The sequence below is a fragment of the Terribacillus saccharophilus genome (assembly GCF_046592595.1).
Lineage (GTDB): Bacteria > Bacillota > Bacilli > Bacillales > Amphibacillaceae > Terribacillus > Terribacillus saccharophilus_C.
In genome coordinates this window covers 283,895-341,565 of record NZ_JAWVPF010000005.1, presented here as the reverse complement: position 1 = coordinate 341,565, position 57,671 = coordinate 283,895, and the positions used below count along the sequence as shown (strand labels likewise).

Genomic DNA, 57,671 nt, shown 5'->3' with positions numbered 1-57,671 from the left:
ATCCTCATCGTCAGACTTCTGCAATTCATAGGAAAACATGATACCGGAAGTTACGGTAGCCAATACACCGGATACACCGATAAGCTCAGCCAAATAAAAGCTCCCATAGGCGATGATGATGCTGATCATTACTTGGTAGGTACGGTGCTTTAAGAAGTAGATATTTTTTGATAATATCCAGCCGAATAAAAATCCTATAAGTACACCTCCGATAGAAACAAATAGAAACTCCTTTACTAGATGAAGCAGAGAGAATGACTCGCCTGACGTATACATATTGGATACAATGGTGAAAATGACGACACTTGTCCCATCGTTAATCATGGATTCGCCTTCCAGAATCGATGTATACTCTTTGTTCACATTAGAGTCTTCTAACACGGATTCGACGGAAACTGGATCAGTAGGTGTAAGGATAGAGGCAATTAACAACGCCCCAATGAACGAGAGGGATAGGAATAGGTAGCCAATGCTCCAAACAGCAAGTCCAAGTAATAATGCTGTCGCCAACAGACCAATTGTACTCAGTAATCCGAACAGTATCCCATACCGCTTCAATGCTTGGTAGGAAAATCGATAGGCAGAAATGAATAACAACGCAGGCAGGAATCCTTTGTATATCAAATCCCTGCTAATGATGACCTCTGAAAAATACGGTATGAATGACAAGATGACGCCAGTCACTATCAATAAGATAGGGACAGGTAACTGTTTCTGTCTTTTGTCCAAAGCGTAGAAGATATAACCGATTGCGAGAAAAATTATTAAATGTTCTGGTGTCATGAACAGCCGCCTTTCTTTAGGTTTCCATATTACATAACCTAAATTTTTACCGGCTAATCTTCTAAGCGAGCGGCACCAGTTTTAGTACTCGGAATTTTACGGTATAATAGTAATAGCAATCATTATTCACACACAGTTTTAAAATAGATTGAAAGAGAGTGTTCATTAATGGGACGTAAATGGAACAATATCAAAGAGAAGAAAGCTTCGAAGGATGCCAATACTAGCCGGATCTACGCGAAGTTCGGCCGCGAAATCTATGTAGTTGCCAAACAAGGCGAGCCGGATCCAGAAGCTAACCAGGCATTGAAATTCGTATTGGAGCGTGCAAAAACGTATAACGTACCAAAAGCGATCATCGAGCGCGCTATCGAGAAAGCTAAGGGCGGCGGCGAAGAGAACTACGACGAGATGCGCTACGAAGGCTTTGGTCCTAATGGCTCTATGATTATTGTTGATGCATTGACTAACAATGTAAACCGTACAGCACCTGAGGTTCGTGCTGCTTTTGGTAAAAATGGCGGTAACATGGGTGTCAGCGGCTCTGTAGCTTATATGTTTGATGCGACAGCAGTAATCGGTGTCGAAGGCAAATCTTCTGATGAGGTATTGGAAATTCTAATGGAAGCTGACGTCGATGCACGTGACATCATCGAAGAAGACGATGCGGTCATCGTTTATGCAGAGCCGGATCAGTTCCATGTTGTTCAGGAAGCTCTTAAGCAAGCGGGAATCGAAGAATTTTCAGTGGCTGAGCTTTCTATGCTGGCACAGAATGACATCGCACTTGATGCTGAAGCGCAAGACCAGTTTGAGAAGCTGATTGATGCGCTTGAGGATCTGGAGGATGTGCAGCAAGTTTATCATAATGTTGATTTAGGTTAAAAAAGCAGTGCCCCCGTGGCACTGCTTTTTTTCATCTCATCTTATAGAGATAATCCCGTCAATTTCCAATAAGTAAAATAGAATAATAGGATAACAAGTACATAAACCGGCATGAGCACAAGACTTATCTTAAGTAACTTTTTAGCGTCGTATGTGCTATCACCTTCTTCATAATAGAGAAGCAGCGCCTTTGAGCTGACAGGGAATGTCACGCAGTAATTCATACCTATTAAACTTAAAAACACGATAGTATCAAGTTCTACATCGATGGACTGTCCAAAAAGGATTAAACTTGGTATAAACACGATGGCTCGTGTTGTGTGCGACGTGATATATAAATGACTGGTAACGGTTACGATGGAAAGCAGCAGAACAATCGTCCATTCTGAAGCTCCTGCAAATAAAAGCAAGTTATCCATCACTTCTTCTTCCATCCAGCCGACAACGCCCGTATCCACTAAAACTTTCCCAAGAGCTGTGGCGGCTGCCACAAATAAAAGCAGGTTCCATGAAATGGCCTTTATACCTTGTTTCCAGCTGATTACGCCATAGCGTGGCATCATAAGCAGCAATGCACCAATCATAGTGACAAATGCGATATCATACCCATGAATATTCTCAGTAACCCATCCAATGATCAAACCAACGAGTATGATAATTGTCTTTTTCTCTCTTTTTGTTATAGATGTATCTTTTTGCTCATTTTTAATAGAAAGCAGGTTGCCGCTCTCTGACGTTATGTGCTTCGGCCATAAAGTTAATTTTACGATATACATTGTTAGGAAAGTAATAACGATTGTAAAGGGCACACCCCATATCAGCCATTGGATGAATGATATCGATTGGTTCGTTGTACTTTCTAGTAATCCAATACCAATCAAATGGGAACCAGCACCTATTAAAGTTGCTGAGGTAGTCATTAAAATAATGACTGGAGCTAAAATAGCTAAAAATTCTTTTTGCTTACTTGAAAAGTGAGTACCAAGTTGCTTGATGATTGGCATGGATAGCGCAGCTCTTCCTGAAGTGGAAGGGATAAACAGCGCCGTTAATCCTAGTGCAAGAGTAAAAGCCCGTATCAAGGAAAGCTTCGATTTAGCTCGATGGATGATAGCATGGCTGAACCTTTCAGCAAGTCCTGATTCTTTAATGCTCTCGCCAATCACAAATGCACCAAGCATCAGCCACACAACTTCTTCACTGAATGATTGATAAAGCAGCTGAGGTTCGCCTGCATTCATAAATATGATAAAAGCGATAAGCGAAACAGCAACATAACCAGCGGGAATCTTTGTCGTGATCCAAAGTGTCATTGCGGATAAGAAAGCAAAAAGCGATACTTTTGCGGCATAATCCATATCTGTCAAAATGACAAATAAGAGGATAAACGCATGGGCAATACCTATAAAACGTGCATTGCCAGGGATTTTTTCAGTCCGTTTTGCGAGGTGCTTTTTACTTCTTCTGTAACGGTTCAGTTGTTCCATTAGGTTGGATCCTTTCTTTCGAGGTCCTTTGGTCTGCTAATGTCACACCTATTGTGATTTGGCGCAAGATGCATTCCACACTCTCTTTGATCCATCGGGGTGCTTTGGATATAGCTTTCTCTAAGGTGACAGGGTATTGGATGATACTGACGTATGCATCGATACCTGCTTTGTAATTGTTTTCGGCTCCGCGTCCAATTGTGCCCGTAATGGCTATGACAGGTATATTGTATTTTTTTGCAATCCTTGCTACCTCACAAGGAATTTTTCCATCAGGTGTCTGGAAATCAATACTGCCTTCACCGGTTATAACGAGGTCTGCATCTGCTATTTTTTCTTCAATCTGAATGTAGTTTTTAATCAAGTCAAATCGGGGGTGCAGCCTTGCGCCTGTAAATGCAAGAAGTCCTGCTCCAAGCCCCCCTGATGCACCGCTTCCTGGGGCATGGCGAACGACCATACCTGTAGATTCCTCAATGAGTGTAGCGTAATGATCAAGTGAAGCTGACAGGGCATCAACTTGCTTGGCTGTTGCTCCTTTTTGTGGTCCAAAAACTCTTGCCACGCCACGGTCACCGCATAATATATTCTTCCAGTTGCAAGCAACATCAATAGAAACGTCATTCAGTCTGTCGGGTAGGGAAGACGTATCTATTGATATCGCTTTCATTAGATCCGTGACAGATTTTATAGCAATACGATGCTGCTTTTCATCCAGGAATACAGCACCAAGAGCTTCGGCCATACCTGCGCCGCCGTCAGATGTACCAGAATCACCGCAGCCAATAATTATCTTATTGACCTGTTTGTCTAAAGCATCAAGGATTAACTCGCCTACGCCATATGTGGTTGTTTGCAGCGGATTCCTCAAGTCTTTTGGTACTAGCTTCAAGCCAGCAACAGCGGCCATTTCTATCACAGCTGTGCGTGTTTCTCCCTCTTGAAAAATACCATAATGGCTATCGATCTTTTTCCATACAGGTCCAGTGACAGTCTTATGGATCAACTCGCCGTCTTTGATTTTGACAATAGCTTTTGCAAAGCCTTCTCCGCCATCTATCATAGGAAGTATCTCAGTCTGGATAAAGGGTTCGAATGTTTTTGCACCTGCTCCCATTGCAACAGCTACTTCCTCTGCATCAAGACATTCTTTAAAACCTGAGGGAATCATAATAACCTTCATCATCTTTTTCCTCCAATGTATTTTTAATACTGCTATCATAGCTTTCAAAAAGGTGTAATCACTGTGAAGTACGTTAAGGTTAGATTAGAGATTGATGAATATTCAGAGAAAACGTTGGATGTGTTTAGGAAGAGGGAGAAAAGAAGCAGGCATTTGAAGGATTCCAATCAAAAAGAGCAGAAATTCTCATAACGAAATTCCTGCTCTTTACTTATTTCTTCATTAGCATATATCGTGTTTATTACAAGAATAGTTTCGTACATCATTTAGGTCCAGGCCAGGGCTGGAAAGCTGAGTGTTCATGAAACAGTTATCGCATAAGTGTGCCGCCATTCACATGAATAGACTGTCCTGTAATAAAGGATGCTTGTTCCGAAGCTAAGAAAAGAGTCATTTCCGCAACATCAGATACATTTCCTAATCTTTTTAATGGAATGCCATTCATGACTTTTTCTCTGTATGCAGCATCCCACTGCTCTGTCATATCGGTTTCAATTGGACCGGGACAGACAGCATTCACCCGTATGTTATGACCAGACATCTCATTGGCCAGGTGCATGGTCAGATAATTAAGTGCTGCCTTGGAGGCACCATAGGCAGGAGTAGCGTTCTTATGTGGTGTGTTTGCTGTTGTAGAGCTGATATTTATAATCACACCTTCCTTGTTTTTTACCATAAAAGGCAATATGGACTGGCTGATTAAGAAAGCACTGGTCAAATTCGTTCTAATAACATCCTCCCAATCGTCCAGAGTCGTTTGGAGAGTAGGGGTTCGTTTGTTCATACCTGCATTATTGACTAAGACATCAACCTTTTGAAGCCTCGAGTTAATCATTTCCTTGATTTGATCTGCTGTCTCCGGGCTGCTAGCATCACCAGATACAATAAAACATGTGCCGCCGTCTTTTTGAATGGCATGCTGAAGGGATGCCAATCGTTCGCTGTTTCGACCGTTGACAATGAGTGAGGCTCCGTGTCGAGCAAAAGTTAGGGCAATTTCTCTTCCAATTCCTTTTGTAGCACCAGTAACTAAGACAACTTTGTTATGAAATGACAAAATAATCCCTCCGATGTATGTAGTAAGAAAACAAATAGTGTTTAAAAGAGAAACAATTAGTGATTTAAATCCCTAGTGAAACCATGATTGTATGGTATATTTGTTGCTAAAGTAAACAAAAATGTATAAGTTTATTGTAAGCGCTTAATTGAAAGGTTGCAATCGGATAATGAAGATTGTGTTATGAATGTGGAGGAAGTAGAGTTTGATTGAGTAAAATATAAAAAATACACTGATCTTATCCTCAAGAAGAGGATAAGATCAGTGTATTACTGGATTTCTTTTAATTTACGCCATAGGGTAGTACGGTTAATCCCTAATCTTTCGGCTGTTTTAGAGTTATTCTTCTTTTCTTCCAGCCATACTGCTTGGATGATTTGCGTTTCAATATCGGCTAATGTTCCAGTAATGTCGATCACTGTTTTACTTTGATCCTGAAGTTCGTCGATTATGTCTGCAATAGTATAATCTTGGATATAGGCTGTCTCTTCTTTTCGAACAGCTTTGTTGATGATTCTGCTTAGCTCGATAATATTTGATTCCAATGGATTTGATTCAAGAAGCTGTATCGCATCCTCACTGATGCCTGCGATTTGCACGCCATATTCACTATTAAAACTTGAAATAAATAAGCGAATCAGATTTGGAATATCTTCTTTGCGCTCCCGCAGCGGCGGAAGGTGAAGCGTCTTGAATTTGGTTGGAATCCGATCGGATGTCTTATTGTTCATGGCAAGGATAATACGAAATGGAACTCTCCCCTTTAGCTGCTTTTCTATCCATTCCTTTGTTGTTTCCTCTATTTTATCTGCATTCACTATATAAAGTGTACCGCCATCCTCCAGTACTATTGCCAGATAGGGAAGTAATACGCTTGGGAATGCTGCTCCGTCTATCCGAAGAAAAGCAGCAGTATCGCTAGTATGAATATATCTAGCCAAGCTTTCTTTTCCTGTCCCATTTTCACCAATTATGACAATAGGAGTAGGTTGTTCACGTAATGCTTCAGCTTGTTCGATAGCCAGCTGCACTTCTTTATGGTTAGAGCTTAAATAAACAGAAGCATTGGGATCTGCCACTAACGAAATGGACGGCAGCGATTCAGAAGGTGCTTCCTGTTCGAGTAATTCAATGACTGCTTGCTGTGGGCTCAATTGGTGCGCATGTAATCGGTAGAATCTGTTTCTGTATACAACTTCAACTAGAATCTGTTCAAATTGAAAGATTGCTGCAGCTACCCTTCTCATGAAAGACAATGGAAGCGGTAGGGGCGGAGTTGAGACAGTACGAAGCTGTAAATTACTATCAGCTAATATTATATGCTGCTGTAAATCTTGGAGGATATGTTCATACGTATCTCTCTCTTTCTTTATCTTTTCCACTGTACGGTATGTTTCTTCTGCCTGGCGGAAGGCACTTAACACACTTTCTTTACCAGAAGTCAATAAAAGACCGTGCATGCCTATTTTTTCTGCTAATTGGACTGTGATTACATCCCCGATAACGAAGGTATAATTATCTTCTTTTAATAATCGCAGCTGATTTTCAATATGATGCTCATCATCTATGGCATAAATATCAAGATTTACATCGATAAGCTGACTGACACTCGATACTGCATTTGCTATAGCCGGGAATCCCACGAAGGCAACTCTGTTATCTGTATCTTTAATCAGCGTGATAATACGAAGCAGATCAAAACCAGACACCTCTATATTTATAACCGGGATTGTAACATGTTGTTTAATCCGTTCCGCAGTACCGCCTCGGCTAATGATGATATCAGTACCTTGCTTCTCAGCTTCTATTGCAATTTTTACCCCTTGCTGCAAATCACCTTGCATTATTTCAATGTTGCCAAGTTCTTTTTGGTTGGCAACGTCTTGAATTAACTCTCCTAAGCCAGCATAAGGAGCAATGGCTGTAATCTTCATTTCTTTCACCTCAAGTGTAATTAAACGCCTTACTTGTACGTTACCACATTCATTGAGAATCTAAAAACCTTTTCTAACCCATTATAGCCTTTAGTTAAGTAAATTCGTTTCATTATTAAACGAATTTACTTTATATCTTCATTTTATAGCACCTGATTTTTTATTAGGTTGATTTATGAAACAGTTTGAGGTATGCTTTATGAAAGCGCGTACAATGGAGGGGAAGAAAATGAATCTGACAGGAATTTGGCCAGCGATGGTCACACCTTTTACAGAAGATCAACGTATCAACGAAGATGCTATACAAAAATTAACGAATTATCTTATAGAAGCTGGCGTTCATGGATTGTTTGCCTTAGGAACAAATGGAGAATTTCATATGCTTGACCGAGATGAGAAGCTTGCAGTTGCAAAGGAGATCATCCAAACAGCTAATGGAAGAGTACCGGTAATGGTTGGAACAGGAGGTAACTCTACAAAGAAAGTAATTGACCTATCCCGAGATATGGAAGCATTGGGTGCTGATGCGCTTTCCATCATCACACCTTACTTTGTCGCTCCGGACCAAACGGATCTTGCGGTTCACTACGAAACGATTGCCAGTGCAGTTACTATCCCTGTCATGCTATACAATATCCCATCGAAAACAGGGATGTCGATAGAAGCCGAGACGGTTGCCAGACTTGCAAAGCACCCGAACATTCTTGGTATCAAAGACAGCAGTGGAAAATTCGATAACATCAAAGCTTATATAGAAGCTACTAAAAATGAAGAGTTTGCAGTGTTTGCTGGAACAGATTCGCTAATCCTTCAAACATTGCGTGCCGGAGGGCAAGGAGCTGTTGCGGCTACTGCAAATGTTCTGCCGGATAAAGTGTTAGCTATTTATGAAGGGTTCCAGAATAACGACGAACAGCAAGCGGAAGAAGCACAGTCCAGTTTGCAGCCTTTACGGGAGACTTTCGTGCTTGGGGCTATTCCAAGCTCCCTAAAGAAAGCAGTGGAGTTAGCCGGAATTCCGGTAGGACCGCCGCGACTTCCAGTCACCGAAGCAAAAGGAGAAGTACTGCAAAAGATTGAGAACATGATGCAAGGATACAGCCTACACACTCGTTAACAAAAAGGGGAGAGCAAATTGACTATTTATAAGTTCCAAACAGCGGATCATATTGTTGCAGGTCGTGAAGTAGTAGAAAACATCAGTGAACATTTATCTTTACTAAATCTGCCGATTAAGCGTGCGCTACTAATCACACAGCCGGCTTTGGTTGCGGCAGGTGCTGCGGATAAGGTAGAGAAGGCATTGGGAACCGTGGGTATAACTGTGGATATTACAACTGATGTAGAACCAGAACCTACACTTGAAAATATCGAAAGAGTTTTTTCAGAAACTGTCGGCGTAAAAGATTATGATGTACTGATCGGGCTTGGCGGAGGAAGCATTCTAGATACAACAAAACTGCTATCCGTTTTGAGAACAAATGATACTGCCTTGGAGAATCTACTTGGAACTGATCTGGTGGAAAAGGCAGGGTTACCAACTATTTTAATTCCGACTACTTCAGGAACCGGAGCGGAAGTGACGCCGAATGCCATTGTCACGTTACCTGAACAAGAGCTGAAGATCGGTGTTGTAAGCAGATATTTGCTTCCGAATCTAGTATTGCTTGATCCAACATTGACAACAGGACTGCCAAAGCCAATCACAGCTGCAACAGGGATGGATGCATTCACGCATGCGCTGGAATCTTATATTTCCAATAAGGCTAATCCGATAAGTGATATGTTTGCACTGGAATCCATTCGGCTGATTACAGCTAATATTGTTACTGCCTACCAGAATGGTACTGACTTGGATGCCAGAGAGAAAATGCTCATCGGCTCCATGTATGGCGGTATGGCATTAACAGCAGCGGGTACGGCGGCAGTTCATGCAATGGCTTATCCATTGGGAGGCAAATATAAGATTGCACACGGTGTGGCAAACTCCATGCTGCTTCCGCATGTGACGCAGTTCAATATGGATGCTATGGTAGATCGTTTAGCATCTGTTGCGGAGCCTATGGGCATTGATACAAAAAATCTGTCCAGTGAAGAAGCAGCCCAAGCGGTAGTAGATAAAATTAAGGAACTGACTACTGTTTTGGAAATACCCCAGGATTTAGGTGAATACGGCGTGGAAGAAGAGAGCATTGAATCAATGGCAGCTGCTGCTTTGGAAGTGAAGCGATTGATGGACAATAATCCAAAGGTGTTGGATAAAGAGGATGTAAAGTCTATTTATCGCAAGCTGTTAGTCTGAGAGCGGTAAGAGCGATGAAAAAGATAGCGATTATTGCGGACGACCTGACAGGTGCAAGTGATTGCGGTGCCATGCTGCTTCCATATGCTGTGGAAGTAGATGTTCTTTTGGATGGGAAGATGAAAGAGATAGACAGCAACCAAGCGGTCGTAATCAATACGGACAGTCGTTCCCTTCCAGCATCAGCAGCTTACAGCAAGCTTGCGGAAGCTGCTGAAGGGGTTGCATTGACAGCGCCGGATATTATATATAAAAAAATAGATTCCACGATGAGAGGGAATGTAGGTCAGGAGCTGGATGCACTTTATGATGTACTGAAGCCGGACGTTATCCTTTTGGCTCCTGGCCTTCCGTCACAAGGAAGGGTAGTGAAAGATGGCATCCATTACCTGCATGGTATCCCTCTGGCGGAAACGGAAGCTGCCAAGGATCCAAAAACACCAGTAAAACATTCCGATATACAGCAGTTGATTTCTTCTCAAAGCAAGCATCAGGTCCACCATCTAACTGTAGAACAGATAAGATCTGACTATGAACAGAGAGTTGAACAGTTGTTAACAGCTGTTTCAGCGGGAGCTAAGATCATTACATCTGATTCAGAGGATGATGACGATTTGCGTTTGCTTAGTGAAGCTGCTGTAGCTGCCGAACTGAATGTCATCTATGCAGGGTCATCAGGATTGATGGAATATCTTCCAACAGCACATGGCTTGGAGCAGAAAGTGATTTCTCCATCTCTCGATCTGGTGGAGGAAACTGTGTTATTGGTAGTAGGCAGTGTAAGTCCAGTTGGGCGCAAGCAGCTAAACTGGTTAATAGAATCAGATCATGACGTTCAATTCTTGGAAGTCGATCCGGTTATGCTGCTTCAAGACAAAATTGCAGATACCAATGAATGGAAGATAGTAATGGAAGAGGCGCAAAACGCGCATATGTCAGGAAAACATATTGTGCTGTTTTCTTCTTCCGAGAAGCCAGTCGCAGCCAATGAGGAAGAAGCTATTCGAAATAGCGATAAGATTGCGCAGAACTTAGGAGCAGTGGCTGCGGCAATGGTTAATGAGATGAAAATCTCGAGACTATTCCTTACTGGCGGTGATACAGCTATTAGGGTTATGGAAGCACTTCAAGCAGATTCGTTTCATATCCTGGGCCAAGTTGAGGCTGGGGTTCCAATTGGAAAGCTTAATGGAACTGAGATAATCGCTGTCACGAAAGCCGGAAGTTTTGGATCACAGGAAGTAATGGGGAACGCATTGGAATTGCTTAAAGGAGTAGATAAAGTTGAAGCCAACTATCGGAATTAGCATGGGTGACGCTGCTGGTATCGGTCCGGAAATCATCGTGAAAGCTTTACAGTACAAAGAGGTTTATGAGCTAGGAAATCCCTTTGTAATAGGAGATCTCAGCATGTTAAGGAGAGCAGCAGAAGTCGTTGGTTCACCTCTGGAATTTCATACTGTTGAAACTGTTGATGCATGCCGATTTGAGCATGGAGTGATCGATGTGATGGATCTGCGGCTGCTTCCGGAGGATCTGGAGCAGGGAGTTGTCTCCAAGGAAGCTGGAAATGCAGCATTCCACTATTTAAGCAAGGCGATTGAGCTTGGCAAGGAAGGGCAGTTAGCAGCCATCTGTACTGCTCCTTTAAATAAAGAGGCCCTTCATTTGGGCGGGCATAAATATCCTGGTCATACAGAGATTCTTGCAGAGCTTACCGGAACCAAGGATTATTCAATGATGCTTTCCTCACCTAAACTTCGCGTCATTCACTTAACAACGCATATTGGTTTGTTGGATGCGATATCCGCCATTAACCCAGAGCGGACATACACTGTCATTAAATTGGCGTATGAGACGCTGACAAAAGCCGGATACGATAACCCGCGTATCGCGGTGTGCGGTATCAACCCGCATGCAGGGGAAAACGGTTTGTTTGGAAATGGGGAGGAAGAGGAGAAACTGACACCTGCCATTGTAAAAGCGCAGCAGGAAGGAATCGATGTCAGCGGTCCGCACCCGGCAGATACGCTATTCTTCCGTGCGGTCAGAGGAGACTTTGATATCGTAGTTGCCTGTTATCACGACCAAGGGCACGTTCCGATTAAGGTGCTTGGATTAGAAGAAGGGGTTAACATAACGGTTGGTTTAAAAGGCGGATTGGTGAGAACTTCAGTAGATCATGGAACAGCATTTGATATAGCTGGAAAGAATATTGCGGATGAACGCAGCATGCTGGCAGCTTTGAAAGCAGCTGCTGATTTAGCACCGAAATAAGTTGCAAGCTAGTGGATGGTTTTTTGAAGGAGATAGGCTAGGGGATTACCAAGTGTGCAAATCCTAGTCTACGCTCTTTTTTAGGATGCTCGATTCGGAGTGGGTTAAAACGTCGAGTATGCAGCCGTTTCTTTTGATTGCCTTGTGTAGTGGTATAGTTTCAGAACAAGCATATATTGCGATACACCTTAGACGTTTGATAGCTTGTCATTTTATGTAAGCGTTATCATAAGGGGGTTAAGTCAATGAATAAAAGCTTGAAGAATAGTGCAGCTGAAGCACCTGTAAAGGAAAGGAACGAAGCACCATCTGCCCTGCCTAAATCATTTATGGAGTATATGCGAAGTATTGGGCCAGGGCTAGTACTGGCGATGACTTTCCTTGGAACGGGAGATTTGGTCAGTTCTACAGTTTCGGGTGCAAACTATGGTTACGCACTCCTGTGGACATTGGTTGTGGCATTAGCTGCCCGTTATTTCATGGTTTCAGCTGTAGCAAAGTATAAATTGCAGAACCGTCATGGAGATACCTCTATTCTGCAGGGGTTTCAGCGAGTTTGGCGCGGGTTTCCTTTACTTCTGGGTGTTGCAATCTTGTTTCTTGGAATAGTCATCCAGATGAGCTTTCTTCGTGCATGTGCTGTTGCGCTTTATAATTTGTTTGGGGGATTCGGCGGCGAGACTTGGGGTGTCTTCCTCTTTAGTTTAGTGGTTGTTGGCCTTACATTCTTATTATTGATTAATCCAAACCAATACAAGCTTTTGGAGATGCTTGCTCGTTTTGCTTCTGTAGCAATCATTGCATCGTTCGTTTTTGCCCTCTTCCGAATCGGGTCGTTCGACGTAGTAGGATTCCTTAAGGGACTGACATTCGATATGCCGCCAAATCAAGGGCCATTCAACGCCATATTCATTGCAGTTGCTACTATAGGAGCGATTGGAGGATCAGCTGTAAATCTGCTGTATCCTTATTTCATGGAGGATAAAGGCTGGGATAAACCGAAATACCGGAAGATACAGCAATTGGACTTAATAATAGGTATGCTGCCGCTATTAGTGATCAATGTACTTTTCTGGGTAGTAGCTGCTGAGGTATTCTATGGAACTGGTATCCCAGTCAGTAATGAAAATGATTTGGCGCTTATGATGGAATTGGCTATTGGTCCTGCTGGTCCGACAATGCTATGGATCTGCCTGTTCCTAGCTGCTTTCACAAGTTTTCCAGCGCAAGCTCGGGGATTTACGATGCTGATGCTTAATGGTTTCCATTTATCTGCAAAAAAGAAGTATAAGAAAACAGATGAAGATCCGAAATTCCGCTATCTATCCATTGGTCTATTCCTTCTGCTTCCGATTCTTATATCGATCCCTGGAGCGCCGGACTTGGTACTGCTGAATGTATTCGGCACGAGTGTCATCACTGCTTTGATCCTGCCGCCGATAGTTGTTGGATTGGTATTAATGACAAGCAGCAAGAAATATATGATGGATGGTTACAGGAATAGATGGTGGGAGACAGGAATCCTAGTAATCATTGCAGTTATCGGAATTTGGTCGACCGTAGAAATTATCCGTAATTTTGTCGATCAGATAAATAAATTCATATAAAAAGAGAATCCGGTCTTTCCCGGATTCTCTTTTTATATGTCATAAGTCTTGAAGAAGCTAAAATGGAGGAGGTGAAAAGTCCTTTTACTAATGAAATCGTTGATAGAGAAGGAAAAATGATAAAAAGGATATTTATATGTATATATTTCCCATATTCATTGGATTTAAGTACTCAGTTGAAGGTTAGAGCTATAATAGCTGAGTATAAAAGATCATAGTTTCGCAGTTTCCGTATAAAAAAGTAATATAAATCTGTACGGAAGCAGCTTGATTTACATCTTTTGACCTGAGTATAAGGGCTTGATTGCAGATTTAACCAACAAGTAATTGTAAAATTGACAGAAAATTATTACTATTATCCCGCAGGAAAACTTTGTATCTATGCATATGCTCCTCTTTTCTCCCGACGCTCTTCCCGTAACCGACATAATCTCGTAATCTATCAATAACATCTGAGCGATATTACATAATCTGTCATTTATACAGGCGGAGGTGGATAAGGTTACCGGGCAGGACCAAATCAGGAAAAAGGAGAATGAGAAAATGCAGAAACGTATGGCAAAATGGCTCAGTATTCTGGCGGTCGGTGTTTTTCTCTTGTCACTGCTTTCTCCTACAGCTTCACGGGCACAGTCTTCTGAGCGAACTTCTGTAAAAGCAAGTGAGGGTGTAGCAGCGAAGGTGGATAAGGATGTTACGTCACAGTTCAAGGCGGATGAGCAAGTGACGTATTTGGTAAAGCTCAAGGAACAGGCAGATACGAAGAAGGCTGCCGAGACTGCAGTCGAGAAGGCGAAGAAGCAGTCGGCCAGCTTGTCTGCCAAGGAAGAGAAGCGTATCCAGAATTCAGCTGTTGTCAGTGATTTGCGGGTGACTGCAGATGCAACCCAAGCGAATTTGCTGGATTACTTGAAGCAGGCGAAAGACAAGGGTGCTGTAAAAGACTACGATTCTTACTATATCGTGAATGCGCTGAAAGTAACAAGCTCCAAAGAAGTGATGGAGGATTTGGCAGCTTCTGAGGAAGTGGAGAAAATCCTGCCCAACAGAGAACGTAAAATTCTCGAGCCTGCAAAGGCAGAAGAAAAGAAAGTAGCTGCTTTGGCTGAAGAAGTCGAAGCATGGGGTGTAGAAAGAGTCGGGGCGCCTGCTGTTTGGCAGGAAACTGGCTTGGATGGAACAGGTGTCGTCATTGGCGGGCTGGATACTGGTGTACAGTATGATCATCCTGCGCTGCTTGAAAAATACCGCGGCTATAATCCAGCTGATCCGGATAATGTTTCCCATGAATTCAACTGGTATGATGCAGTTGATGGGGAAGCGGTGCCGTATGATGACTTGGATCACGGTACGCATACAATCGGGACGGCTGTCGGTGCAGAACCTGATGGTTCGCAGGATATTGGGGTTGCACCAGGCGCGAAATGGATTGCGGTGAAAGCTTTCCATCCTGATACCGGACAGGGACAGACCACGGATGCCATCTTGCTTGATGCGGCTGAATGGATGCTTGCACCTAAGGATGACGAAGGCAATCCGCATCCAGAGCAAGCTCCGGACATCGTCAATAACTCCTGGGGCGGTGGGCCAGGTTTGGATGAATGGTACCGTGAAGTTGTCCAGACATGGCGCAATGCTGGCATCGTACCGGTATTCTCAGCTGGTAATGACGGAGATGGAGACGCGACAGTATCGGCACCTTCGAACTACCCAGAGTCCATCTCTGTAGCAGCAACGGATAGTCAGGATGGATTGGCCAGCTTCTCCTCCCGGGGTCCTTCTCCTTATGAAGGGGAAATAAAGCCGGATATTGCGGCTCCGGGTGTGAATGTCTATTCTGCGGTAAGCGGCAGTGATTACAGTGCGGCATTCAGCGGCACATCGATGGCTGCCCCGCATATAAGCGGTGTTATTGCCTTGCTTCTGCAAGCAGACAGCTCGCTGACAGTCGATGAGATTGAAACGATATTGTACGATACGGCTGATCGTCAAACGAGCAGCGATTATCCGGATGAAATCAATGAAGGATTCGGTCATGGTATTGTGAATGCTTATTTGGCAGTATCCACAATCGCGACTGGTGTCGGTGAGATCAATGGTAATGTGTATCAAGATGGCGAGGACGAAGAACCTGCTGTGATTACACATGAAGCAGTGCCAGAAGTGTACCAAGGTGTTGCCACGCCGCTCACGGCAGAAGTGACGGATAACATCAGCGCGGACACGGTAACGCTTCAATACAAGAAAGACGAGGGAGAATGGCAATCTGTTGAAGCGGTACTTATGGCAGGAAATGCAGCAAGCGGAACATACCAAGCAGTGCTGCCAGCCGAAGCTACAACAGGTGACGCACTTGCCTATAAGTTCGTCGTAACCGACTTTGGCGGCAATACAACCGAGACGGAGACGTTTGAAGCGGAACTGCTTGCACCGCTGACTGTTGGTTATAGCCAGGACTTCGAAGAGGAGCCGGCAGGCTGGACATCATTCGGTGATCAAAACAGCTGGGAATGGGGTGCTCCAGCAGCAGGTCCTGAAGCGGCGGCTTCTGGTGAGAATGTATACGGAACTGGTGCTTATCCGAACAATGCGGATGCCACCTTGCTCGCACCTCCGGTAGCAGTACCAGAGGATGGAGAAGCATACTTGCAGTTCCAGACATGGTTCGACTTGGAAAGCCGTTATGATTATGGACATGTGGTCGTATCGACGGACAAAGAGAACTGGGAGCAAGCAGGCTCGTATAATGGAGCCAATGGTGCTTGGTCTTCTGAACAAATCGATTTGAGTGAATATGCCGGACAAACTGTTTATGTTGGGTTCCATTTGGAGACAGACGGCAGCATCAGTAAACAAGGCTGGTATATCGATGATGTAGCCATCTCGGATTCTTCCAGCACCTCTGCCTCTATTATGAAAGGCACTAAAAAGGTGAAAGAGGATGCCAAGCAGACAAAGGATAGTGCAAAGAGCAAGAAGCAGGTAAATGCCAAGAAGCTTGCTCCAACACCTATCCAAAATGTACAAGGTCCGACACTGCCGAATGGACAAGCTGATCCTTCTGACATCAGTCCAGCAGCTTTGCCAGTTGATGCAACAGTGACAGTGCAGGAAACAGGCCGGAGCGTACAGACAGACCCAGCAGACGGAAGCTACCGCTTGCTGCAGGCTGCTGGTGATGTAACATTGGAGGCTACCGCTTACGGATTCCACTCCAGCACAGCGCCAGTTACCGTATCGGAGGGCTCTGCTGTTACACAGAATTTCACGCTGGATCCAATTGCAGAAGGAACTCTCGCGGGTACTGTGACGAATGCGCAAACTGGCGAACCGATAGCGGGTGCTAATGTGTATGTAGTCGAGGATGCGGCAATTCAGCCAGTTCAAACCGATGAAAGCGGCGCATATACGCTGACTGCTTTTGAAGGAACGTACACACTTAAAATCACGGCACCATCCTTCAAAGGAGCGGAATTCGAAGTAACAGTGCGTGCAGATGAATCAACAGAGCAAAATGTTGAGCTGGAGCCATTCATTGGATTTGCCGGAGAAATCGGCTACGATGATGGAACTGCTGAAAATGCACATGCCTATTACGACGCTGGAAATGGCTGGGCAGTGAAATTCACGCTGGCGGAAGGGCAGTCATCTGCACAGGTGACAGGCGGCTTGTTCCGTTTCTGGGATGAAAGCTTCCCAACACCAGGCGGCACGAATTTTGCGGTGGAGATCTACGATGATTCCGGAGAAGATGGAGCGCCAGGCAAGAAGCTTGCTGGACCGATTACGGGAGAAGCACTCCGAAATGGAGATTGGACGCAAATTGATTTGGCTGGAGAAGGTGTTGTAGTAGATTCTGATTTTTATATTCTATATGTCCAAACAGATCCGAACCCGAATACTCCTGCACTCGCAACAGATGAAGATGGAGAATTCTCCGGCCGAAGCTGGCAGAATGTAGGCGGAGAATGGAGTCCAGTACCAGAAGAAGACGGCAACTATATGATTCGTGCGCTTGTTGATTACGAAGCACAATCACCAGTCATCACATCACCGGCGTCTGACACTGTCACGAAAGAGGATAGTGTGACGGTGGAAGGAATAGCCGCACCTGGCGGGACAGTAGAAATCAGCAATAATGGTGAGGCTGCTGCGTCAGTTGAAGCATCAGAAGATGGGGCTTTTGCGGCGGAAGTCGAGCTTGCCGAAGGTGAAAACAGCCTTACAGCTGTGACGAAGCTGGAGAACGGCAGTACAGCTCCATCCGAAGCTGTGAAGGTCATTCGAGACAAAACGAAGCCAGAGTTAACGATTACAACTCCGGAAGATGGCAGCAAGACAAATAAGGAAACGGTGACTGTTACAGGGGCAGCATCAGATGATTATTTGAACAAGCTGACAATCAACGGGGCAAAAACAGATGTGAAAGAAGATGGGACTTTCTCCAAGCGGATTCTATTGGATGAAGGTGTCAATGAGATTACAGTAGTCGCGACTGATCAGGCAGGAAATAAAACAAAACAGGTTGTCGAGCTGGAAGCCGACTACACGGCTCCGGAGCTGGAGAACGTAAAGCCAGCTCAGGATGCAGAAGTGCAGCCTGGTGAAACAGTCGTTATTTCCTTCGAATCAGAGCCTGGACTTGAGGATGCGACCTTCTACCTGAAGGCACCGCTGACCAATTTCCGAACCACATCACAAGCAACAGAACTGCCGATGCGGGAAACAGAAGATGGTCTGTATGTAGGCTACTGGACAGCAACGTCATCTGCGAAGCTTGATGGAGCAGATGTTGTTGTGAAAGCAACAGATGCATTCGGGAATGAAACGGAAGCAACTGCGGCTGGGAAGGTATTTGTAGAATAGAGAAGAGGCTTTAAAATGCCTTAGGCTTAAAAAATGAGAGATGGGGCTTCTTCAAATCAACGGAGAAGCCCCATCTTTTATGATTGATTAGTTTTTAACATCGTGAGAATTCTTTTTATAAAAATGAATGACTCGAAAGCGAAAATACTCTTATGCTTCCGGACGAAAAGTTGAGGAATTGCTTTAAGACTGTGTGTGGATAATGAGACTGGGGTAAAGGTTATGAACATTGTGTAATCAGCAAATAGGAAACCCAAAGGAATAGTACGTGTTTTTCTTATTCCTCAGTGGTGGAGATAACATTATTCCAAATGAGTGTCTTCCGATTATGCTTTTCTTAATATAAAGAAAAAAGTCTTATCTGATGATTGGTCTTTTATATCCATGATACCTAGCAGAGTGTTAGCATCAACTTTTCTAAATACATCTATTATTCCTTTATTATCGTAGATCATTGCTGAAGTAACTTTCCCTCGGTAATTTACTTTTCGTAACCTTGCTGCACTTTTACTCGTGTGTAAGATAGGTCGCAATATGGTCATTGATGGGGAGAGTATTTTCTTCGGTATATTTTGCAAGCTTTGCAAAAGAAGATTTATAGGAAGGAAACTTGGACTAATAGTATAGAGAACCCCATCACTCTTCTTGAAAATTAATGGGTGGACGTGTTCTGCATCGATAAATTCTTTTCCATACCAACCCGATGCTGTTAGAAGTCCCTCCAATGGATGCCCGGTTGCGATTTCTTCGCCTTTCCACATACCTAACATTTCTTCGGGTTCGACAATATCAAGCTTATCAAATAAGGAAAAGGCTTCTGATTGCGTAGTCCCGTCACGTAAAATTGCGTTTAAAACTTCGATATTCTCCATCTGTTCAACTCCTATAGGTTTATAAGAATTTTATCGCCTGATTTCATAGTAGCATAGGGTTTGTTACTTACTAAACTGAATCACAGGGAGATCGTTCTAGAAAAGCAGCATGGATGATGAAGTGAATAAAAGGGTATCGAAGAACTGTGATGGATATGTCATCAAACAAAACAACTGCAGCAGAAAGGTATTTATAGACTAAAGAATAAAGGACCCGTCACTGACGGGTCCTTCTTTTATATACCGATAGAGATATACTTTGTTTCCAGATAAGGCTCAATTCCTTCGATTCCGCCTTCACGGCCGACGCCGCTTTCCTTCATACCGCCAAATGGAGCCTGTACGGCAGATGGACCACCGTCATTCCAGCCGACAATACCATATTTCAAGTTTTCGGCAATATACAGACCTCGGCGATAATTTTCAGTGAAGAAGTAAGCTGCCAAGCCATATGGCGTGTCATTAGCCAGACGGATTGCCTCATCGATTTCTGTATATGTTGTAATCGGAGCTACTGGTCCGAATGTTTCTTCATGCATGATATCCATGTCATCTGTTACGTGATCAAGAACAGTCGGGTTGACGAAGAAGTAGCCTTTGTCGGCATCTGCGTTATACGTGCCGCCAGCAAGGACTTTAGCGCCTTTTGATTTAGCATCATCGATTTGAGCTACGATTTTATCAAAGCCTTTCTTATTGATGACAGGACCGATTTCTACACCTTCTTCTGTACCAAGACCCACCTTCATTTCGGAAACTGCTTTAGTGAATGCAGCTGTAAATCCATCCTTGATGGATTCATGGACGAGCAATCTGTTGGCGCAGACACATGTTTGTCCCGCGTTCCGGAATTTGGATGCAAGGGCATGCTTCACAGCACGATCAATATCTGCGTACTCATCAACAATAAGCGGAGCATGTCCGCCAAGCTCCATCGATACATGCTTCACGCTATCGGCGCTCTGTTTCATGAGCAGCTTGCCGACAGGAGTAGAACCGGTAAAGGAAATCTTCCGGATATGAGGGTGCTCGGTGAAGATCTTTCCTACCATCTCACCATCAGCGTTCACATATTGAATGACGTCCTCCGGAATTCCGACTTCATGTGCCAGTTCGACTAAGCGAATTGCTGTCAGCGGTGTATCTGGAGCTGGTTTGATAATGAACGTACAGCCTGCGGCCAATGCCGGAGCAGCTTTTCTGGTAATCATTGCTGCCGGGAAGTTCCATGGTGTAATTGCTGCGACCGGACCGACAGCCTCACGGGTTACGAGCATACGCTTATCAGTAGTGGAGGCAGGGATGGTACGGCCGTATACGCGTTTTGCTTCTTCTGCAAACCATTCGATATAACCAGCCGCATATAATACTTCACCTTCAGATTCCTTAAGCGGCTTGCCGTTTTCTGCAGTCATCAAGGCAGCGAGTTCTGCTTTTTTTTCAATCATCTTGTCATGCCAAGCGCGAAGCAGTTTACTGCGCTCAGTCGCTGAAGTCCTGGACCATGATTGGAAAGCTTGATGAATCATTTCTATCTTTTCGTTAATTGCTTCCCTGGAATCAATTGCTACTTTCTCGATCAATTCACCGGTGGCTGGATTCGTTACATCGAATGTTACTGTCATGTCGAATGCCCCTTTTCTTGTTTATTTCATAGGAAAAGCATAGCAAGTAATTTTTCTTTCGGACAAAAAAATTGCTCACATTTTTTTGCGTTTACGTTTATATTCCTGTTTTGAGAGGAAAATATGCAAGAAGAATAGATGTTATTAAAATAGCTGTAAACGTTGATATCATGGGGTTTTTACCTTGGTGAAGGGGAGGTTGGCCACTCTATAATTATCAGAATTAAAAGAATTTAAGAAAGTGGGTTTACAAGGCCTTGCATTCCTGTATATAATAACTCTTGTCAGTTTCGAGTTACGAAAAACGCAACGATGAAAACAGACATCCTGGCCCGTTGGTCAAGCGGTTAAGACACCGCCCTTTCACGGCGGTAACACGGGTTCGAATCCCGTACGGGTCATCAAGTTGGAGGATTAGCTCAGCTGGGAGAGCATCTGCCTTACAAGCAGAGGGTCGGCGGTTCGAGCCCGTCATCCTCCACCACTTGCTTGATTGAAAAAAGTAAATAAAAAGTGTTGACAAGATGTTTGAATGGTGATATGATATCATTCGTGACGTTCGAGTCATTGATTAAACAACATGCCGGTCTAGCTCAATTGGTAGAGCAACTGACTTGTAATCAGTAGGTTGGGGGTTCAAGTCCTCTGGCCGGCACCACTTATGTTGGAGGGATAGCGAAGTTGGCCAAACGCGGCGGACTGTAAATCCGCTCCCATCGGGTTCGTAGGTTCGAGTCCTACTCCCTCCACCATTTATTGGGCTATAGCCAAGCGGTAAGGCAACGGGTTTTGGTCCCGTGATCGTTGGTTCGAATCCAGCTAGCCCAGCCATTTACTTCTTTTCAATAGAATGTTTTTGAGCCATTAGCTCAGTTGGTAGAGCATCTGACTTTTAATCAGAGGGTCGAAGGTTCGAGTCCTTCATGGCTCACTTTATAGATCAGTTCCAGTAACTGTTTCTATTACGCGGGTGTGGTGGAATTGGCAGACACGCTAGACTTAGGATCTAGTGCTTCGGCGTGGGGGTTCAAGTCCCTCCACCCGCATCATCATTACTATACTGCTGAGCGGAAGTAGTTCAGTGGTAGAACACCACCTTGCCAAGGTGGGGGTCGCGGGTTCAAATCCCGTCTTCCGCTCCATATGGGGCCTTAGCTCAGCTGGGAGAGCGCCTGCCTTGCACGCAGGAGGTCAGCGGTTCGATCCCGCTAGGCTCCACTCATATGATAGCCGTCCATCCGGGCGGCTTTTTTCATTTTTTAGGCATAGGATTAAATCTCCTATGCCTTTTTTGTTTATTCTTAAGCTTATCGGGAAACAGTTTAGATAAATGTCTTTTGATAGGAGGATACAAATGGAGGAGAAAGATACATATAAACGAAGAAATATCCTGTCTGGATTCATGTTTGGTGTAGGTCTGGTTGCATTTATTGATGAAGCAGTCTTTCATCAGCTTTTGCATTGGCATCATTTTTACGATTTATCCTCTACGACTTGGGGACTTGTATCTGATGGGTTCTTTCATGCACTGAGCTGGTTTGCGACAGTTGGGGGCTTATTCCTTTTTGCGGATCTTCGCAGGCGCAGAAGTTTGATTCTGCTTCGTTGGGGTGGTGCAGTGTTGTTGGGGAGCGGTGTTTTCCAGCTGTACGACGGCCTGATACAGCATAAATTGTTCCGCATCCACCAAATTCGTTATGGAGTGGATATCTTTTATTACGATTTGATTTGGAATGGCATCGCTGTACTGTTGATCGCAGTGGGAGCCTGGTGTATCCGTCTTTCTAGGGGGAAAGAATATGCAGGTTGATAAGCTGGCTTTGATTTTCGCCTCTATCTGCATCCTATCCTATCTGCTGGCGATGAAGTATTCGGCCAAACGATTTGAGCCTTGGCCGCTGCGCAAGCTTTTTTTATTTGTAGGTGGTATTGTCATCGGTCTCCAAGCTGTTGCCGGTCCTATAGCCATGCATGCACATCATAGCTTTGTGTATCATATGATCGGGCACCTGCTGCTAGGTATGCTTGCTCCTTTACTGCTTGTTTTATCGCAGCCTGTCACCTTGCTCCTGCGTGCACTATCGCAACCGGGAGGACAGGCGGTCTCTCGTATTTTCCGCAGTGGATATGCGCGTTTCCTTATTCATCCGATTACTGCGGCGGTGCTAAACATCGGAGGATTATGGCTGCTTTACACAACACATTTATTTCACTATATGCATCAATCATCCTTGATCTCAATGCTGGTTCATCTGCATGTATTTGCCGCTGGTTATTTGTTCACGCTGTCTATGTTGTATGCTGACCCTGTCCCTTATCGGAAAAGCTATCTATACCGGGTGATTGTTTTTGTCTTCGCTCTCGCAGGGCACGGCATATTGTCGAAGTACTTATACGCTAATCCGCCTATGGGCGTAGCTCCTGAAGATGCACAACAGGGAGCGATGTTGATGTACTACGGAGGGGATCTGATCGATCTTACTATCATTGTCTTATTGTGCTGGCAATGGTATCGTTCTGCTGCGCCTAAAACTTCATTATCTACTCCAAAAGCTGCCGATTAAGGCAGTTTTTTTCATGCTTGCTGGTATTTTGGTGAAAATAATACTGTAACAGATTTACAAAGTGTCAAGACACCTGTAAACTTATTGTGTCATATATTACATTTTTGCAGAGGTGCTGGAATGGAACGAACAGTAAAGAATCAAAAAACAGCCAAACCGATATCTGAGCGGAAACTGCTTGGTATTGTCGGAACGGGTTGGTTGTTTGATGCAATGGATGTTGGTATTTTATCTTTTATTATTACGGCGTTGACTTTGGATTGGGGATTATCCTCCCAGCAGGCAGGCTGGATTGGCAGTGTCAATAGCATTGGGATGGCTGTAGGAGCATTTGTATTCGGAATTATGGCTGACCGGGTTGGCCGCAGGACAGTTTTCATGATAACAATTTTGATTTTCTCTATCGCAAGCGGATTGTCAGCTTTAGCGGCTTCTTACCTTATTTTCATTGTGCTGCGCTTCTTTATCGGTGCAGGTCTCGGTGGTGAGCTGCCGGTAGCGTCCACATTAGTATCGGAGTCGGTAGCACCGGAGAGACGAGGGCGCATGGTCGTACTGTTGGAGAGCTTTTGGGCAGTCGGCTGGCTGCTTGCAGCGATTATTTCTTACTTCGTCATCCCGGATTATGGCTGGCGGGTAGCTCTCCTGCTGACAGCAATACCTGCGATCTTCGCGGTGTTTCTTCGTAAAAATTTGCCGGATTCACCGTCTTACACAAAGCTGAAGCAGAAAACTTCTGTCATAGCGGGTATTCGTCAATTGCTGGCGAAAGGTTTTGCCAAGCGCAGCATGATGCTTTGGATTGTTTGGTTCTGTATTATGCTCAGCTATTATGGCATGTTTCTCTGGCTGCCGAGTGTGATGGTAGAGAAGGGATTCGATATGGTCCGCAGCTTCGAGTATGTATTGATCATGACACTTGCGCAGCTGCCAGGTTACTTCTCTGCAGCTTGGCTGATTGAGAAGGTGGGCAGAAAGCCGATATTGATCATTTACCTAATCGGTACAGCCGTTAGTGCTGTGCTGTTCGGGAACGCTGAGTCGGCGGGAATGCTGCTGACGGCAGGCATGCTGCTGTCATTCTTCAATTTGGGAGCTTACGGTATTTTGTATGCGTATACTCCTGAACAGTATCCTACACCTATCCGTGCAACTGGCTCTGGGTTAGCAGCAACTGCAGGGAGGATCGGCGGTATCTTGGGACCATTGCTGATCGGTTATCGTGGTGCATTAGGGATTTCCGTCAGTACTGTTTTCCTTTTATTCTGTGTAACGGTTCTTGTGGCTGCGGCGGCAGTGTGGCTGCTTGGAGAAGAAACAAAGGGCAAGACGCTTGCTTGATGCGTTATTTCGGTCCTGTGTGGTAAAGTAGAGCGAGAGTAAGAAGGAGGTTTACGCTTTGTTTTCGATACAAGATTATACCGAGTCAGTGAGTGTCTGCTTGGAGAAGCATTCAGAAGATGTCATAAATGAATTGAAGCAGATCTTCCAGCTGCCTTTCCTCCCGGAAGTGGAAAAAATTGCTTTTCGCATGTTCAAGGAGCCAATGGCATTTGAACTGACAATCATGTATTATGCACTCGATGCCGACGGTAATGAACGTTATTATGATGAAATGGGCGATAAATACGCTGGCGGAAGTGAAGAAGTAGCAGAGGAGATTCCATACTTCCAGCTGTCTGATACAGCAACGGATGCATTTGAAGCTTTCCGTGAACTGCAGGAGGATGCTGTGGAAAAAGCGGATGAACAGGTAATGACTGCCTGGTTCGCTGACTGCTACAAGCGGGCTGGCGGAGAAGCTTTCCCGCTGGAGGCAAGTGTCGGTTTTCATAACGACGTAAAGGCTTACTATCTGAAACAGGGTGCCTGGGCGGAAGATCGCCGCTGATTGAAAGTACGTACCGCGTGTACGTGCTTTTTTTATGCAAAAAAAATTAACAGCTTCCCTTACAGGCTGTTAATTGGCGCTACATATTTTTTCTTTGTTTTTCATATTCGTTCAGTAGATCGTCCAGTTCAACGCTCGCAGTGACAACTGCATCGGATGTAAGCGGCATACGGCGGGACAAGTATAGCATGTGGTTGCGCGTCTGTTCGATTTTTTCCAAAAGATTGTCTAATGTAACCATTTTTACCTCCAGAATCTGATATACTATTTGCTGATAAGATTACCCTTTCTTTTTTTATTTAAAACATCATTTTTTAAAAAAATATAAAAAAATAGAAAAAACTGTTGCTGGCACACTATAAGGTTTGGGAAAAAGATATTTTTTTGTGAAAGTGAAACCTTTTCGGAACGTCATTCGTTATCAAGAAGCCGCAGTCAGGCGGGAGGATTTTCATGGAGAACATCATAAAATATCATATAAAAAACGTCAAGAAGGGTGATCATGCGGCCTTCGAGGAGATTGTTTCCTTTTATCAGAACAAGGTATACCACATTGTATACCGAATGGTCGGGGACAGCCACGAAGCGCAGGATATCGCCCAAGAGGCATTTATCCGTGCTTACACCAACATTCATTCTTTTGACGAGAACCGGAAATTCTCCACATGGCTTTACCGGATCGCAACGAACTTGAGCATCGACCGTCTGCGGAAGAAAAAGCCTGATTTTCATCTGGATGCCGAGGTAAAGGGAACAGAGGGGTTGGATATGTATTCCCAGCTGGCGGCTGATCAGGCACTGCCTGAGGAAGAAGTCGAAAGCATGGAGCTTCAGAGTTATATCCACAAAGAAATCTTGTCCCTTCCGCCTAAGTATCGCAGTGTCATCGTACTGCGGTTCCTGGATGATTTATCATTAGCGGAGATCGGCGAAATACTGGACCTGCCGCTTGGGACAGTGAAGACGCGTATCCACCGTGGCAGAGAGCTACTACGGAAAAAACTGCGCCACGTATAAAGGGGGGGAACACATGAATTGCGAAGAAAGCCTTGCGCTTATGCATCTGTATCTGGATGGAGATGCTTCAGAGGAAGAAGCACAGCAGCTTCGGGAGCACTTGAAAACCTGCCCGGATTGCAATCAGCATTACCGAGAGCTCAAACAGACAGAAAGCCTGCTTAGCGGCGCTGCCTATGAGTTGAGTGCACCGGCCGGATTCACCGCCAGTGTCATGGCGAATCTGCCGAAAGAAAAGAAGCGCGCCGGGTATATGAGATGGTTCCGTACGCACCCTGTCATCACAGCTGCTGCGGTATTCTTCCTATTCATGTTCACAAGCGTACTATCTGCTTGGAATAGTGATAGCAGTGTAAGTGTATCGAAGCAAGAGGGTTTGATAGTAGAGAATGATCTCGTCATCGTACCGGAAGGCGTCACGGTCAAGGGGGACCTGGTCGTCGAAAACGGTGATTTGGATATAAGGGGTCAGGTGGATGGCGATGTCACCATCATCAATGGCGACCTTGTCGAAGATTCCGGTGCCAACGTGAATATGGCTTCTGTTGATAATATATCAGGTGAATATCAGGAAATTGACCGGATATTCGGCTGGGCTTGGTACCATATAAAAGAATTGGTTACTTTTTAATATATGACTATGTTGAGCTGCTTGTAAAAGGGCTCTCTTTTTTTACCCTTAAATCATTGGCGGTACAAGCCCGTATTACGTTAAGATAACAGGGGACAGTAAGGTTTACATACACACCCTGCTGGTAAGCGACTGCTATAGGGGAACTGTGCTATAATGAACGAAGAAATTCGAGCTATTCATATATAAAAGGACGTGTATCCATGTTTGGGGGATTAAGTGAACTTTCTATATTATCCATACTGCGGATTATCGTAGACATTGCAGCAGTGTGGTTCATTTTCTACAAAGTCTTAATGCTCATAAGGGGAACGAAAGCGATCCAGCTGCTGAAGGGTATCTTCATCGTAGTTATCATCGCTTTCCTGAGCAGTGAGCAGATACTCGACTTCCCGATGCTCGCCTTCTTGAGTTCGCAGGCGATCACATGGGGATTCGTGGCCATCGTTGTTTTGTTCCAGCCGGAGATCAGGCGTGCTTTGGAGCAGCTCGGACGAGGCAGCTTCTTCTCCCGGAACGTGCGATCGGAGGAAGAACAGACAAATAAAAACATAGAAGCGATCGTAAAGTCCTGTAATTACATGGCGAAACGGCGTATTGGTGCGCTGATCACGATCGAGCGCGAGACAGGTATGGGAGATTATATCGAGACAGGAATTCCTGTGAATGGTCACCTGACTTTTGAACTGTTAACGAATATCTTCGTCCCAAATACACCATTGCATGACGGAGCTGTCATACTGAAAGAAAACCAGATAGCAGCAGCAGCCTGCTATTTGCCGCTATCTGAGAGTCCGTTCATTTCCAAGGAACTCGGGACGCGTCACCGGGCAGCAATGGGGATCAGTGAGGTAACAGATGCTCTGACAATCATCGTTTCGGAGGAGACAGGAGCAATTTCCTGTACGAAGAACGGAGAGTTGTTCCGTGACATCACGCCGGATGCTTTGAAAGAGATCCTCGATAGAGAAATAGGTGTACCAGCTTCCGGTTCCAAGGCGAGAAGATGGAGGGGTAAGAATGGATAAATGGCTGAAGAGTCCATGGACATTGCGCGTTGTATCGCTTGTGTTTGCTGTCCTTCTCTATGCCTATGTGAGTGCGGAAACAGACGTAGATAACCGCGCAGGTGAGGTTCCAATCACCAGCTCGGATGAAACAAACACAGTGGATGCACCTGTCGGCATCCGGATCGATGACTCGAAATATGTCGTCAGCGGCGTGCCGGAGTATGTATCGATGCAGCTAGTCGGACCGGCAAGTGATGTAACAGCAGCGATACAGCAAAAGAATTATGAAGCGTATGTCGATCTGACAGATCTTGGTACTGGAACGCATACAGTGAAGCTGCATTACGAAAATGTCTCGGACAACCTGCAGGTATATATGCAGCCCGCTAGTATTGAGGTGACAATTCAAGAAAAAGCTTCACAGCAATTTAACGTAAACGTAGGCTATACCAATGAAGACCAAATGGCAGCAGGATTCCAAGTTGATAGCTCCACTGTGGAACCTCAGACGGTTTCAATCGTAAGTACACAAGAGGTCATCGACCAAATTGCCAGTGTGCGTGCTTATGTGGATCTGACAGATATCGATGCTGATATCAACAGCAGAGAAGCACCTGTAAAAGTATATGACGCCCAGGGCAATGAGCTGAGTGTGAATGTGCAGCCGGAAACAGTCGAAGTTTCGGTGCAGGTGAGCAATCCGAGCAAGACAGTCCCAGTTGAAGTGAAGACGAAAGGGCAAGCGCCGGAAGATGTATCTGTTGCTTCGCTTACACCTGAAAAACAGGAAGTGACTATCTATGCACCGCAGGATACATTGGATGGTATCGATTCGATCAGTACCGAAGAGATTGATTTGTCCAAGGTGACTGAGAACCAGACGATAGATGCGGACTTGCAGCTGCCGGATAATGTACGCTCAGCAAGTGACGAGCAGGTATCCGTTGATATCGAGCTGGAAGAAACGAGCGAGACGACAATTGAGAACGTTTCGGTTACAATCGAAGACCTGCCTGAGGATCTGGAAGCAACGCTTACAGATCCGCAGAATGAGCAGATCGATGTAACAGTAAGTGGAGCGCAGAGTGAAATCGAAGGCCTGTCGGCTGACGATATCACGGCAGCGATTGATGGAAGCGCCCTGGAAGAAGGGGAGCAGACAGTCCAGATCGATGTATCGGGACCTGAGAACATCGAGCTTACCCCGAGCCAGGAGGAAGCTACTTTGACTGTTCAATCCGCAGAAAATGCAGCGACGGAAGAAGAAGATACGAATACAGATACACAGACACAGTGACTGTGAGCCATGTGAAGGAGAGGTAACAATGGGAAAATATTTTGGAACGGACGGTGTCAGGGGGATAGCAAATGAGGAGCTCACCCCGGAGCTGGCCTTCAAGCTAGGAAGATATGGCGGCTATGTGCTGACTAAGACAAGCGAAGACAGACCGAAAGTGATGATCGGCAGAGATACACGTATTTCCGGCGAAATGCTTGAAGGCGCGCTTGTTGCGGGACTTCTGTCCATCGGGGCCGAGGTAATGCGCGTCGGTGTCATCAGTACACCAGGTGTTGCTTATCTTACAAAGAATATGGGAGCGGCTGCGGGTATTATGATCTCTGCATCCCACAACCCGGTACAGGATAACGGAATCAAATTTTTCGGTCCGGACGGATTCAAGCTTTCTGATGAGCAGGAGAACGAAATAGAACAGCTGATTGATGCAGAGACAGATGAACTGCCTCGCCCATCTGGAGCTGATCTAGGTCAGATCAATGATTATTTCGAAGGCGGCCAAAAGTATATCCAATACTTAAAAGGTACGATCGATAACGATTTCGAGGGGCTTCACATTGCGATTGATAGTGCCCATGGAGCAACTTCTTCCATTGCGACCCACTTGTTTGCTGACCTGGAAGCGGATATCTCTTCCATTGGTTCATCGCCTGACGGATTGAACATCAATAAAAATGTCGGTTCCACGCACCCAGAAACGCTGCGTGATTTCCTTTTGGATAAAGAAGCAGATGTCGGACTTGCCTTTGATGGTGATGGCGACAGATTGATTGCCATCGATGAAAAAGGACAAATCGTTGACGGTGACAAAATCATGTACATTTGTGCTAAATTCCTGAACGATCATGGACGTTTGCGCCATAACACGGTCGTATCCACGGTGATGAGCAATATCGGCTTCTACCGTGCATTGGATAAGCACGGTATCAAGAGTAATAAAACAGCTGTAGGCGACAGATATGTGATGGAAGAAATGCGCCGCGGCGACTTTAACCTTGGCGGTGAGCAATCCGGTCATATCATCTTCCTTGATTACATGACAACTGGTGATGGGATGCTCGCAGCATTGCAGCTGATCAATGTGATGAAAGAAACAGGCAAGAAGCTGTCCGAGCTTGCGGATGAAGTGGAAATCTTCCCGCAAATATTGATAAATGTGCCGGTAACAGATAAACAGGAAGCGCTTGTGAACCAGCAAATCCTTGATTCCATTGCAGAAGTTGAGCAGGAGCTAGGCGATCAAGGGCGCGTTCTAGTAAGACCTTCCGGTACGGAATCCCTTGTACGTGTAATGGTGGAAGCACCGACTAAGGAAGACTGCGAAAAGTACGCAAATAAAGTAGTGTCTGTCATTGAACAAGTACTAGGAACGAAATAAAACCAAAGTATGCGCAGGGAACAGAACATGCTCCTTGCGCATACTTTATTTACATGCAAGAAAGAATTGACCAACATGAATTGCTTCATGTAAAATGGAGGAGTTAGTCATTCAAGCAGGAAAGTGAGGATAGAGGTTACAACAAATTAAAAGCGCCAGGACTTATCCCGAGCGGTGGGGTAAGTTGACGAGGTGGAGGTTTATCGAACCATTCGGCGGATGCCTCCCGATTGCACACATCTCAGTCGTCATGTTTTAGAACCGAAAGCAGAGAGGTGACTCTCTGGATAAGGACAAAACAAGATGTGAAAAATAGATAAAACGAGAAAGGGGCAAACAACGCCCCTAAGCTTAGCGCAGGCCGTTCGTTTGCCCCTTCCAAGTCTTGAGGAGGACAACAACGACATGTGTGGAATTGTAGGATATATCGGACAGAATGATACAAAAGAAGTATTGCTTAACGGACTAGAGAAGCTGGAGTATCGCGGATACGATTCAGCTGGTATCGCAATCGAAAACGAGCAAGGTGTGAACCTTTTCAAAGTAAAAGGCCGCATTGCTGCATTGCGTGAAAAAGTAGATCACAGCGTTTCATCCACAATGGGAATCGGCCATACACGCTGGGCGACACATGGTGCACCGAACGAAGACAACGCGCACCCGCATCAAAGCGCTTCTGGCAAATTCACGATTGTGCATAACGGTGTAATCGAGAACTATGTCGACATCCGTAAAGAGTATCTTTCTGACGTAACATTGAAAAGTGATACTGATACAGAAATCGTTGTACAGCTTGTAGAGAAAATGTATGAAGAAACACAGGATACAGCAGCAGCATTCCGTAAAGCGGTCAGCTTGCTTACTGGTTCTTATGCCCTTGCAATGATCGACAAAGATGATAAAGAAACAATCTTTGTGGCAAAAAATAAGAGCCCATTGCTTGTAGGTATCGGGGAAGGCTTCAACGTCGTAGCAAGTGACGCGATGGCAACACTTCGCGAAACAGATACGTACAAAGAGATCCGTGACAAAGAAATCGTTATCGTTCGCCGTGACAGCGTGGAAATCCAGCTGCTTGACGGTACAACAGTAGAACGCGATACGTTCAAAACGGAAATCGATGCATCCGATACGGAAAAAGGCACATACGATCACTTCATGCTGAAAGAAACAGATGAGCAGCCATTCGTTATCCGTAAAATCATCCAGCACTACCAGGATGACGCGGAACAAATCAAAATGGAACCTGCTATCCGTAATGCGATGGTAAATGCAGACCGTATTTACATCGTAGCAGCGGGAACAAGCTACAACGCTGGACTAGTCGGTAAACAATTCATCGAAAACCTGGCTAAAATTCCGGTTGAAGTGCATATCGCAAGTGAATTCGCCTACAATATGCCGCTTCTATCTGAGAAGCCATTATTCATATTCCTTTCCCAATCTGGCGAAACTGCCGACAGCAGAGCCGTATTGGTGAAAATCAAAGAACTCGGACACCCAGCACTTACAATCACAAACGTGCCAGGATCCACCCTTTCTCGTGAAGCAGACTTCACATTGCCGCTTTACGCTGGTCCGGAAATCGCGGTAGCCTCTACTAAAGCATATACAGCACAGATGGCAGTTATGCTATTGCTTGCTGTAGACGCCGCAAAAGGCAAAGAAATCACACTTGATTTCAACCCGCTTCAGGAGCTTGCGATCGTTGCGAATGCAATGGAAGTACTGACTGACCAAAAAGAAACATTCGAAACACTAGCACAAAGCTATCTAAGTGAATCCCGCAACGCATTCTTCATCGGCCGCGGTGTCGATTACTTCGTCTGTGTCGAAGGATCACTGAAACTAAAAGAAATCTCCTACATCCAAGCAGAAGGCTTCGCTGGAGGAGAACTGAAACACGGTACTATCGCCTTGATCGAAGAAGGCACACCGGTAATCGCGCTAGCTACACAAAGCTCCCTGAACCACTCCATCCGTGGTAACGTACAGGAAGTAAACGCACGCGGTGCCAACACATTGCTCATCAGCATGAAAGGTCTAGAGCATGACGAAGATGCTTTCGTCATTCCAGCAGTGCATGAGCTACTAACACCACTTGCAAGTGTCGTACCGCTTCAATTGCTTGCTTATTATGCAGCAGTTCAGCGTGGTGCAGATGTTGATAAGCCGAGGAATTTGGCTAAGAGTGTTACGGTGGAATAACTTTTTCTATTTTAAAATAGTTGGTTATTTATTTTAACTAACTCGCTATAGAAGTTGTTCGTAGCGCATATAAAATACAAACAAAGAAGCACCATACTTATTATTTATGAGTATGGTGCTTTTTTTCGAGTCAAAGAAAGGAGGAATCATAAGTGAAGAAAACATATTTTATTTGGCTTTCTATTTACTGTATTGTTTGGGCTTCTGTCTGCTGGGAATTAGCCGCGTATCTAAATGCAGAACAACTATCAGCCTTGAGCATTTTTCTTCTCCTATTATTCATTGTGCCGCTGTTTAAAGAAAAAACGCTTATACAAACTTTGATATTCTGTGCACAAGCACTACTGACAATCCTCATCTTTTATCCTATTAATGATAAATTGAGCTTATATATAATTCTTGTACAATCACTAATAATGGCCGAAGCAGTTTTTTATCTTACAAGATTAAAAAGTTTGATTGTGATTGCTGTGCAACTTGTTAGTGTTGCAGTCATTTTGTTGATATCGGAATTCACTCCCTCGCAATTAGCTTGGAATGGGCTATATTATCTTTTACTAGTAACTGCTTTACTTTATCACCAAATCATACATAACAGAGAAAAAGAGGCCCGATTGAGCAATGAAGCCCTACTCGAAGAATACAGAAGAATGAAAAGGCAGCTTCTTGTAGAAGAACAGCAGGCAAGGCAAGATGAGCGGATGCTGATTGGTCATGAGATTCATGATTCTGTTGGCCACAAACTGACGGCTTTGCTGTTTCAGTTTGAGGCTTTTCGTTTAACGGCGGCTGAGAAGGATAAGGAAACAGTCGGGAAGCTGAAGGAGCTGGCTGAACAGAGCTTGGAGGAGACGCGGCAGGCAGTGAAGTCATTCAAGCAAAGGGAAGTAGGCGGACTGCAGGGTGTGATTCGGCTGATCCGAACTTGGGAGATAGAGAGCTTTATAAAAATAAATTTTTCAGTAAGGCATGGGGCGTTTGCGGCTCCTTTGACGGGTGAGCAGTCTTTTGCGATTTATCGTGCTGTGCAGGAGGCATTGACGAATATTATGAAGCATAGTTCTACAAGAGAGGCGCAAGTGATATTCGAATCTCCTGGCGGCAGTATTTTTCGGTTTGAGGTGATTAATGCTGCGCCGCATGATCGCTATTTTCAAGAAGGGTATGGGTTGAAGGCGATGCGGGATCGCTTAGAGAAAGTGGGCGGTTCGCTTGAGATTGATTATGGAGAACATCGATTCTTAGTTAGAGGCACGATAAGATTATCGGACTGGAGCGGTTCATATGATTAAGATTTTACTGGCGGAAGATCAGGTGATGGTTCGTCAGGGGTTAAAGGCCATGATTGAAACAGATGAAGAAATAAGCGTGACTGGGGAAGCAGATAATGGGAAAGAAGCAGTCAGTCTATGTGAAAAGCAGCTTTTCGATGTAGCCATATTGGATATTCGTATGCCTGTGATGGACGGTATTGAAGCTGCGAAAATCCTGCGCATACGTTTTCCTCATATAAAGGTTCTCATGCTTACCACCTTTGATGATAACGAATATGTTATGAACGCTTTGAAGCTTGGGGTTAGCGGCTATATGCTGAAGAATGGAGATACGGCTTCGCTTATTCGATCCATTAAAAGTGCGTTGAGCGGCGGCTTATCCCTAGAAGATCAGGTTGCATCAAAGGTTATGCCGATTCTGCTGCAAAACCAGGAAGAGAAACAAATTGATCCGACGCTGACTCCAAGGGAAAGAGCGATATTGAAGTGTATCGGTGAGGGGCTAAATAACAAAGAAGTGGCGGAACGATTAGGCTTGTCGGTCGGGACGGTCAAGAATCAGACAAGTCACGTTCTGGATAAATTGGAATTAAGAGATCGGACACAATTAGCTATTTATGCGATACGTCATCGACTTGTATAAAAAAGTGACGAAAGTAATAAGTGCCCAATCGTGGAATGACCATAGTCAGTAATGGCTTTGGTTTTTTTTATTTATGATGCTAGTAACAACAATAAAGGGGGCAAAAACATGCTTGAAACGATCAACTTAAGCAAGTCCTTCAAAGGGAAGAAGGTTGTGCAGGATATCAATTTATACCTGGATAATGGCGAATCCGTTGGGCTGCTGGGTCCAAATGGAGCCGGAAAATCCACAACGATTTCCATGATCTCCACTTTGATCAAGCCGACGAGCGGCAGAATAACGCTGAACGGTGTGAACGCGGTAGATAAACCAGGTGAAATCAGAAAAGTATCAGGTGTGGTACCGCAGGAATTGGCATTGTATCAGGAACTGTCTGCCTATGAGAATCTTAAGTTTTTTGGATCTGTCTATAAACTGAGAGGCAAAGCTTTAGAAAAAGAGATCCAGCAGGCTTTGGAGTTTGTCGGGCTGGAAGATCGCAAAAAGGAATTGGTGAAGACCTATTCCGGGGGGATGAAGCGCCGGCTTAACATAGCGGCAGCATTATTGCACCGCCCAAAGATTCTCATCTTGGATGAACCTACAGTAGGTATCGATCCGCAATCCAGAAATCATATTTTGGAAGCCGTGCGCGCACTGAACAAACAAGATGGAACAACAATCCTTTACACAAGTCACTATATGGAAGAAGTGGAGCAGCTCTGTGACCGATTATACATTATGGATCATGGCAAGATCATAGCTGCTGGAACTAAAGATGAATTACTCAGCATCCTGTCGACCGAGGATAAGATTAGAGTGGAGTTAAATAAGCTGGATGAAGCCTTTGTAGAACAGGTTAAGACAATGGAAGGTGTCCGGAAGATAGAAGTAACCGAATCAGAGTTGAAGATCATCGCAGCCAAAGGAGCGAACTTGATTAGCAAACTGGTTCATCTTACAGAACAGCATCATGTCCAATTAATTAATTTCCAGAGAGAAACACCTAGTTTAGAAGATGTGTTCCTTCACTTGACCGGACGAACGCTGCGAGATTAAAGGAGTGACATGATGCGGAGTTTTATCAAAAAGGATATGTTGATATTCTGGCGGGATTGGAAAGAGCTTCTTACGATATTATTGCTTCCTATCATTTTGATACTCGTGTTGAACTATGCTTTTGCTGGGGTGATTGGTGATGACGAGGCATCAATGGATTTGCAGTTGGCGGTGGTGAATCAAGATGATGAAAATGAGGCAATGCAGCAGCTGAACGAACGATTGATCAACGAAGCTGCGATAGGAGAACAGGAAGCAAAAGCGATAGTAGGTGCTGCCGGGGAGGTTCAGCCAGTTCAATTACTATCGGACTATCTTGGAAGTGAAGACTTAAAGGGATGGGTGACGATTCATCATCTGAAGGAAAAGGAGGCTGCTGAGAAAATCAAAGAAGGCGAACTGGATGGTATGCTGATTATTCCGCAAGGTTATACCGCAGATAGCCTATATGCAAGCTTCACAGGAGAATCTCCAACGACACCACTGATTTATAAAATAGAAGAAGAGACGATAGACAGCAATGTGATGCGGCAGCTGATCCAAGGGTTTATTGATCAATTAAATTATCAATTCGCTATACAGGACATAACTGGTGGTGAGGAAATAGACGTTGCGTTCCCTGAAGGCGGATTCGAGGACATAGGCACAGCGTACGATTTCACGCTGACCCAGTATTTTACGATAGCGATGGGGGCTTTATTTTCCTTGTTTGTCGTAACGACGGTAGCCATGAAAACAGGAGTGGAAATCAGGGACCAAGTATTCAATCGGATTTTATTGACGAATAGCCATCCGATGCGGTTTTTAATTGGCAAGATGGTATCGACAGTTTGTCTTGTCATGTTGCAAATCATCTTTGTTCTGATTGTTGCCCACTTTATCTTGGATGTATTTCCGGATAGAACACTGACCTTTTGGGTTGGTATCTTTGTGATGATGTTCCTGCTTGCTTTGGTAATGTCCGGCCTAGCAGCGATCTTTACAGCAATCTTATTGCGAATGACGGATATAGACGCAGCCAATGGATTCTTTATGTTGATTTTATTGCTTTTCGGTACGCTTGGAGGAGGATTTGTTCCCATCTATATGATGCCTGGATGGCTGCAGGAAATTGGAGAATGGACGCCGAACGGTCTTTTCCTAGCTCTGCTGACAGAGTGGGTCCAATATGAGGATCTCTCCCTCACAGTCCAGCCAAGCTTATTCCTGATTGGCATTTTCCTTTTATTCATTTTCATTGGCCTAGCTTTGTTTCCGAAAAGGGGGAAAGCACAATGAAAAGCGTATTATGGGTGCAATTTTCGAAGGATAAACGAAACCCGCTGCTGATTCTGTTATTGATTGCAGGAAGTATCGGTGCTGCTCTTTTATTAGGCGGTGGAGTTCAATCATTGACAACCGTTGCGATTTTCAGTGAAGAAGCCAATGCAGAGGAAATCGAGAAAAAGTGGGAAGCGTTACTAAACACGGATGACTCCGTCAAATTTGAAGTGGTGGAACCAGAAGAAGCGCGTGAAGATATAAAGAAAGGGAATATCGATGTGGCAGTGAAGGTCACGGAGGATGACTACCGCATCCTGTCCTCCAATAGGATTCCCAGCATTTCATTTATTGAAGAGCATGTGAATAGTGTGTTTCAACGTGAGGCACAAATCAAAGCGATAGAACAACAAGGAGATAAGGATATCCGGGATGAGTTGGAGAGCTATCTGGACGATGCGCCATTTCAAATGGAAGTGCAAGGGCTGGATAGTGAACAGATTCCTACGTACAACGTGCGGACACAGCTACTTTTTGCCTTCACTTTCCTGATAGCTATGTTTATCCTTGGATTCAAGGTCAACAATGTGACACATGATAAGGTATCTGGTATTTGGGACCGGATGATTTTATCACCTATGAAGAAGACGAGTATGTACAGTGGCTATCTGTTATATAGCTTTCTCATTACAATGCTTCAGATTGTTGTCGTGCTGATCGTGTTTAAGTATGTCATGCATTACGATGTGGGAGATAAACTCTGGCTGATTATACTCATCACGGCATGCTTTACATTCGGCATGATCAGTATCGCTATGCTGATTACCGGTTTTGTCAGGACGCCAGAGCAGTTTTATGCGATATACCCGTCCCTCATTCCCTTGATTCCGCTTGTCAGCGGAGCCTATATGGTGCCGGGAACGATTACAAATCCTGTGTTACTGTTCATTGCTGATTTATTCCCGCTGGCGCACGCGATGGAAGCTATCATGGCGGTAGTCTTCTATGGTGCTGGTCTGCAGGATGTCGTGATGTCTCTGCTGTATATACTGCTGATTGGTATCGTGGCGATGGGATTGGGACTTAATCTTGTGGAGCGGCGGAGCAGGTAGGTTTGTATGAGACTGAATCACTGATTCAGTCTTTTTTTCATAAATCTCTTTACACATTATTCCATAAAACAGATAATTTATATATGGATCCTGAAAGGAAATAAAGCAAATAGGAGACTGTTAGCATGCGAGCATTGGAGTTGCCAAATGTAAAACTGAGAGAATTAACACTTGCTGATGCAGAAGATCGTTATCGATGGTGTCTTGATAAAGAAGTTATTAAGCATTTGAACATGCCTTCGAAGTATCCGCCCTTTAGCAAAAAAGAGACGGAAGAATGGATAATGGCATGCATGAACAGGACTAACGGCTACCATCAAAAAGCTATATTAACGGAACAAGGGAAGCATATAGGCTGGGTAGATTTGAAGAATATTGATAATTTAAATAAACATGCAGAATTGGGAATAGCAATCGGTGACAAAGTGTTTTGGGGAAAGGGATATGGATTAGCAGCCATGAGAGAGATGCTGTGTTGGGGATTCGATCTGTTAGATTTAAACAAGATTTGGTTAAGAGTAGAGATTGATAATTTAAAAGCGATTACATCATATAAGCGTATTGGGTATGTTGAAGAAGGTATCTTAAGGCAAGACCGATTAAGGAATGGAGAATATGTCGATCGGCTAAGGATGAGTATGCTTAGAAGTGAGTTTCTCGATAGATGTTAAAATACAGCACTCGCATCTTGGGAATGGGATAAGTTAGATAGAAATAGGGCCCTCTTCGTGTTCTTTATGTTCATTAAGAGACTCTTAGACTTTTGTGAAAGGAGTAAGCTTGTGAAAGTGCATGGACCAAAACGTCGTGCGGATCGACGGCCGCCGAAACCGAGCAGCATGCCATTTGACAGGAAATATGTGTCCAAAGCCTATCTAGTGGGATTACCAATGTGCTTAATGATTTTGGTTATTATGTATCTTACGGATGATACTGATTTGTCATCTGTATTTATCATTTCATATATATTATATCCTTTTGCGAAGTTTTTCTACGATTTGGTTATGGGTTTTTGGCTGGGTCGGTAAAATAAAGAACGCATCGAACTACGCAATAGAAAGGTCATTAGACCAGATACAGTATGCTATGTATGGTTTTTTCGTGTTTTTCTCAAGTTTGTTGCTGGCACCCCTTGGTATGCTGTTTTTGCTGGCGAGATATCTTTTGAGAATTTATCGCGTTAAAAAGAAAAAATATTAGAAGGGTTATATTTATTCCTTGTCATACCATCTGATCAAGCAATGTAAAATAGTATCTAGTAATCCAATCTCAGCTGTCCTTGCAATGGCTCCATCGCCAAAGCGTTCGCTGCGAACAATGTAAGTGGCAGTGCGAATGGCATCTGCAACGCTTAATTCTTTAGAAGGTGAATGGTCGGGGAATCCGTTACTTCTCCAATTGTATAAATGAGTTATTGCGCCGACAGTGTATAGCAGATTCGTTACTTTATCTATACGTTCACTATAGACTGGATATTTTAATGCATGCTCGTTTCTTCCATTTGCCCATACCGCGTTGCGGTCTTCAGCCGTCATCTCTTTTGCGGCAGAACGCAATTCCTCCCAGGCTTCTGTTTTCGTCCGCTCCAGTTCGCTAATGATTTCAGTATCATTTGGATAACCAGTCATTTTCATCGATCCTCCCTGTGATTAAATCTTTTTCCTAACTAAATTTGTGCAGATTACCTTCAGGTAACTCTCATAAAACGCTCTTGATAATATAAACTTCATAAAAGTATGGCGTATGGTATGGCAAATATCAAAATAGAAACAACTAAAATAACCAGCAGAATAATACCTGATGTCTTCCAGAAAGACTTCTTCTCCGCTTTTGATTTAAAGGGGATCATAAATAAGAAGGAGATTATGACTGCCAATAAGGCCATGCCAAAAATCGAAAGTGATATGGTTAAGAAAATGCCGAGAAATATTCCTTGTGCAAACGTCTCCAATGCCTGCATTCCTTTATCGATAGACTTGAATACTTCATTTAACCCATAGTCTTCTCCTTCGATTACAGAAGATTGTACAAGCAGCTTATGAAATAGCCTCATTGTGATTTTCCTCCGATAACAGTTTCAAAAAAACTTGAACTATTTCCCGCGATCCTTCTCTTTTTCAAAGATTACAGCAATTAGATAATAGCATACTAGTATTTAAATCTCATTCATAATGGTACTGCAGCGCTGGTGCCTTTAAAAAAGGAAGAGCAGCAATTAGGAACTGATGAGGTCACTGGAACCATCCAATGAAAACAATCATTTTCGCTAATAAAATCCAGATATATTTGATAGGTGGATAATGATTGAACAACTTTTTGTTTTATCGGGAAATTTGTACGTATATGTTAAAGTTGGTTAGTTAATGTTCCATACGTATACATTTATGAAGATAGTTTTAAAGAATCTATTTATTAAACAAGGATTTTATACTTATTGACAACTTTATCTATTCCTCTTAATCTAAAACCAGCATTATGAAAGCGTTACCAAATGTTGAGGAGGAAAGAAATGAAAGCTAACAAGCGTATACTCGTAACGTCGTTGTTGTCTGCTGCATTACTTATACCTGCTATTCCAGGCGCGGATATCCTGGCAAAGGATAAAACTGATAGAGAGAAGATACCTGTTTTTGAAAATGCTTCTGTCCATGATCCATCCTTCATTGAAGTGGACGACCAGTACTACGTTTTTGGCTCCCACCTAGCTGCTGCGAAAACCAATGACCTTATGAAATGGAAGATGGTAGATTCAGGTGTGCGTGATGGTAATAAGCTCATTCCTAATGTAACAGAAGAACTTAGGGAGACACTGGAATGGGCGCAGACGGATACGCTTTGGGCTGCGGATGTTATCCAACTGGCAGATGGGAAGTTTTATATGTATTACAATGCGTGTAAAGGAGATTCACCGCGTTCTGCAATGGGTGTGGCAGTGGCCGATAATATTGAAGGTCCATACAAGGATACCGGGATTATCCTGAAGTCGGGTATGTGGGATGAGCCAAGTGAGGATGGTACGATTTATGATGCGACAAAGCATCCGAATGTGGTAGATCCGGATGTGTTCTATGATGAGGATGGTAAGCTGTGGATGGTGTATGGCTCCTACTCTGGCGGTATATTCATTATGGAAATGGATGAAGAGACAGGCAAGCCGCTTCCGGGCCAAGGATATGGGAAGAAGCTGATGGGCGGCAACCATAGCCGAATTGAAGGACCAGCTATGATGTACAGCCCGGAAACTGATTATTACTATATGTTCCTATCATTCGGCGGGCTAGATGCTATTGGCGGCTACAATATTCGGGTGGCGCGTTCTAAGTCCCCGGATGGACCGTTTTACGATGCAGAGGGAAATGACATGATTGATGTGAAAGCAGATCCGAATCTGCCTCTGTTTGATGATAAGTCTATCGAACCTTATGGTGTGAAGCTGCTTGGGAACAACTTGTTCGAGAAGAAGGTCGGTGATCCAGGAGCGGAGCCGGGTATCGGCTATGTTTCGCCAGGGCATAATACCGCTTTTTACGATGAAGACACGAAGAACCACTATTTAATCTTCCATTCTCGTTTCCCTGAGCGTGGTGAGGAACATGAGGTGCGGGTCCATCAGATGCATATGAACGATAGCGGCTGGCCGGTCGTCGCGCCTTCTCGAAATACGAATGAGAAAGAAGCAAAGATTAAGCGCAAGGATATGGCTGGGGACTATCAGTATGTGAACCATGGGAAAGATATATCTGCTGATGTAAAGGTATCAGAGCAGATTACCCTGAAAGAAAATGGGAAGGTCGAAGGTGCTGTAAAAGGCAAGTGGAAGTACGGCAAGGATAATGAGATTACCCTCACGCTTGATGGTGAGAAGTATAATGGATTCTTCTTGAAACAGTGGGATGAAGCGGCGCAGAAATATGATACGACTTTCACTGCTTTATCTGAAAAAGGTGTCGCAGTCTGGGGTAATCGAATGGAAAACATGAAAGATAAAGAAATAGTTGCGGCAGTGAAGAAGGATCTGAGCATCTCAAACAGCGTTAATCTATTTCAGAATATAGAGCTGCCGACAGAAGGGACGCATGGATCCACAATCAAGTGGACGTCATCCAATTCAGATGTGATCGAGACTGATGGTACGATACACCGGCCAGCGGCAGGGAGCGGAGATGGCAAAGCTACACTGACCGCTAGTATTCAAGCAGGAAAAAAGAAAGATACGAAAACATTCCAAGTGACAGTAAAGCAACAGGCTTCTGAGCCAGAAATTGCGCAATATAACTTTGGCAATTCGGGCAGTAAGGAAGCAGCTGATTCCTCCGGCAGCAATCTGCCTGCACAGCTGAAAGGGAACGCTGTGCAAACCGAGGATGGCAAGCTGGCGTTGGATGGGAAAGATGCTTATGTGGAACTCTCTCCACTCGTTGCAGATGCAGAGGACTTCACGTTTTCCGCCTGGGTGAACTGGCAAGGCGGTGCAGCATGGCAGCGAATTTTTGATATTGGCGAAAGCAACGGCAAAAACATGTTCTTCACCCCGTCTGACGGCAGCGGCAAGCTTCGATTTACCATTCATAATGGAGTTGACCAGAACATAACAGCTGATAGTGTATTGGCTGCAGGTGAATGGGTACATCTTGCGGTGACACTGGAAGGTGATACCGGAAAACTGTACATGAATGGAGAGCTTGCGGGGACGAATGAAAGTATTACTGCTAACCCAGCCGATATTCTTGGAAACACAAACTATCTGGGGCGAAGCAGGTATGCTGCGAATGCGTTCTTTGGCGGGCAGATGGATGATGTTGCCGTGTATCGGAAGGCTTTGAGCGAAGAGGAAATAAACGAACTGGCTAATTGAACAGGCGTAATCAGAACACCTCTTTTCATGGAGGTGTTCTTTTTATTTTAACGCGTAAGCTTATCCGAGTTCAGCTTTTACAAGTCGTTCTAATTCTGTTCTAAAGCTATGTAGATCGCCTTTGTCGTCATATTCCATAATTTTAGCTCGGATAGAAACGTTCATAAGAAGAATAGGATTGTATTCCTTTACTAACAGACGGAACCAGTCCTGTTTTTGAAGCAGCTTTACATTCTTTTTGTATCTTTTGCTATTCTTTGAGGGAATTGAGTTCTCCAAGAATAACATGATGAGACTCGCAAAGTTTCTTAGCAAAAATTCCATTAAATCATTTTCCTTTGGGATTGAGATAAGTATTAATTTGATTTTAACATGGTGAGAGGAATAATATTCCTTTTTTGATTATAATAGAAAATAGGAAACAGAAGTTTAGGGTGATAATGGTGCGTATTCATAGAAATAAATATCAATCGGCTGCGTCAGAGTATTGTAATGAAGCTATATTCTCTCTTATTATAGGAGTCTTCTCGATAGTAGGAGTCTTTCTTTTGGGGAGTGGGGCAACTCTTGGTGGATTTGGACTTGGAATTGCATACATAGCGCATAGAGATATTAAAAAGAGCAGACGGAAAGGGCGGAAGTTAATGGTGTCAGGTATAGTGTGCAGTTTAATTGGTATAGTGAGTAGTTTTATTTGGTAGTTTCCAAACCGGTTAATACCAGGAACTATCCCTAGTCAACTTTCCTTTTTCCAGGCTTGTGGTTATAGTAGGAATATAATCTTTAGTTCTTTATTAAATGAAAAATTTATCTTGGGGGTAAGCAGATGAATGTATTTGCAGAATATCTAGCTCAGATAGACAACCCGCAGCATCGGGAACGAACGGAAGAAGTGCTGAAATGGGTGGCTGAGAAATATCCTAATATGGAACAGAAAATAGCCTGGAATCAGCCGATGTTTACTGATCATGGCACATTTATTATTGGCTTTAGCATCGCCAAACAGCATTTGGCTGTTGCGCCGGAAAAGGCGGGAATAGATCATTTTTCTGATGATATTGTGCAGGCAGGTTATGACTATACAAAGCAACTTGTTCGAATCAAATGGGATGGACCTGTTGATTATTCATTATTAGAAAGAATGATAGAGTTCAATATTACAGACAAAGCAGACTGTACGACTTTTTGGCGGAAATAATGAAAGTGAGTGGAGAACACCACTAACTGGTTTTTCTTTGCTGGGGATTCTCCCAGCGTGCTGGACAGAGTAAGGAGAAGACATATGGAACAATCTAATCAATTAAAACAGAATGCCTCACGTATTGGAGTCGTTGTATTAGTCTTAAGCATTCTGCTTGTCGGTGCTAACTTGCGTGCACCGATAACAGGGTTAAGTCCGTTAATAGACAATATTCGTTCAGATACGGGCATTGGCAATGCTTCAACAGGTATGCTGACTACTTTGCCTTTGATTGCATTTGCGGTATTTGCGCTGGTCGCGCCAAGAATTGCTAGGCGTGTAGGTATTGAAAGAACTTTATTTGCTGGACTGATTATCATAGCTGTTGGACTTATATTTCGGTTTTTCTCACCAGTATGGATGCTTTTCGTTGGGACGGCTTTAGCGGGGATTGGTATTGCCATGGGGAATGTGCTCTTGCCGGGTTTAATCAAGCGGGAATTCCCTAAAAATGTAGGCGTGATGACTGGAGCTTATGCGATGACCATGAACGGGATGGCTGCGCTTGCTTCTGGAATTAGTGTTCCTCTTTCAAACGGCCTTGGTAGTGGATGGCATGGCTCGCTCGCAGTATGGGTGATTTTGACGCTTGTCACGATGGTCGCTTGGATACCACAGCTGCGCCAAAAAGTAACAACATCATCCATTTCCCTTCCTAAGAAAGGAAAGAAACTATGGTCATCGAGTCTCGCCTGGAAAGTAACAGGTTTCATGGGATTGCAATCGCTATTGTATTACATCATGATCACCTGGATGCCCACAATACTTCAAAATCAAGGCTTTAGTGAATCAACAGCTGGCTGGCTTTTAGCTCTCACGCAGCTTTGCAGCTTGCCGACTTCATTTTTGCTCCCGGTCCTAGCTGGTCGTCTTGCAGGACAAAGAGGCATAGTGAGCATCATAGCTTTATGTTTCGTTATAAGCTTCTCCGGGTTGTTAACGGGTATCACATGGATTAGTGTTATCAGTGTATTGCTGTTCGGATTAGCAGGAGGCGGTGTGTTCAGTCTCGCAACAATGTTTTTTGTATTACGGACACACTCAGCTCAGGAATCCGCAGAATTATCAGGGATGGCACAGTTTGTCGGGTATCTATTAGCTGCAGTAGGGCCAACATTATTTGGCTTAATTCATGATGTTACGTCAAGCTGGACAGTGCCACTAGCATTGTTGGTTGCGGTGGCTGTAGTGCTCTGGATTGTTGGTATGGGAGCGGGGAAGAATGCTTATATCAATCAGCAGCACTAATCAAAAAGGCTAACTCCTTATAGCAAGGAGTTAGCCTTTTGATGCTAGTTCTTCTTCGATTGTTCCGGACGCAGGAATGAGGGTATTAAGGTCTCTTTTGCACTTATCTGCAGTCATTTAATATTCACAACTTGTATCCTTACACTCGTCTTTACGTTCAGGGAACTTTTCTTCTATGCTTATGCCTTTAAAAGTGAGATCTTCGTTCAAACTAATTGAGAATTCAATCTCGTTCACGGTCCCATCCACTTTTAGACTTCCCATTTGTCCTCGATAAGGCTCATCTAACTTAATTGATTCTACGGATTCATAATTGTTTTCAATATAACTTGATGCCACTTTTTTAGCTTCAGTAATTGTTTGATCATCATATCGTTTTGAACAGCCAGTAATTGTTAAGAGGCAAAGAAATGATATTGGAAGTATAATTTTTTCATATTACCTCACTAATATTAGAATAGCTGATAATGAGATTAATATATCGGTAAAAGGATTTGGATTCTAGTAATCACAACTCTTTTTGCTGCATTCTTCAAATCTTTCAAGAAATCCCTCGCCTAAACTGATTGAACCAACTGTAAAGTCATTGTTTAAGCTTATGGAAAAACCGGATTGCCCGTCATTAACAGTTCCATCAACTTTCATGCCGCCCATTGGTGATTGATAGGGTTCTTCCAACTCAACAGATTCAATATTCCGGAAGTTATTTTCAACATAGCTTTTGGCTGCCGCTTCTGCTTTTACGATTGTTTCTTCATCATAAGAATTATCACCCCGGATTGCCAGACATCCTCCTATTAGGGTGAAACAAATAAAACAAGTTATTGCGAATACACGTGTTTTTCTCATAGAGCACCTCTTTAGCCAGCGTGAAAATATGGTATATATTATGCGTATTTAGAAATCATGGGTAACTTTAGGCATCATTGAAGACAAAAAAAACCAAAACCATGGAAATTGTTATCAGAATCCGTGGGACTGAACCCCCTAAAACTACCACAAAAGAAGTGGAACGTCATTCTTAGGGTGAGTATCAGAGTCAGAGGCGGAATGTGATAAAATATGAATTACATGTCCTTAAACTAAAAAAGTGAGAATCCGCCCGAAAAACCAGCGGATTCTCTTTTTTATGTTACTACTCATTCGTAATCGGATACAGCTCATACTCCCACTTATGCGTACATTCCTCCAGCATGTAGTAATTCCTTTCCTCGTTACGTACAATGCGGGTGCATTGCTGCCTGGGAATTGGAGCTTGATCATCGGGATTCTGCACTTCAATCCAATATTGACCTGATAAATCGTCATAGCGAGTTACGAGTGTGTTTCCGTTTATGGAAATTTCATCTCCGTCTGTTTTCTGTTCTGCTTTCTCGATAAATTGTTCAATCTCTTTCTTATCAATGAATTGGGAATCAGGAGATGTCGATTTAAAATCTGTTTGGCGTGAATCTGAATCTAAATGTATTTCCTTAGGTCCCTCAAAAGTAATGAAACGTACAATACGTTTCGTAACCCATTCACTATTGTCAATTCCTAAAATTTCTTCCGCATTTAAACTTCCAGGGTTTTCTGTACCTTGAACCATGATTTGGATTGATTGGTCGCTTAGTTCTTTACCAATCAAACCGTACTTCGTCTTATAAAAATCATAATAATAGGTTGTTTCGCCTAGCGTGAACTTTCGGTATTCCACTACAAGTGCTTGCTGATTATGAGGAGAATCTATTTTTTTATAACTGGTTTCTCCTATCCAAATAAAGAAAGCATATATCAGCATAATGGCAGTTCCTAGCAATACACCAGCAACAACTAATAAATTATTGATTATAGACTGGCGAAAGCCGATTATTGCTAAGACAATAATATTAGCGGCAATCGGAATGATATAACCAGTAGGTTTCAAGAAGAGAAAATAATAGCTAAACACATGCATGATAATTAATAACAAGTCTATGGAACCGATGAAGATGAGAGACCATTTCGTTTTTGTCATTGCCATTTCTCCAAACATAATTAATAATCTTCTGTATATTAACATAAATTTACATATACTGTGCTGAGGGTCATACAATACATAGAGTAGATGGGGAGCTGATGAGGGGAATACAGCAGAAGAAGAAAAACATATAAAACCTTCCGTCAGGAGAGATGGAAGGTTTTTTGAATTGAACTAATAACTTTCAACTTCTTATTGACTGTGTGGTAACCACACGGTTTATGCTATTGCTATAGAGGGGGAGTTATAATGCAATTTTTGACGAGCGGCGAATTAGTGAAATTACTTGATATAACGAAATACACATTAAGATATTATGAAGAACAGCAGTTGATACAGCCAGCATTCATTGATTCCAATGGGTATCACATGTATGGAGAAGATGAAGTTTACGCTATGGCACATGTTCTGCTTCTCAAGAAAATTGGATTTTCCATAAAAGATATAAAAAGCAGTTTGGAGAATGAACTAGATCAAACAAAAACATTAACATCTGTACTATCAAGAATCGAAGATGAAATGGAGCAACTTAATAATACGAAGAATAAAGTCCAAACAATTCTCGGTCTTCAGCAAAAAGTATCAAACGGTCTAATTACTGAAACGAAAGAAATTCGATCATTTACATACCTTCCTGATGAATTTGTGGATGAAGCCTATAATCTGAATTTGAAAAGGTTAGCGAAACGGAAGGATGATAGTCTGACGATTTTGGATGAGATTTCTTATGTCATTACAGAGAACGGTGAGAAGATCAAAGTAATGTTTGGAAGCACGAAGGAAGAAGCGGAGCATATGATGCCAAGCGGAACTTACTTTTGTAAGAAAATCACTATTGAACAAGAAGAAGAACTCGAGCAAGAAATACAGTGTTTTTACGATGATCTAGCTCGGCTTGATGCTGAATACGAAGATAGCTTATTTATTCATGAGGAAGCATATCTGTCTGCTTTCTATACCAGGTCCATGGTTTATAGTCTGGAGGTGAGAGCGAAATGAATATTTCTAAAGACGGTATGGACAATGAGATAGAAGAAATGACGAATTTATTGATGGAGGGTTTTGGCGGAAAGATTGGTACCTTGAAATTACCTGGTAAGGAAGAAGAATTTATGCTGCGCTGTCTGGCAGATCACATCGTGAAGAATCATTGGGATAATTTAATCATCATACGTGATAAGAAGATACAAGGCATTTTATTCATTAAACCGAAGAAATGGAATGTAAGTGAGATATCGACCCGGTTGTTCAAAAAACTGCGCCTTCGCTCATTTTTAAAAGCAAGCATGTTTCTTTGGATGCTTGATCATAGTACTAAAGGGAAGGAGATTCATATTGACTTCCTTGTAGTATCTGAATCAAACCGGGGGATAGGTATTGGAGGCCGCCTGATTGAAACTCTTAAAAGACGTGTAGATGCAGATCAATATATTACATTGTTTGTTTCCGTCACTAATGTTGCTGCTAGAAGGCTTTATGAGAAGCAAGATTTTCAGATTAAAAGAAAAGGAACAAGTGTAATCGGAGCAAGCTTTCACGGAATTAGGAATTGGTGCTTTATGGAATGGAGAGGCTCTTGCATATGAAAAAGAGATATAAGTTGCTCATTAGCATTCTGTTCGTTATTATGCTGGTCGCTGGTGTCTTCTTCTATGAGAATAATTATGCAATGTCAGAAAAAGATGTCACCATAAGAACGGAGCAAGGACGTTTAGCTGGGTTTGTTGCACTGCCTGAAGAGAAGAACGAAGGCGTTGTTATCTTTGTACACGGAGATGGTGCACAGAATGCAACACAAGACGGTGGCTATAAGCCTTTGATGGAACGTTTTGCTAAACAAGGTTATGCATCTGTTTCATGGGATAAACCTGGGGTCGGAAAATCAACAGGAAATTGGTTAGACCAAACAATGGAAGAACGTGCACAAGAAGTAGAAGAAGTAATGGAATGGGCGGAAAACCAAGATGATATAAATACCGAAAAAATCATTCTCTGGGGAGCCAGTCAAGCAGGGTGGGTCATTCCAAAAGTACAGCAAGAACGCGAGGAAGTCACAGCGTCTATCTTAGTTGGCCCTGCCATTAATTGGCTTCGCCAAGGGGCGTATAATACTACTGAGGAAATGAGGAGTGAAGGAAAAACTGAAGATGAGATAATGCAGGTGCTAAACAACGATAAAAAAGAGTCTGATCTTATCCGTGCAGGTGCTTCTTATGAGGATTACATAGAGGAAACTGCAGATGACAGTCTTTCTGAAGAGAGATATGTATTCGTTCAAAAGAATATCTTAGCTGATGCAACGAAAGATATTGAGAAAATTGAGTCTCCTGTACATATTGTACTGGCCGAAAACGACCTGAATGTGGATTCAAATGAAACAGAAAAAACGTATAAGCAGCTGTTGCCAAAGTCACAATTAACGGTAAGAACCATATCCGGAGTTGGTCATTCTATGTTGAATCCAGTACTTCATGAGTCGAAAATCCTGACTTATCTGAGTGCAATCTTAGCACCAAAAGATACGCTTATAAGCGAGGAGTACCTTGATTATTGTGAGGAACTAATCCGTCACATGTAAAACTTTTCTTTTATAAAGGAAAAACCGTCAGCAGCTAATGCGGACGGTTTTTGATTATCAGTTTATAAATTGAATCCTACCTCCTAGTATAGGGTATAGATACTGTAACCCCTGAAATATAAGAGAGTTGTTCTATATAACAATCTGGATTCCTGTATTTGGATTATTAAAAAGTATCGTATCCAGCCGGGGATGATTGTATAATCATGAAGCATAACAGATTTATTTATTACAGCAGCAACAATAGCCGTTTAAGATAAAGAAATCGTCTTACTAAGCAAACCAGCAGCATGAGTTAAAGACCTAGCAGAATGAGGTGTTGCAATAGTGAATTTATATAAATCAACGAAAGAAAAATGGGGAGAAGAGTTGCAATGCGCACTGGATAGGGAAGAATTTTGTCTTCTTTATCAGCCGAAGCTCAACCTGCAGACGGGGAGATTGTCCGGAGTGGAGGCGTTGATCCGCTGGGATCATCCTGAGCAAGGAATCATCTCCCCGCTTGAATTCATACCTGCTGCTGAAGAGACAAGAATGATTCTGCCCATTGGGGAGTGGGTGCTCCGGACAGCTTGTTTGCAGAATAAAGCATGGCAGGAACAAGGTCTGTCTCCTATGATCATGGGGGTCAATCTTTCCGCTTCCCAGCTATACCAAGGTGATCTGGCAGAGAAGGTGCAGTATATTTTGGATGAATGTGGCCTCTCTCCGGAGTATTTAGAGCTGGAGATTACCGAGTCTATGACGATGGATGTCGATTATGTACTGCCTATTTTGCATAAGCTGAAACAGATAGGAGTCCGAATCAGTCTGGATGACTTTGGTACTGGATATAGTTCTCTTTACCATTTGAAGGAATTTCCAATCGATATTATAAAAATAGATCGTTCCTTTGTACGTAATTGCACAGTTGACGCAAAGGACGCTACTATTGTCAAAACTATCATTGCCATGGCTCATCAATTAAAGCTGGAAGTGATCGCTGAAGGTGTGGAGTCCAAAGATCATCTTGTCTTTTTGCAGCAGAATCTTTGTAATGAGGCACAGGGATATCTTTTCAGTAAACCTGTTTCGCCAGAGGTATTCACAAAGAGTATTCCAGATTTGGAAAGGATTATTCCTGATGAAGGCATCTCCTTGGAGAAATCCAACGAGACTTGGCTTCAAAATGATGCAGAAGCTACCTATAAGGACTTGCATGAAGCTGTTCGAAAACAGCGGGGCATGATTTTTAAATATAAAAAAGAAAATGATCGGTTTGTCCACAGCTTTTGTGAAGGAGAACTAATCTACCGTTTGCAGTTTACCCCAGATCAGCTTATCGGAAAGGAACTAAAAGATTTTCTCCCTATTAATGAAGTAGAAAGGAAAATGGATTTCTATGACCGCGCGTGGAATGGAGAAGAGAATGTCATCTACAATTCTAATGTAAATGGTTTGTCGTATGTCACTTCGCTGCGGCCTATCATACGAGGGGGAAAGGTAGTTGAAGTAGTTGGATGTTCCGTGGATACCACAACGAGAAAGAGCATGGCATTTGGTTCAGATGATTTGAAGTATCGAATGATTGCGGATAATGTCCAGGACTTGATATGTATCATAAATTCGGAAGCCATTATCCTATATGCTTCCCCGTCCCATCAGAAGCTTCTGGGTATAACTCCGGAAACCTTAATAGGTGAGAGTGCTTTTAAATGGATTCATTCTGACGATGAAGAATTGATTCAAAAACAGATCCATCAAATTGTGACATTGAAAACTGCTCGTCAAGTGAAGTTCAGATTCACATGTGCTGATGGATGGCTCCCGGTTGAAGCTATTGGAACACCTGTATTGGATGAACAGGAGGAAGTGGAATATATCGTGGTGGTGTGCCGGAATGCATCGTAAACATAAGCGTTATATGGTCGGGAAATTTGACGCACAGCAATTGGTGCTGCTGGAATTATTACCTATAGCTATTGTCATCCATAGGAAGGGTAAAATTCAGCATGCGAATGCATCTTTTGTGAATTTGATTGGAGCTTCTTCTATTCAAGAAGTAAAAGAAAAATCTATTTTTGATTTTTCCCTGCCGGCATATACAGATATGTTTCAAAAGCCTTTCCAGCAGTCCAATCAAGCTGGGGCAGTGGTTTCGCCATCAGAGGGGAAATTGGTGCGATTGGATGGGGCAATAATAGATGTTGAGGTGGAAGGTATCTCCGTAGATTACAAAGGCGACCATTCTTGTTTGATTATCTTTCATGAGATGACTGGAAGAAAAAAGGCTGAAGAAGCGTTGCAGCAAAGCGAGGCGCGGTATCGATTGATTGCTGAGAATATGACGGACTTACTTTGCATCATAGATTGGGATGGCTGTTTTAAGTATGCTTCTCCTTCCCATGTCACAGTTCTTGGTTTCCCGTCTGTAGCATATGAAGGCAAGTACGCAGGAGACTTCATGCACGATGATGACCGTAAGAAGGTGCGGGAGCAGCTGGATGAAATGGTTGCAACCAAAGAAGGTACTGTGCTGAAGTTCCGTTTTAAGAATATACGAGGTGAGTGGATTTGGCTGGAGGGCAAAGCAAATCCTATCTTTGATGAAAATGGCGTATTCAATCATTTCCTTGTTGTCTCTAGGGATATTACGGAAAGGTTGGAGCTTGAAGAGAAACTGACGTATATGGCTTATCATGACACGTTGACAGGACTGCCAAATCGAAGACTGTTCAAGGAAAAGCTGGATCAAGCGCTGGATGAGGCGAAGCAAACCAAGAAAAAGGTAGCTGTGATGTATTTGGATCTTGATAATTTCAAATATATCAATGATACACTTGGACATGATGTTGGTGATGAGCTGCTCAATCAATTCGCTCAGAGAGTGAAAGAATGTCTGGGGGATAAAGATGTTCTTTCGAGGCAAGGCGGAGACGAATTTACGATTCTTCTGCCGGGAATCGAGGAGGAACAGGATGCGATTCTCATAGCTGAAAATATCCGGGCATCTTTTCAGAGAGCATGGAATATTGGCAGAAATTTATTCACGACAACTTCCAGTATCGGAATTGCTTTTTATCCGGCTAATGGTACAAAAGGATATGAGCTGATGCGCAATGCGGACACTGCTTTATATCAAGCAAAGAAGGACGGCAAGAATATATATCGGTCATTCTCAGGATGACAGTCCATTTTATTGAAATCCTTGTTTACAGTTATTCTGTAGACAGGGTTTTTTTATTTCGGTAGCTTGAGATACGATACTAGTTTATCATGGTGGATATATATGGTAGAGAAATGATAGGGGGTAAATCTAATGCAAACGGAACACATACTTGAGAATCTTCCATCCTTGGAAACTGATCGTCTTCTTCTTCGTAAGTTGACCCTATCAGATGCAGAAGCAATATATGCCTATGGTTCGGATCCCGCCGTTTCTGAATTCGTAACCTGGCCTACGCACCAATCGATTGAGGATACACGACAATTCTTGGATATCATTCTTCATTTATACGAAAATAATCAAGCTGTTTTTTGGGGGATTGAGCTTAACGAAGAGAAACGCCTGATCGGAACAATCAATTATGTCTCTTGGCAGCAAAATCATCATGTTGGTGAAATTGGTTATGTACTAGCGCAGCCATATTGGAATAAAGGGTACATGACAGAGGCAGCAAAGAAAGTCATTCAGTTCGGTTTTGAACAGATGGAACTGGAGCGGGTTCAAGCGAAATGTGATGTGGAAAATAGTGCTTCGGAGAAAGTCATGCAGAGGGCAGGGATGTCATTTGAAGGGACATTAAGGAAGTTGCTTTATATAAAAGGAGTACAGCGTGATGTGAAAATGTACGCAATCACTAAATCTGATTTCTTACATACGAAAAAGACAGGTCGTTAACAACCTGTCTTTTTCATATTTGAATCAATTCTCCATTCGATAACTGATAAACGATAATAGGGAGGCGATAAGGGCACATACACCGCCTACAATTGCAAGGTTTTGGCAGGTTTCCGTATGCAACGACCAGACCGCCTAAAGCAGAACCAAGTGTAATACCGATATTGACGGACACAGGAGTCAGCGAGGAAGCAAAATCCCTGGCCGCTGTCGAATAAGCTGCTGCTTGGTCCATCAAATATATTTGAATAGTGGCATTCATAACGTAAATCATTACAGCCATCAGCATGATGCTGACTAATCCAGCAATTGTGATATCCATCGTCACGTACAGGGAGCCGATGATGATTGCTTGGATGATGAACGCATAACGCAGATCTCCAATGCCGTTGCGACCGGCTATCTTTCCAGCCAGGAGGTTGCTGCCGATGGAAAAGAGTCCGTATGCAAGCAAGACAAGCCCGACAGAGCTGGATGCAATACCTAGTTCGTCTTCGATGATAGGCGTGACATAGGTGTAGATGGTATATGTTCCAGCGATACTGAATGTCGGAATGAAGAAACCAACAAGGATTTTTGGATTTTTAAATAGTACAAGCTGCTTCACAATGGAGCTTTTCTCGCCTGCTGCGGTCTTAGGCAGGATAAACAAACTGATAATGAAGGCTATTACCCCAAGCAGTGCAGTAGTCCAGAATGTCAGATGCCAGGAACCTAATTGACCTATGAACGTACCAAGCGGTACACCTAAGACATTGGAAATCGTAAATCCGGCAAATATAAGTGCAATAACGGAAGAACGTCTAGCTGCTGGCATGGTGTCACTTGCTACTGTCATAGCTAAAGCGGTAAGGACACCGCTCGCTGCTGCTGTTACAATTCGTGCTGCAAGCAAAACGCCGAAGGATGATGTTAACGCACTGATAATATTACCTAGAATAAAGACGATAATAAGCGTGAGCATCAAAGGGTATTTCGGAAAACGGCTTACCCATCCAGTTAAAAGGGGTGTGCCAATTGCATAGGCAATGGCAAATCCCGATACAAGTGTTCCAGCAGATGCGACTGTTACGTTTAAATCGGCGGCTACCTCTGTCAGCAGGCCGACGATGACGAATTCGCTTGTTCCCATAACGAACGTCAATAAAGTTAAGGTGAATGCTAAAAATTTCTGTTTTTTACTTAAAGCCATCGTGTCACTCCAATTACGTTAAATATTTATATATCGGAATAAACCGATATTAAAAGTGGGAAGAAAAGAAATCCTGTAAAGGATCTCTTGCAAGTCGTTATAATTCTTTATCCAGGTAAGCTGCCAGCTTCTGAATTGTTTCTTCATTTCTGCGGTAATACGTCCATTGGTTATAACGGATCGACTCCAATAAACCTGCACGCTGCATCATGGCCAGATATTGCGACACCGTGGATTGAGAAGCTTGGACTTTTTCTTGAATGTCTCCGACACAGACACCGCCCTTGTAATGAACCTCCTTTGGCAGATGTGCCTGCTGCTTGGGAAAATGCTTCTCCGGTTCTTTTAGCCAATGCAGTATTTGCAGTCGTTTTTCATTCGACAAAGCTTTGAATAATTCGATTGTATTCATGCATCTATTGTATATCGGGTTTTTCCGATAAAGCAATAAAAAAGCTTAAACACTTTCTGTAAACGGTTGGAAATCCGCCTCTATTTGCTTCATCTTGCAGTTATGTCAGTATCTTGCTATAATGCTATAAGAAAATGGAATACGTTCGTGATACACTGTATAACCTCAATAATTTGGTTTGAGGGTCTCTACCAGGAGCCATAACTTCCTGATTACAGATTTAATCTGTAATTTGGGAGTTTTTTTATGTGCCATTTTCGAAAATAGGATATAGAAAGGAAATGGAAATTGAATTTTAGAGTCTTTATATTAGCTATTTCTGTTATATCGGTAGGGTTAGTTGAACTGATTGTCGGTGGGATATTGCCAACCATCGCGAATGATCTGCAGGTGTCGATTGGACAGGCAGGGCAGCTTATCACAGTATTCGCTTTGGTTTACGCTGTATCAGGCCCGATTTTATATACGATGACTGCAAATATTGAGCGGAAGAAGCTCTTGCTGCTGACGTTAAGCATATTTGTACTGGGGAACGTCATCACTTATGTGAGTCCGTCCTTTGTTTTTGTCATAATTGCTCGTATCATCACTGCAATGAGTACAGCATTAATTATCGTTCTTTCCTTGACGATTGCAGCAAAAATCGTCAAACAGCAGCATCGTGCAAAAGCAATTGGTCTTATATACATGGGGATCAGTTCCTCGCTTGTACTTGGAGTGCCAATCGGTATTATTATCAGTGATGCCTTTGGCTGGAGAATGCTGTTTTTGTTCATTGGCCTGATGGCTTTACTTTCCATGATATTGATTGCCTTCACACTTGATCGCATAGAGGTGGAGCAAGTGCAGTCCTTGAAGTCGCAGCTGAAAGCATTGCGAAATAAAAAAATGCTCACAGCACATTTGACGATGCTCTTCTTGCTTGCCGGTCACTATACAATTTACGCATATTTCACACCTTTCCTGGAATCAGAGTTAGGCTTGAATACGCAATGGATTAGTATTTGCTACTTTATCTTTGGTATTGCAGCTGTTGGCGGAGGAGCCTTTGGAGGCAGTCTGGCGGATAAATTTGGTTCCAAGGTGAGTATCATCCTTGTCGTGGTATCATTTGCGATTATCTTATTCCTGCTGCCGTTCTCTACGGTTTCCTTCCCGTTATTCCTTGTTGTGATGGTGATCTGGGCTGCATTAAGCTGGAGTCTTGCGCCGCCGCTGCAGAATTATATCATTGAAACGGATGCAGAGACAGCAGGGATACATCAGAGCTTCAATAATTCAGCACTGCAGATCGGTATCTCGTTAGGTTCGTTAGTGGGTGGGCTTGTTAACGGTGCTACATCCTCCATGCAAACGACAGCACATGTCGGAAGTTTATTAGTAATCTTCTCGCTTGCTTTTGCAGTTTGGTCGTTCAGAAGTGTAAATAAAACAGCTTTACGTTCCAGATAAAGGGATTTGTATAGGTCGTGTCGTATTTTTCATTCAGACTGTTTCTTGCGAAAGGGTGGATGGAATGGAAAAGTTCGGCTTGTATGGCAGATTCCTGGCTCATAAAGATGATAGAGATGAATTGAGCTCTATACTACTGGAGGCAGCGGAGTCAATGATGCATGTAGATGACTGTGAGATATATCAGGTCAGCGTGTCATCTGAGGAGCCGCAAGCAGTATATGTATACGAAGTATGGAAGGATGAAGCAGCTCATCAAGCCTCACTTGCTTTAGATGCGACACAAACATTAATTCGTCGAGCAAAGCCTCTTATAACAGGGATGGAACGTATTAATACCCTGCAAACATTGGGAGGAAAAGGTCTCCATAGTATATGAAAAGCGGACAAATCAATTGTCCGCTTTTTCTATTTCTGCAGCTGTCCGCCATGAAAGATCTTCAGAATGATATCTTGCTCTGGGACTGCAAATTTTTTATATCCTTCCAGAAATGATCGGTTATCATAAGGTACTTCTATTACCTCTGTTCTGATTTCTTTTTCTAAATCTATTCGTGCATAAGGTGCGACAGGCTTTGGCTGACAGCCGAGAGAGCCAGGGTTCAAAAAGA

The 57,671-nt window shown here is 43.4% G+C and carries 49 protein-coding genes, 9 tRNA genes and 1 riboswitch (2 of these 59 running past the window's edge); of the genes, 43 read left to right on the top strand and 15 right to left on the bottom strand.

What is annotated here, in order from left to right; translation table 11 throughout:
* Positions 1-783 carry the 5' portion of a cation:proton antiporter gene (locus tag SFC25_RS11015; protein WP_411215305.1) on the bottom strand. Its footprint begins 414 nt before the window's first position, so only the first 783 of its 1,197 coding nucleotides appear in the window; it begins with the start codon at positions 781-783; its stop codon lies beyond the left edge, outside the window.
* 168 nt (positions 784-951) lie between these two features.
* Between SFC25_RS11015 and SFC25_RS11010 the strand changes: the two genes are divergently transcribed.
* A complete protein-coding gene (locus tag SFC25_RS11010) occupies positions 952-1,668 on the top strand; it encodes a YebC/PmpR family DNA-binding transcriptional regulator (RefSeq protein WP_411215304.1) in 717 nt (238 codons plus the stop codon).
* Positions 1,669-1,709: 41 nt separating this feature from the next.
* Here SFC25_RS11010 and SFC25_RS11005 read toward each other — a convergent pair whose 3' ends face one another.
* From SFC25_RS11005 to SFC25_RS10990, 4 genes are all read right to left on the bottom strand, one after another.
* Entirely contained in the window at positions 1,710-3,155 is a 1,446-nt protein-coding gene (locus SFC25_RS11005; protein WP_411215303.1) for an SLC13 family permease, read from the bottom strand.
* Positions 3,124-4,338 carry a glycerate kinase family protein gene (locus SFC25_RS11000; protein WP_411215330.1) on the bottom strand — a complete coding sequence of 405 codons (1,215 nt, stop codon included), beginning with the start codon at positions 4,336-4,338 and terminating at the stop codon, positions 3,124-3,126. The genes SFC25_RS11005 and SFC25_RS11000 overlap by 32 nt, the downstream gene beginning before the upstream one ends.
* A gap of 310 nt (positions 4,339-4,648) precedes the next feature.
* Positions 4,649-5,395 carry an SDR family NAD(P)-dependent oxidoreductase gene (locus SFC25_RS10995; protein WP_411215302.1) on the bottom strand — a complete coding sequence of 249 codons (747 nt, stop codon included), beginning with the start codon at positions 5,393-5,395 and terminating at the stop codon, positions 4,649-4,651.
* 269 nt (positions 5,396-5,664) lie between these two features.
* Positions 5,665-7,329 carry a sigma-54-dependent Fis family transcriptional regulator gene (locus tag SFC25_RS10990; RefSeq protein ID WP_411215301.1) on the bottom strand — a complete coding sequence of 555 codons (1,665 nt, stop codon included), beginning with the start codon at positions 7,327-7,329 and terminating at the stop codon, positions 5,665-5,667.
* Between the two features lie 229 nt (positions 7,330-7,558).
* On the opposite strand from SFC25_RS10990, the gene dapA reads away from it, so the two are divergent.
* From dapA to SFC25_RS10960, 6 genes are all read left to right on the top strand, one after another.
* On the top strand, positions 7,559-8,446 hold the full coding sequence (gene dapA / locus SFC25_RS10985; RefSeq protein WP_411215300.1) for a 4-hydroxy-tetrahydrodipicolinate synthase: 888 nt from the start codon (positions 7,559-7,561) through the stop codon (positions 8,444-8,446).
* Between the two features lie 18 nt (positions 8,447-8,464).
* Positions 8,465-9,631: an iron-containing alcohol dehydrogenase gene (locus SFC25_RS10980; RefSeq protein ID WP_411215299.1), complete on the top strand. Its 1,167-nt coding sequence runs from the start codon at positions 8,465-8,467 to the stop codon at positions 9,629-9,631.
* Between the two features lie 14 nt (positions 9,632-9,645).
* Positions 9,646-10,938 (top strand): four-carbon acid sugar kinase family protein, encoded by a 1,293-nt coding sequence (locus tag SFC25_RS10975; RefSeq protein ID WP_411215298.1) that lies wholly within the window; start codon positions 9,646-9,648, stop codon positions 10,936-10,938.
* Positions 10,916-11,908, top strand: coding sequence for a 4-hydroxythreonine-4-phosphate dehydrogenase PdxA (gene pdxA, locus SFC25_RS10970; RefSeq protein WP_411215297.1), 993 nt, complete (start codon positions 10,916-10,918; stop codon positions 11,906-11,908). Before SFC25_RS10975 ends, pdxA begins: the two co-directional genes overlap by 23 nt.
* Before the next feature lie 245 nt (positions 11,909-12,153).
* The gene (locus SFC25_RS10965; protein ID WP_411215296.1) at positions 12,154-13,515 is read left to right on the top strand and encodes an Nramp family divalent metal transporter; all 1,362 of its coding nucleotides are present in this window, start codon (positions 12,154-12,156) and stop codon (positions 13,513-13,515) included.
* Positions 13,516-14,058: 543 nt separating this feature from the next.
* The gene (locus SFC25_RS10960; protein WP_411215295.1) at positions 14,059-18,381 is read left to right on the top strand and encodes a S8 family serine peptidase; all 4,323 of its coding nucleotides are present in this window, start codon (positions 14,059-14,061) and stop codon (positions 18,379-18,381) included.
* Positions 18,382-18,707: 326 nt separating this feature from the next.
* Here SFC25_RS10960 and SFC25_RS10955 read toward each other — a convergent pair whose 3' ends face one another.
* Together SFC25_RS10955 and SFC25_RS10950 are read right to left on the bottom strand one after the other, a co-directional pair.
* Positions 18,708-19,253, bottom strand: coding sequence for a DUF4334 domain-containing protein (locus SFC25_RS10955; protein ID WP_411215294.1), 546 nt, complete (start codon positions 19,251-19,253; stop codon positions 18,708-18,710).
* 236 nt (positions 19,254-19,489) lie between these two features.
* Complete coding sequence (locus tag SFC25_RS10950) at positions 19,490-20,878, bottom strand: NAD-dependent succinate-semialdehyde dehydrogenase (protein WP_411215293.1); 1,389 nt, start codon at positions 20,876-20,878, stop codon at positions 19,490-19,492.
* 329 nt (positions 20,879-21,207) lie between these two features.
* On the opposite strand from SFC25_RS10950, the gene SFC25_RS10945 reads away from it, so the two are divergent.
* The 13 genes from SFC25_RS10945 to SFC25_RS10885 all read left to right on the top strand — a co-directional run bounded on the left by SFC25_RS10945 (position 21,208) and on the right by SFC25_RS10885 (position 25,333).
* Positions 21,208-21,279 (top strand) — tRNA-Glu (locus SFC25_RS10945).
* A 7-nt stretch (positions 21,280-21,286) separates the two neighbouring features.
* Positions 21,287-21,362 (top strand) — tRNA-Val (locus SFC25_RS10940).
* 98 nt (positions 21,363-21,460) lie between these two features.
* Positions 21,461-21,536, top strand: a tRNA-Thr gene (locus SFC25_RS10935).
* Between the two features lie 8 nt (positions 21,537-21,544).
* Positions 21,545-21,630 (top strand) — tRNA-Tyr (locus tag SFC25_RS10930).
* Between the two features lie 5 nt (positions 21,631-21,635).
* Positions 21,636-21,709 (top strand) — tRNA-Gln (locus SFC25_RS10925).
* A gap of 27 nt (positions 21,710-21,736) precedes the next feature.
* Positions 21,737-21,809 (top strand) — tRNA-Lys (locus SFC25_RS10920).
* 35 nt (positions 21,810-21,844) lie between these two features.
* Positions 21,845-21,924: transfer RNA gene (locus tag SFC25_RS10915), tRNA-Leu, on the top strand.
* 21 nt (positions 21,925-21,945) lie between these two features.
* Positions 21,946-22,020 (top strand) — tRNA-Gly (locus SFC25_RS10910).
* 3 nt (positions 22,021-22,023) lie between these two features.
* Positions 22,024-22,096 (top strand) — tRNA-Ala (locus SFC25_RS10905).
* A gap of 136 nt (positions 22,097-22,232) precedes the next feature.
* Positions 22,233-22,688, top strand: a complete 456-nt coding sequence (locus SFC25_RS10900) for a DUF2243 domain-containing protein (protein ID WP_411215292.1) — start codon at positions 22,233-22,235, stop codon at positions 22,686-22,688.
* Positions 22,678-23,442, top strand: coding sequence for a cytochrome c oxidase assembly protein (locus SFC25_RS10895; protein ID WP_411215291.1), 765 nt, complete (start codon positions 22,678-22,680; stop codon positions 23,440-23,442). The genes SFC25_RS10900 and SFC25_RS10895 overlap by 11 nt, the downstream gene beginning before the upstream one ends.
* 120 nt (positions 23,443-23,562) lie before the next feature.
* Positions 23,563-24,783 carry an MFS transporter gene (locus SFC25_RS10890; RefSeq protein WP_411215290.1) on the top strand — a complete coding sequence of 407 codons (1,221 nt, stop codon included), beginning with the start codon at positions 23,563-23,565 and terminating at the stop codon, positions 24,781-24,783.
* A 58-nt stretch (positions 24,784-24,841) separates the two neighbouring features.
* Positions 24,842-25,333, top strand: coding sequence for a hypothetical protein (locus SFC25_RS10885; RefSeq protein WP_411215289.1), 492 nt, complete (start codon positions 24,842-24,844; stop codon positions 25,331-25,333).
* A 79-nt stretch (positions 25,334-25,412) separates the two neighbouring features.
* Here the strand turns inward: SFC25_RS10885 and SFC25_RS10880 are convergent, their stop codons facing one another.
* On the bottom strand, positions 25,413-25,574 hold the full coding sequence (locus tag SFC25_RS10880; protein WP_411215288.1) for a Spo0E family sporulation regulatory protein-aspartic acid phosphatase: 162 nt from the start codon (positions 25,572-25,574) through the stop codon (positions 25,413-25,415).
* Positions 25,575-25,786: 212 nt separating this feature from the next.
* On the opposite strand from SFC25_RS10880, the gene sigW reads away from it, so the two are divergent.
* The 12 genes from sigW to SFC25_RS10820 all read left to right on the top strand — a co-directional run bounded on the left by sigW (position 25,787) and on the right by SFC25_RS10820 (position 38,875).
* Positions 25,787-26,350, top strand: coding sequence for an RNA polymerase sigma factor SigW (gene sigW / locus SFC25_RS10875; protein ID WP_095220470.1), 564 nt, complete (start codon positions 25,787-25,789; stop codon positions 26,348-26,350).
* A gap of 13 nt (positions 26,351-26,363) precedes the next feature.
* A complete protein-coding gene (locus tag SFC25_RS10870) occupies positions 26,364-26,981 on the top strand; it encodes a zf-HC2 domain-containing protein (protein WP_411215287.1) in 618 nt (205 codons plus the stop codon).
* 203 nt (positions 26,982-27,184) lie between these two features.
* A complete protein-coding gene (gene cdaA / locus SFC25_RS10865; RefSeq protein ID WP_411215286.1) occupies positions 27,185-28,009 on the top strand; it encodes a diadenylate cyclase CdaA in 825 nt (274 codons plus the stop codon).
* On the top strand, positions 28,002-29,288 hold the full coding sequence (locus tag SFC25_RS10860; RefSeq protein WP_411215285.1) for a CdaR family protein: 1,287 nt from the start codon (positions 28,002-28,004) through the stop codon (positions 29,286-29,288). The genes cdaA and SFC25_RS10860 overlap by 8 nt, the downstream gene beginning before the upstream one ends.
* Before the next feature lie 28 nt (positions 29,289-29,316).
* Entirely contained in the window at positions 29,317-30,666 is a 1,350-nt protein-coding gene (glmM, locus tag SFC25_RS10855) for a phosphoglucosamine mutase (RefSeq protein ID WP_411215284.1), read from the top strand.
* Between the two features lie 405 nt (positions 30,667-31,071).
* On the top strand, positions 31,072-32,874 hold the full coding sequence (gene glmS / locus SFC25_RS10850) for a glutamine--fructose-6-phosphate transaminase (isomerizing) (protein ID WP_411215283.1): 1,803 nt from the start codon (positions 31,072-31,074) through the stop codon (positions 32,872-32,874).
* A gap of 152 nt (positions 32,875-33,026) precedes the next feature.
* Entirely contained in the window at positions 33,027-34,166 is a 1,140-nt protein-coding gene (locus SFC25_RS10845; RefSeq protein ID WP_411215282.1) for a sensor histidine kinase, read from the top strand.
* Complete coding sequence (locus tag SFC25_RS10840; RefSeq protein ID WP_411215281.1) at positions 34,159-34,791, top strand: response regulator; 633 nt, start codon at positions 34,159-34,161, stop codon at positions 34,789-34,791. The genes SFC25_RS10845 and SFC25_RS10840 overlap by 8 nt, the downstream gene beginning before the upstream one ends.
* 108 nt (positions 34,792-34,899) lie before the next feature.
* Positions 34,900-35,832: an ABC transporter ATP-binding protein gene (locus SFC25_RS10835; protein WP_411215280.1), complete on the top strand. Its 933-nt coding sequence runs from the start codon at positions 34,900-34,902 to the stop codon at positions 35,830-35,832.
* 9 nt (positions 35,833-35,841) lie between these two features.
* Positions 35,842-37,110, top strand: coding sequence for an ABC transporter permease (locus tag SFC25_RS10830; protein WP_411215279.1), 1,269 nt, complete (start codon positions 35,842-35,844; stop codon positions 37,108-37,110).
* A complete protein-coding gene (locus tag SFC25_RS10825) occupies positions 37,107-38,204 on the top strand; it encodes an ABC transporter permease (RefSeq protein ID WP_411215278.1) in 1,098 nt (365 codons plus the stop codon). Before SFC25_RS10830 ends, SFC25_RS10825 begins: the two co-directional genes overlap by 4 nt.
* Positions 38,205-38,338: 134 nt before the next feature.
* A complete protein-coding gene (locus SFC25_RS10820) occupies positions 38,339-38,875 on the top strand; it encodes a GNAT family N-acetyltransferase (protein ID WP_411215329.1) in 537 nt (178 codons plus the stop codon).
* Between the two features lie 540 nt (positions 38,876-39,415).
* Here SFC25_RS10820 and SFC25_RS10815 read toward each other — a convergent pair.
* Together SFC25_RS10815 and SFC25_RS10810 are read right to left on the bottom strand one after the other, a co-directional pair.
* The gene (locus tag SFC25_RS10815) at positions 39,416-39,832 is read right to left on the bottom strand and encodes a DUF6508 domain-containing protein (RefSeq protein WP_411215277.1); all 417 of its coding nucleotides are present in this window, start codon (positions 39,830-39,832) and stop codon (positions 39,416-39,418) included.
* Between the two features lie 98 nt (positions 39,833-39,930).
* A complete protein-coding gene (locus SFC25_RS10810; RefSeq protein WP_411215276.1) occupies positions 39,931-40,257 on the bottom strand; it encodes a hypothetical protein in 327 nt (108 codons plus the stop codon).
* 456 nt (positions 40,258-40,713) lie between these two features.
* Here SFC25_RS10810 and abnB point away from each other — a divergent pair, with 456 nt between their 5' ends.
* The 3 genes from abnB to SFC25_RS10795 all read left to right on the top strand — a co-directional run bounded on the left by abnB (position 40,714) and on the right by SFC25_RS10795 (position 45,547).
* Positions 40,714-43,059 carry an arabinan endo-1,5-alpha-L-arabinosidase AbnB gene (abnB, locus tag SFC25_RS10805; RefSeq protein ID WP_411215275.1) on the top strand — a complete coding sequence of 782 codons (2,346 nt, stop codon included), beginning with the start codon at positions 40,714-40,716 and terminating at the stop codon, positions 43,057-43,059.
* Between the two features lie 826 nt (positions 43,060-43,885).
* The gene (locus SFC25_RS10800) at positions 43,886-44,257 is read left to right on the top strand and encodes an iron chaperone (protein ID WP_411215274.1); all 372 of its coding nucleotides are present in this window, start codon (positions 43,886-43,888) and stop codon (positions 44,255-44,257) included.
* 84 nt (positions 44,258-44,341) lie between these two features.
* The gene (locus SFC25_RS10795; protein WP_411215273.1) at positions 44,342-45,547 is read left to right on the top strand and encodes a CynX/NimT family MFS transporter; all 1,206 of its coding nucleotides are present in this window, start codon (positions 44,342-44,344) and stop codon (positions 45,545-45,547) included.
* A 501-nt stretch (positions 45,548-46,048) separates the two neighbouring features.
* Here the strand turns inward: SFC25_RS10795 and SFC25_RS10790 are convergent.
* Positions 46,049-46,396 carry a hypothetical protein gene (locus SFC25_RS10790; RefSeq protein ID WP_411215272.1) on the bottom strand — a complete coding sequence of 116 codons (348 nt, stop codon included), beginning with the start codon at positions 46,394-46,396 and terminating at the stop codon, positions 46,049-46,051.
* Between the two features lie 286 nt (positions 46,397-46,682).
* A complete protein-coding gene (locus SFC25_RS10785) occupies positions 46,683-47,543 on the bottom strand; it encodes a hypothetical protein (protein ID WP_411215271.1) in 861 nt (286 codons plus the stop codon).
* Positions 47,544-47,795: 252 nt separating this feature from the next.
* Here SFC25_RS10785 and SFC25_RS10780 point away from each other — a divergent pair, with 252 nt between their 5' ends.
* From SFC25_RS10780 to SFC25_RS10755, 6 genes are all read left to right on the top strand, one after another.
* Complete coding sequence (locus SFC25_RS10780) at positions 47,796-48,545, top strand: helix-turn-helix domain-containing protein (RefSeq protein ID WP_411215270.1); 750 nt, start codon at positions 47,796-47,798, stop codon at positions 48,543-48,545.
* Positions 48,542-49,132, top strand: coding sequence for a GNAT family N-acetyltransferase (locus SFC25_RS10775; protein ID WP_411215269.1), 591 nt, complete (start codon positions 48,542-48,544; stop codon positions 49,130-49,132). Before SFC25_RS10780 ends, SFC25_RS10775 begins: the two co-directional genes overlap by 4 nt.
* The gene (locus tag SFC25_RS10770; RefSeq protein ID WP_411215268.1) at positions 49,129-50,124 is read left to right on the top strand and encodes an alpha/beta hydrolase; all 996 of its coding nucleotides are present in this window, start codon (positions 49,129-49,131) and stop codon (positions 50,122-50,124) included. Before SFC25_RS10775 ends, SFC25_RS10770 begins: the two co-directional genes overlap by 4 nt.
* Positions 50,125-50,451: 327 nt before the next feature.
* On the top strand, positions 50,452-52,014 hold the full coding sequence (locus tag SFC25_RS10765) for an EAL domain-containing protein (protein ID WP_411215267.1): 1,563 nt from the start codon (positions 50,452-50,454) through the stop codon (positions 52,012-52,014).
* A complete protein-coding gene (locus SFC25_RS10760; protein WP_411215266.1) occupies positions 52,004-53,290 on the top strand; it encodes a diguanylate cyclase domain-containing protein in 1,287 nt (428 codons plus the stop codon). Before SFC25_RS10765 ends, SFC25_RS10760 begins: the two co-directional genes overlap by 11 nt.
* A gap of 132 nt (positions 53,291-53,422) precedes the next feature.
* Complete coding sequence (locus SFC25_RS10755; RefSeq protein ID WP_411215265.1) at positions 53,423-54,004, top strand: GNAT family N-acetyltransferase; 582 nt, start codon at positions 53,423-53,425, stop codon at positions 54,002-54,004.
* A gap of 13 nt (positions 54,005-54,017) precedes the next feature.
* On the opposite strand, the gene SFC25_RS10750 is transcribed toward SFC25_RS10755, so the two are convergent.
* Complete coding sequence (locus tag SFC25_RS10750) at positions 54,018-55,196, bottom strand: MFS transporter (RefSeq protein ID WP_411215264.1); 1,179 nt, start codon at positions 55,194-55,196, stop codon at positions 54,018-54,020.
* A 97-nt stretch (positions 55,197-55,293) separates the two neighbouring features.
* The gene (locus SFC25_RS10745) at positions 55,294-55,608 is read right to left on the bottom strand and encodes an ArsR/SmtB family transcription factor (RefSeq protein WP_038565330.1); all 315 of its coding nucleotides are present in this window, start codon (positions 55,606-55,608) and stop codon (positions 55,294-55,296) included.
* 135 nt (positions 55,609-55,743) lie between these two features.
* Positions 55,744-55,843: riboswitch (purine riboswitch) on the top strand.
* 53 nt (positions 55,844-55,896) lie between these two features.
* Between SFC25_RS10745 and SFC25_RS10740 the strand changes: the two genes are divergently transcribed.
* Both SFC25_RS10740 and SFC25_RS10735 read left to right on the top strand, forming a co-directional pair.
* On the top strand, positions 55,897-57,060 hold the full coding sequence (locus tag SFC25_RS10740; protein WP_411215263.1) for an MFS transporter: 1,164 nt from the start codon (positions 55,897-55,899) through the stop codon (positions 57,058-57,060).
* 64 nt (positions 57,061-57,124) lie between these two features.
* Entirely contained in the window at positions 57,125-57,439 is a 315-nt protein-coding gene (locus SFC25_RS10735) for a putative quinol monooxygenase (RefSeq protein WP_411215262.1), read from the top strand.
* 29 nt (positions 57,440-57,468) lie between these two features.
* On the opposite strand, the gene SFC25_RS10730 is transcribed toward SFC25_RS10735, so the two are convergent.
* Positions 57,469-57,671: the 3' portion of a metallophosphoesterase family protein gene (locus SFC25_RS10730; protein WP_411215261.1), read on the bottom strand. Its footprint extends 544 nt past the window's final position; only the last 203 of its 747 coding nucleotides appear in the window; its start codon lies off the right edge, out of view — the gene reads right to left on this strand; the stop codon is at positions 57,469-57,471.

Bases quoted from the DNA above. Each gene is read 5' to 3' on its own strand.
- SFC25_RS11010 (WP_411215304.1), top strand. From the start codon at position 952: ATGGGACGTAAATGGAACAATATCAAAGAGAAGAAAGCTTCGAAGGAT.
- SFC25_RS11005 (WP_411215303.1), bottom strand. From the start codon at position 3,155: ATGGAACAACTGAACCGTTACAGAAGAAGTAAAAAGCACCTCGCAAAA.
- SFC25_RS11000 (WP_411215330.1), bottom strand. From the start codon at position 4,338: ATGAAGGTTATTATGATTCCCTCAGGTTTTAAAGAATGTCTTGATGCA.
- SFC25_RS10990 (WP_411215301.1), bottom strand. From the start codon at position 7,329: ATGAAGATTACAGCCATTGCTCCTTATGCTGGCTTAGGAGAGTTAATT.
- dapA (WP_411215300.1), top strand. From the start codon at position 7,559: ATGAATCTGACAGGAATTTGGCCAGCGATGGTCACACCTTTTACAGAA.
- SFC25_RS10975 (WP_411215298.1), top strand. From the start codon at position 9,646: ATGAAAAAGATAGCGATTATTGCGGACGACCTGACAGGTGCAAGTGAT.
- SFC25_RS10965 (WP_411215296.1), top strand. From the start codon at position 12,154: ATGAATAAAAGCTTGAAGAATAGTGCAGCTGAAGCACCTGTAAAGGAA.
- SFC25_RS10960 (WP_411215295.1), top strand. From the start codon at position 14,059: ATGCAGAAACGTATGGCAAAATGGCTCAGTATTCTGGCGGTCGGTGTT.
- SFC25_RS10955 (WP_411215294.1), bottom strand. From the start codon at position 19,253: ATGGAGAATATCGAAGTTTTAAACGCAATTTTACGTGACGGGACTACG.
- SFC25_RS10950 (WP_411215293.1), bottom strand. From the start codon at position 20,878: ATGACAGTAACATTCGATGTAACGAATCCAGCCACCGGTGAATTGATC.
- SFC25_RS10900 (WP_411215292.1), top strand. From the start codon at position 22,233: ATGGAGGAGAAAGATACATATAAACGAAGAAATATCCTGTCTGGATTC.
- SFC25_RS10895 (WP_411215291.1), top strand. From the start codon at position 22,678: ATGCAGGTTGATAAGCTGGCTTTGATTTTCGCCTCTATCTGCATCCTA.
- SFC25_RS10890 (WP_411215290.1), top strand. From the start codon at position 23,563: ATGGAACGAACAGTAAAGAATCAAAAAACAGCCAAACCGATATCTGAG.
- SFC25_RS10880 (WP_411215288.1), bottom strand. From the start codon at position 25,574: ATGGTTACATTAGACAATCTTTTGGAAAAAATCGAACAGACGCGCAAC.
- sigW (WP_095220470.1), top strand. From the start codon at position 25,787: ATGGAGAACATCATAAAATATCATATAAAAAACGTCAAGAAGGGTGAT.
- SFC25_RS10870 (WP_411215287.1), top strand. From the start codon at position 26,364: ATGAATTGCGAAGAAAGCCTTGCGCTTATGCATCTGTATCTGGATGGA.
- cdaA (WP_411215286.1), top strand. From the start codon at position 27,185: ATGTTTGGGGGATTAAGTGAACTTTCTATATTATCCATACTGCGGATT.
- SFC25_RS10860 (WP_411215285.1), top strand. From the start codon at position 28,002: ATGGATAAATGGCTGAAGAGTCCATGGACATTGCGCGTTGTATCGCTT.
- glmM (WP_411215284.1), top strand. From the start codon at position 29,317: ATGGGAAAATATTTTGGAACGGACGGTGTCAGGGGGATAGCAAATGAG.
- glmS (WP_411215283.1), top strand. From the start codon at position 31,072: ATGTGTGGAATTGTAGGATATATCGGACAGAATGATACAAAAGAAGTA.
- SFC25_RS10840 (WP_411215281.1), top strand. From the start codon at position 34,159: ATGATTAAGATTTTACTGGCGGAAGATCAGGTGATGGTTCGTCAGGGG.
- SFC25_RS10835 (WP_411215280.1), top strand. From the start codon at position 34,900: ATGCTTGAAACGATCAACTTAAGCAAGTCCTTCAAAGGGAAGAAGGTT.
- SFC25_RS10830 (WP_411215279.1), top strand. From the start codon at position 35,842: ATGATGCGGAGTTTTATCAAAAAGGATATGTTGATATTCTGGCGGGAT.
- SFC25_RS10825 (WP_411215278.1), top strand. From the start codon at position 37,107: ATGAAAAGCGTATTATGGGTGCAATTTTCGAAGGATAAACGAAACCCG.
- SFC25_RS10815 (WP_411215277.1), bottom strand. From the start codon at position 39,832: ATGACTGGTTATCCAAATGATACTGAAATCATTAGCGAACTGGAGCGG.
- SFC25_RS10810 (WP_411215276.1), bottom strand. From the start codon at position 40,257: ATGAGGCTATTTCATAAGCTGCTTGTACAATCTTCTGTAATCGAAGGA.
- abnB (WP_411215275.1), top strand. From the start codon at position 40,714: ATGAAAGCTAACAAGCGTATACTCGTAACGTCGTTGTTGTCTGCTGCA.
- SFC25_RS10800 (WP_411215274.1), top strand. From the start codon at position 43,886: ATGAATGTATTTGCAGAATATCTAGCTCAGATAGACAACCCGCAGCAT.
- SFC25_RS10795 (WP_411215273.1), top strand. From the start codon at position 44,342: ATGGAACAATCTAATCAATTAAAACAGAATGCCTCACGTATTGGAGTC.
- SFC25_RS10790 (WP_411215272.1), bottom strand. From the start codon at position 46,396: ATGAGAAAAACACGTGTATTCGCAATAACTTGTTTTATTTGTTTCACC.
- SFC25_RS10785 (WP_411215271.1), bottom strand. From the start codon at position 47,543: ATGACAAAAACGAAATGGTCTCTCATCTTCATCGGTTCCATAGACTTG.
- SFC25_RS10780 (WP_411215270.1), top strand. From the start codon at position 47,796: ATGCAATTTTTGACGAGCGGCGAATTAGTGAAATTACTTGATATAACG.
- SFC25_RS10775 (WP_411215269.1), top strand. From the start codon at position 48,542: ATGAATATTTCTAAAGACGGTATGGACAATGAGATAGAAGAAATGACG.
- SFC25_RS10770 (WP_411215268.1), top strand. From the start codon at position 49,129: ATGAAAAAGAGATATAAGTTGCTCATTAGCATTCTGTTCGTTATTATG.
- SFC25_RS10760 (WP_411215266.1), top strand. From the start codon at position 52,004: ATGCATCGTAAACATAAGCGTTATATGGTCGGGAAATTTGACGCACAG.
- SFC25_RS10755 (WP_411215265.1), top strand. From the start codon at position 53,423: ATGCAAACGGAACACATACTTGAGAATCTTCCATCCTTGGAAACTGAT.
- SFC25_RS10750 (WP_411215264.1), bottom strand. From the start codon at position 55,196: ATGGCTTTAAGTAAAAAACAGAAATTTTTAGCATTCACCTTAACTTTA.
- SFC25_RS10745 (WP_038565330.1), bottom strand. From the start codon at position 55,608: ATGAATACAATCGAATTATTCAAAGCTTTGTCGAATGAAAAACGACTG.
- SFC25_RS10735 (WP_411215262.1), top strand. From the start codon at position 57,125: ATGGAAAAGTTCGGCTTGTATGGCAGATTCCTGGCTCATAAAGATGAT.